The organism is Gulosibacter chungangensis (assembly GCF_008831155.1).
Taxonomy (GTDB): domain Bacteria; phylum Actinomycetota; class Actinomycetes; order Actinomycetales; family Microbacteriaceae; genus Gulosibacter; species Gulosibacter chungangensis.
In genome coordinates this window covers 1-57,671 of record NZ_WBKB01000010.1, presented here as the reverse complement: position 1 = coordinate 57,671, position 57,671 = coordinate 1, and the positions used below count along the sequence as shown (strand labels likewise).

Sequence of the window (57,671 nt, the reverse complement as noted above, 5' to 3'; positions counted from 1 at the left end):
GCGAGCAGCTCCCGGATCGGGTGATGAAGCTCTTTGCCGACCTCGGCATCCCGGTGCGTATCGAAACGGACGCCCACTTCCGTCGGATCGTGCCGAAACTGCGCGGTCGACTGCGCTTCATCGGCACCGAAACCGAGTATCGCGAGATAGCTCGGGAAGGGGTCGGCTGCGAACTCGCCATCTGGCGCAATCCCGTCACTGAGGCGGGGCGGCTCGAACTGCTGCCGTTCCTGCGCGAACAGGCGGTCTCGATTACCGCCCATCGGTTCGGCACACCGTCGAGGCTCACCGCGGGTTTACTCACCGACGCACCCTCGCGAAATAACCCCTAGCGCGGCTACTGTCGAAGTATGACGCGTGCGGTACTTGCTGGTGGATCAGGGTTTATTGGTGGAATTCTCGCGGATCGCTTGCGTGAAGACGGCTATGACCTGATCCGCATCGGCAGGAACGGGCCGGATGTGCGCTGGGGTGATGCGGCGGCGATTCGGGATGCGGTGGACGGCGCCGAACTCGTGGTGAACCTCGCCGGGAAATCGGTGAACTGTCGGTACACCGATACGAACCGGCAGGAGCTCCTGCGTTCCCGAACCGAGACCACGCGGGAGCTTGCCGAGGCGATCGCGGAAGCCGCGCATCCACCCAAACTGTGGCTTAACGCGAGCACCGCGACGATCTATCGCTATGCGATGGACGGTCCGCAAACCGAGTCCTCGGGGCAGCTCGGGGAGGGGTTCTCGGTGGATATCGCGAAGGCGTGGGAGCGTGAATTTTTCGGCCCCGAGCTTCCGGACACCCGGCGGGTGGCGCTGCGCATGGCCATCGTGCTGGGGGATGGCCCGGCCACCGGGATGCTCGTGAACCTCGCTCGCTTCGGTCTCGGTGGCCCGCAGCTCGATCACGGCTGGTTTGGGCACCGACGCTATCGCGGTATCGGTGAGCATGCTTCCGGCAGCGGTGCGGCACCTGCGCACAACTCGGCGGGGCGGCAGATGTTCAGCTGGATTCACGTGGCGGATGTGGTTCACGCGATCGAGTTCATCCGCGACCACGAAGAAATCGAGGGCCCGGTGAACCTCAGCACCCCGAACCCATCCGATAACCGCACCCTGATGCGCGAATTGCGCGCGGCAGTCGGGATGCCATTTGGGCTACCCGCACCGCGGGCCATTCTGGAACCCGCGATGTGGCTGCTGCGCACCGAACCCGAACTCGTGCTCAAGAGCCGCTGGGTTGCCCCGGAGCGACTCGTCGACGCGGGCTTCGAATTCGCCTATCCCGAGCTTCGCCCAGCGATTCAGCAGGTGGTGAACGGCTAACCCACTCCCGTCAGCCGCGGTGCGCGAGACGCACGCGCAGGTTGCCGAGTACGTGCACGATGATCGAGATCGCGAGGAACGCGATTAGCACCGTGGCAGTGGTTTGCAGCACTTCCGGCCAGCCGCCCTCCTGGGTCGGGTCCAGGAACCCGTATGGGTACCAGTGCACAATCGCCCCGCGAATCCACGTGTAGCTGAGATACAGGATGGGGTAGATCAACCAAGCGAGCGGCCTTCCCCAGGTGCCGCGCACCGTCATGGTGACCAGCAGCCATTCGATAAGCCCCGCGACGGGAGCAAGCCGGTGCAGTGCGAGGTTCGTCCATTCCAGATCCCAGCGCATCATCTCGCCGGGTTCGGCAACGAGCAGCGCGTAGATGAGCCCGGTGATGACCATATAGAACGCGAGCCCACCGCGGAGATGATCCCACCATCGCGGCAGCCGATCGCGGGAGATGAAGGTGCCGATCAGCAGGCAGAGTCCAAACACCAGGCAGGCCTCGTTGGTGAATTGGGAGAGGGATTCCGGCAGCGTGTTGTCGGTCTCTCCGAGCGCGGAACGATAGAAATTGCGGAAGACGGCCACCACCGTGAGTGCGCCGAGCAGGAGCCGCAGGATGCGTACCCAAGCTCGGTCTGGATGCAGGGCTCGATTGCTCGCTCGGTTCCGGTTAATCGCTGGCGTACGGGCTGGCATGCTCCGAGTGTGCCACGCTGGTGGTTATTCCTTCGCGATCTCGGCCAGGTAGTCGCGTAAGACGATGCCGTGATTGTGCTGCGCATCCTTCGCCGCGATCAGCAGCGACACGTCCCGTGAGCCGGCGGCCTTCAGGAGTTCCTGCGGGGCATCGCTCGAGTCGAGCTCTTCCCGATAGCGATTCGCGAACTCCTCGAAACGTTCAGGCTTGTGCCCAAACCAGGTGCGCAGATCGGGGGAGGGCGCGACATCCTTATTCCAGTCGTCGTATTCGAGCGACTCCTTTTTCACACCGCGCGGCCAGAGCCGGTCAACCAGCACTCGATATCGACTCTTAGGTTCCGCTTCCTCGTAAACCCGGGCCACTCGTATGTCGACCATGATGCCTTCCCCTCACTGCGCATCCAGCTGTGTTGATGCGAGCTGTGCTGATTCCACGCTAGAACCTGAGCCTTGAAGCCCGCGGTGCGCAGGCGGCGCATGAGATCGGGGAAGCATAAATAGAGGCGGCCCCGGTATTCCGGGACCGCCTCAGTCTATGGAGCCGTGCTCAGGGGGCTACTGCATTAGGGGCAGGTAACCGTGAACGAGAAGTCCACGTTGTCGGTGCTCGTCGGGTCATTGAGGTCGAGGCCGAGCGCGGAACCGGAGATGGTGTACGTCTTGCCGTCCACCGTGACGTCTGCCGAGCCGTCAAGGCCCTCGGTGTAGGCGACGCTGACGCCCTCGCTGCGCGAGAGTGCAACCGAGTTGACGGTGGGGTTTTCGTCGGTGGTCAGCAGCGCACCGAATGCGTCACCCGACTCAGCGTCGAGGTTGTCCGCGGTGACGGCGATCGCGAAGGTGCCGTTATTTTCGCCACACTGCACCTGCGGGTTCTCGAGGACTACGTTTTCTCCGTCCACGACGATCTCAACCTCGCTTGACCCGGCCGATGCGCCGTCCGAGCCTTCCTCAGCGGGGCTTTCCTCTTCGGCGCTGTCGCCAGCCTCGTTCGAGAGGCCACCTTCTTCGGCCGCGGTGTCGCTGCTCGTGGTGTCTTCGTTCTCGGTGGTGGGCTCTTCGGCGTCACCGCTCGAGCATGCGGTCAGTGCCGCAATGAGTGCGAGCGAGGTGCCGAGCGCTGCGAGGTGCTTGCGTTTCATCTTGAGTCCTTTCGGTGCGGGCGCCGTCGTGACACCGCTACCAGGGATGCTATGGGCAAGACTTTGCCGGTGGTTGCTTTCTCCACCAATTCGCAGCCCATATCCCTCGCGCGACGTACACGATTGCGGACCTCAGGAATGATGCCGGTCGATTCCGCAGCAGGGCTACCGGGTGCGAACGAACCCTTCGTAGCCTGCCGCGGCCACTTCGTCGCACTTAGCCCGGTATGGACCGACACCGCCAAGGTAGGGAAGCACGCTGCGAGGTTTACCCTCGACATTGCTGCCCACGTACCAGGAATCACCCTTTGAGTGCAGGAAGAGTTCACCAAGGTCGCGGGCATGGGTGACCCATTCTTGCTGCGCCCGTGCGGAAGCTTCCACGCGAGTGAATCCCGCAGCCTCGGAGTCATCGATGAGTGCTGCGACCCAGTCCACGTGCTGCTCGATCGAGACAAACATATTGCTGAGCACCGAAGGGCTCTGCGGGCCAACGATCGTGTAGAAGTTTGGGAACCCGTGTACGGCAAGGCCGAGGTAGGTCTGTGGGCCGGATTCCCACTCTTCGCGGAGCTGGCGACCACCCACACCCTGGATATTGATCGCTTTGAGCGCGCCGGTGAGGGCGTCGTAGCCGGTGGCGAGCACGATCACATCAACGTCAACCACGCTGCCGTCCTCGAGTCGAATACCACTGTCGACGATACGGTCGATGGGGTTGCGTTTCAGATCAACGAGCGCGACATTGTCCTGATTGAAGATCTCGTAGAACCCCGTATCGAGGCAGAGCCGTCGGGTACCGGCGGGATAGCTGGTAGGTACGAGCGCCGCGGCGGTGTCGGGGTCTTTCACAATCTGACTGATTCGATCACCGAGGTAGTCGCGCAGCTTGGTATTCGCATCCATATCGAAGAGGGTGTCGGTGTAGTGACTGAGATAGGCGAACGGAATCCCGCTCTCATAGATCGCGTCATAATCCGCGCGAAGTTCCTCATCCGAAACCTCGAGTGCGGACTTGCCGCTCGTGGCAAGACCGAGTCCGTCGATTGAGTCGCGGGCGCGCTCGCGGTGTTCGGCGAAATCTTGCTTAGCCTTGCTGCGGTCCGCATCGCTGAGCGGGCGGTTGAAGGCTGGGAGTGACAGGCTCGGAGTACGTTGGCAGACGAACAGCTTCGCGGCACTTTTCGCGAGTTCGGTGGACACCTGGATGCCGGAGGAACCGGTGCCGATCACGGCGACCCGCTTCCCGGTGAAATCAACTGGTTCGTGTGGCCAGTCGGTCGTGGACAGCAGCTGCCCCTGGAAATCCTCGGTGCCGGCAATATCAAGCGGCTTTGGTGTTGAGAGCGGTCCCGTCGCCATGATCACGTGGCGAGCGCTCCAGCGGCGGCCATCTTCGGCGGTGAGCGTCCAGAGATCGCGCGCTTCGTCGAAGGTCATACTGGCCACGCGCGTGTTGAATTCAATATCGCGGCGAAGCTCATGGCGGTCGGCCACGTGTTTCGCGTATTCAAGTAGCTCTGCCTGGGTGGGGAAGCGCTCGGACCAATTCCATTCGTCCACGAGCTTGTCATCGAAGGAATAGCAGTACTGCGTGCTTTCAATATCGCAGCGCAGCCCCGGGTAGCGGTTCCAGTACCAGGTTCCTCCCACCTCGGGCGCGGCTTCAAGGACCATGGCGCTGCGACCTTGCTCCCGCATCCGCACGAGCGACATCATGCCCGACCAGCCCGCGCCGACAATCACCACGTCAAGCGGTTGAGTGCCGTGCTGAGCACCTTGCTGCGTGTGCTGCTTCGTGTACTCTCCAATCTCGGCAATGGTCTCGCGACCTTCGCTGAGCATGAAGGAGAACAGCGGCCAGTCGTGGGGCAGGTGCGGCAGCACACGCAGGGTCACGTCGACATTGGCGTTCGCAGCAGCTTCGGCGATGCGAACACTGTCCGAGAGCACGATTTCCTCGCTACCGACCGTGAGGTAGAGCGGGCATAGGCCCTCGAAGTCACCGAACACCGGCGAAACCGAGGGGTGATCGGCACCAGTCTCACCGAGGTATCGTTCGGCTGCGGATGCGAGGCCAGCAGTTGTGAGAGAAATATCGGCTTCTCGGTTGGTCACGTGGGAGGAGCCGCTGTGGCTGAGATCCGCCCAAGCTGAAAGTGTGAACGCACAAGCGGGCTGGGGCTTACCTTCATCACGCAGACGCTGCAGCAGCGCGATTGCGAGACCACCACCGGCAGAGTCACCCGCGACGATCACACTCGCAGCGTCAACCCCACTCTCAAGGAGCGCAAGATAGGCGTTGTAAGCATCGTCGTATGCAGCTGGATACGGGTGTTCTTCCGCAAGCCGGTAGTCGACGCTGCACATTGCGGCTCCGCTGGCCTCGGCGAGATTACCGCTCAGGCTGCGGTAGCCGCTGGCCGAACCGACGATATATGCACCGCCGTGAATATAAAACAGCACGGGTGCGTTCTTGCTTGGCCCATCCATCCAAAGCACCGGCACCCCGCCGAGCTTGCGCTCAGTGAATTCGAAATCCTCGTTGACGGGGAAGGACTGAGTGAGTCCTTCGAACATAGGGCGGACTTCAGCCGTTGGGGCCGAAAAGTCCGGGCCACCTGCCTTGAGGATTTCCTGCAGTTGGTTGAGTTCTTGCGAAGTCATTTTCACTCCCTTTGCTGCGCATCGTTGCGCGGCTCACTTGATTGGTCACTAGCTTGCGGGAGTGTGGACCGCCGCGGATGCGCGCTAGTGCAGAGGGATGCGAACTTCGTGCCGAAGGTGTTCCTCACGGAAGTCCGAGGGTGTGAGGCCGAAGCGTTCTCGGAAGCGACGGCTGAAGAGGCTCATGTCGCCAAAGCCGAACTGGCTCGCGATATCGCGAATGGGCTCGGATGCGTTGATTGGTTCGAGAAGGGCATGCCGGCATTCGGTGAGGCGGCGCTCGCGGATCCACTTGGTTACCGTGGTGCCCGAGTCTTCGAACGCGTTGTGGAGGCTACGAACCGAAATGAAGAGGCTGTCGGAGATCAGCCTGGGTGAGAGTTCTGGGTTGCTCAGCTGGCGGTCAATGAAATCCAGCGTGCGTCGTCGAATTTCGCTGAGGGTGCAGTCTTGGCTGACCTCGAGGCGTTCACTCAGCAGCGAATTAGCGATGTCGAGAGCAACCCTGCTGAGTTGCTCACCGGCAGGGGTCGCGAGCAGCGGCAGGTTATCGGCAAGCTGTTGTAACAGGACTCCGAAACTGCGGCTGGTGGCGTCATCCGCATCCAACTGGTGGGCGCTGAGCTCACCGGCCACCCCCGGAGGAAGTTGCAGCGCGGACTTGGGGAACATTGCGACGATAAACCGCATGTCGTTTTCGAAATGAATTTGGTAGGGCCGCGCGGCGTCGTAGAGGGTGATGGTGCCGGGGCGCAGCTGCAGGTCGTGTTGATGCTGTCGCAGTGTGCCATTGCCGCTGATTTGAAAGGAAATCTTGAATAGGTCCAGGCCGTCGTCGGTGCGCTTCGCAGGGCGCTCAATCAGATGTGAGCTCGTCGCGATGTCGCTGATTTGCAACTGGGTCGTCGCAGCTCCACGGTAGCTGGCGGTGAAATCAGGCTGCTCGGCGCTGATGCGCAGCGTGGGGAATTCGCCATTGACTCGGTTGATCCAGCCGGTTGGCGTACCTATCTCCGGGGCAGTGGAATATTCGGTAAGCGGGTGGGAAAGAATCAACCTGTCCTCCTCATCGAGTGGCTGGATGCCGATGTTAGTGGAAAACCAGCGCACCCAATTGCTTGGCGGTGCAATTGGGTGCGATTTTGGTGCGGAAGAAGAAAACTATCTAGTGGCCGCCACCCTGGTATGGGCCGCGCTCACGGAGCACCTGCATGTGGGAGTCGAGACCGAACTCGGCCGGGACTGCGTCCGTATCACCGTCCACGGCGAGCGCGGCGGCGTGCTTACCGAGGGCAGGGATGAACTTGAAGCCGTGGCCGGAGAGCCCTGCGACCGTGATGACGCGCTCCGACTCGCTCAGGTCCACGACCGGCAGGCGGTTCGGGGTGTAGGCGCAGTGGTGCACGCTTTGGCGAACCGGTTCCGGGTTCATGTCGGGGATCAGCTCCTGGATTTGCTGGCCGATTCGGGCGAGCTCGTCGCGGGTGTAGGAGAGGGGGACTTCGTCGACATCGCGGACGACATCCCAGGTCGGGTTGGAGCAGACCTTGACCGAGTAGCCGTCGAAGCTCGGCGCACCGAACACGTGCACGGGGCCCGAATCGCGCAGGAACGCGGGGAAGTTTTCCGGCAGGAAAGGCGCCACATCGGTGCGTGGCATGAACCAGGTCAGGCCGAGGATTTGCAGGCGCAGCAGGTCGTGCAATTCCGGATGGATGCGCGCCGACCAGGACCCGGTTGCGACGACAATTTTGTCAACCGTGAAGGTCTCGCGCGGGGTGCGGAGCTTGATGCTGTCCGAGTACTCTTCGATACCGAGCACCGGGGTATTGAAGCGGAGATCTGCACCGTTGCGTTCGGCGATTTCCAGGGCAGACATGACGCTGACCTCGGGACGCAGGCCGCCACCTTGCAGGTCGAGGATGCCTCTGTCGGTGTCATGGATGTGGTGCTGGGGGAAGCGTTCGCGCAGCTGATCGGCGTCGAATAGTTCGTGCGGCAGATCGTAGTCCCGCACGGTGCCGAGGGTGGTTTGGTATTCGGGGTGGTTCTCCTCAGCAATCGAGAGGGTGCCAACCTCGTAGTACACATCCCGCCCGGATTCCTGCTCGAGCTCGCGCCACATCTTGCGCGACTCAAGCAGCATCGGCACGTACAACCCACCCTCGTGGTAGGCAGTGCGGAACACTCGAGACTCACCTGCGTAGGAACCATGCGAGTGCACACGTCCGTACTGTTCGAGCCCGATTACCCGCACGTTCTCGCGCTTGGACAGCTGCCAAGCGGCCATCGAGCCAACCGAGCCGAGTCCGATTACCGCAATAGTGAGTTGTTTCTTGGCCATGTCGAGATTCCTACTTCCTATACGTGTTCAAGAGTTGTAGCAGCGCGGACCTAGCGAAGCTCCGGGGTTTCCCAAAGGTTCAGCTTGGTGCCCACACCTCGTTCGATCGCATTGCGGTAGACGACGGTGCCCCAGGCCACGTCCTCCACGGGCATGCCGCCGACGGAGAAGAGGAAGATTTCGTCCTCGTGCTGGCGGCCGGGGCTCTTGCCAGCCATGATGGCGGGGAGATCTTCGAGGGTCGCGGCCGCAATCTTCCCTTCCTGGATGCGGTCCATCAGGTACATGCCGTGCAAGCCGATGTGCTCGTGGCCGGGGAAGGGAACTTCCTCGTGCCATGCCTCGTACAGGTCGCGATTATCGGCCACGTGACGGGCCTCGCGTAGGAGGTCCTCATCGATCATGATGTCGGCGGGCAGGCTGATGAAGGCACCGGGCTTGACCCAGTCGCGTTCGATCTTGAGGTAGTTCTCTGAACCTGCCGGCGTCGTCGGGGCGATGGTCACGATGTCGGAGCCGCGCACCGCATCCTCAACCGTGTCGACGACCTCGGTCGTCAACTGAGGGAACTGTTCCTTCGCCCACACTGCGAAGTCCTCGGCGCGCGAGCGGGTGCGGCCCTGTATCTTCAGGTGGTTCAGCTCGGGATTCACAGCCATGAACGCCTCGAGTGAGGTCTTGTTCATCACGCCCGGCGCCACAACGCCAATCGTGCGTGCATCCTTGCGGGCGAGATAGCGCTGGCCTACACCGGGAATGGCACCGGTGCGGTATGCGCTGAGGAGGTTCGCCGACATGAATGCGAGGGGTGCGCCGGTGTCCTTGTCGCTGAGCGTGAACATCAGGATGGAGCGGGGAAGACCCGCGTCACGATTTTCTGGGTTGGAGCCGTACCACTTGCAACCGGTGGTTTGGAAGGAGCCACCGAGGTAAGCGGGCATTGCCATGAAGCGGCGGTGCGGGGCGTCATGCGGCATGCCTTCGAACTTCGGCTCTTCGGGGAAGGTCATCATCGAGCCGTGCGAGTTCCCGAGGGGGCCGCCCATCCGGTAGTCACCCTCGCCAACCAGCCTCAGGGTCTCTTCCATCGCGTCGACACAAGCGGCCATTTCTTTGACGCCGGCGGCAATCATGTCCTGTTCGTTCAGGTAAATGAAGTCGATGCGAGTGTTCGGTGCCGTGCTGTTTTGTGCGGTGCTGTCTTGCGCGGTGCTGTTCTGCTCTAGCGCGATGCTCTGTTCAGTCAAGGTGCGTCCTTTCGGGTGCCGCTGCGTTGCGGGCGGGTCGCTGTGATTCTTCAGCGAATCCGTAATTTCTACGAGTGTAGAAATAGCTCCTGATGAATGTACAGGGGATTACGGTTCCGTGCACCACGGGGCTAATTTGCGGTACGCAAAGTCAAGTGCGAAGGCAATGTTCGGGTGCATGTGCGTGAAAGCACGCAGCACGCAGCGCCGTGATGGTTTGAGCTAGTGGCCGCCGGCCTGACGGCGCACCGAGCTCGGGCTCTCGCCGTAAGCGCCCTTGAACGCGCGACTGAAGTGGGCCGCATCCTTAAACCCCCAGCGAGCGCCAATTGCGGCCACCGGGACGTCGAAATTCTCCGGATTCGTGAGGTCGAGGTAGCAGCGCTCGAGGCGACGAGTGCGCACATAAGAGGCAACCGTCTGTCCCTGATCTTGGAAGAGATTATGAAGGTGCCGCACCGAGATGAATGCGGCCGCGGCAATCGTATTGGGGGAGAGATCCGGGTCGGACAGGTGCTCGTCGATATTGTCGCGGATGCGTTGCAGCAGTGCCCGTCGCGGGTCGGCCGCGTAGCGCCGCAGGTCAAATTCGGTGGCGAAGAGCGTTTCGAGGAGATCTACCGCGTTCTGCGCGAGCTTCGCACCCGCCGGCCCCTGCAGTTCCGTGAGGTTGGTGCCGATGGTCGCGAGGAAAGGCGAAACTACCCGCCCCAGTCCCTCGGAACCGTCGAGGCGAACCGCCGTCATCTGCGCGGCAAACTCGTGCGGAATATGCAGGCGATCGTGCGGCAACTGGATGACCAGGGTGCGGAAACGCTTGTCAAACGTGAGTACATAGGGCTGCGAGGTGTCGTACACCGCGATGTCACCGGGAGTGAGTTGCACCTCGCGGCCACCCTGGCGCAGCAGCCCCGTACCCTCCAGCTGCAGGCTGATCTTGTAGAAGTCCCGCGGTGACTGCTCGATCAGCTCTGTAGTGCGCTCAACCACGTGGGCCTTGGCGCGCACATCGGTAAAGGAAACCCCGTGCACATTGGCCTGCTGCAGCTGCGCCTTGAACTCGGTTTCGGGGAGGTGGGTCGAGACTTTCAGGGGGACGAACGAGTTCGACACCGCGACTTGGAATTCTGAAATCGTAAGCACGGGAATGTCTCGGGCCGGATATTCCGCAAGCGGCGCCGAGTCGACTGTCGAAGGATCTTGATGAGACGTCATGGTTCTATCTGTGTCATCTTAGGTCCCTTTTCATAAATAGGTTTGGGCTTCTACGCTTGTAGATGGATGCTCACTCGTTGACTTTTTGTGCATGGTCGCCGGGAATCGCGCCAAACCCGTAGAAAACGTCTCATGCTTGAGGGCATATCGACGCAGCCACAGTTGCGTCCCCTTCGACAAGTCACGATGAGGTAGACCATGTCTTCAACCACGAAACCCGCAACACAGCGGATCGAACATCAACCCGAACGCCGATTAGGTGTGCTCTCGATCGCGTTCATGATTGTTGCCGCATCCGCACCGCTCACGGCCGTCGCCGGTGGTGCTCCGACCAGCTTCGCGGTCACGGAACTGACCACGGTGCCGGCCGGCTATATCGTCCTATCCGCGATCCTGGCGCTCTTCGCCTTCGGCTATGCGGCCATGGCTCGATTCATTGATCGGCCCGGCGCCTTCTATCCCTATATTGCTCAGGGCCTGAACCGCACCATCAGCGTTGGTAGCGCCTACGCCGCAGTGGTGGCCTACAACATGATGCAAATCGGCATTGTCGCGATGTTCGGGTTCACGGTCTCGAGCTGGCTCGTCGGCCGCTTCGGCTTTGAGTCACCCTGGTGGGTGTGGGTGATCGTCGGAATCGTCGTGGTCGGCATCCTCGGCATCAACCGCATTGACTTCTCGGCAAAGATTATCGGGGTGCTCGTTGCCCTCGAGTTTGCGGTGGTCATCGTCTTCGACGTCATCGCACTCATCGTTGCCCCCGAGGGGTACTCGGTGGCGCCGCTGAACCCGGTCAACCTCTTTGTGCCCGGGATCGGTGCCGTGCTCGCGTTCGGTGTGGCAGCTTTTATGGGCTTTGAATCTGCGGCGATTTACGCTCGTGAAGCCAAGGACCCCAAGCGGACGGTAGGACGCGCAACCTTCCTCGCGGTGATCGTGGTGGGCCTGTTCTATGCGTTTAGCGCTTGGGCAATGACCGTCGGTGTGGGGCAGTCGCAGGTGGTTGCCGAAAGCCAAGAATTCGGGCCCGATCTGCTGTTCGTCTTCCTCTCGCAGCACTCAGGTCAGTGGTTTACGGATATTGCAAACCTGCTGTTCATTACGAGCCTCTTCGCCGCACTGCAGGCCTTCCACAACACCATCGCGCGCTACTTTGCCGAACTTGGGAATGAAGGCATGATCCCGCACTGGTTTGGCCGTCGCTCGAACTCGGGTGCACCCTACGCGGGTTCGGTCACCCAGACGGCGCTGGCGCTGCTGGTCACGATCGGCTTCGCGGTTGCCGATACGGGCGACCCCCTCTTCCCGGTATTGACCATGTTCACCTGGCTCACCAACACCGGAGCATTCGGACTCATCATGCTCATGGCCCTGGTTGCGCTCGCCGTCATCGTCTTCTTCGCCAAAGACAAGCGCGGTATCGGGATCTTCACGCGACTGATCGCCCCGCTTGTCTCCGGGATTGCCTTGACGATCGTGTTCATCCTCGTGATCATCAACTTCCCGGTGCTGATGGATGCCCCGGCAGATAGCTTCCTGACCTACCTGCTCCCGATTTTGGTAATCCTCGGTGGCGTCATCGGGATCATCGTGGGTGAGGTCGTGCGCCGGACGGACCCGGAGAAGTACCGCGGCATCGGCCACGCCGTCGAAACCGGTGAGGATGCGCACATTTAGCGCACCGCGCATCCTGCGCTCCTGACGTGATTCTGTGCACCGACTGTCAAACCTTAGTGAGCGAACTCGCAAAGAATGGCAGCACGGACACAGCACGTTCAAAGGAGAAACCGCATGTCGCGTCACTACATCGTCGTCGGAGCAGGCTCTGCAGGCTCGGTGGTCACCCGCCGACTTCTCGACGCCGGGCACGAGGTCACCCTGCTCGAAGCGGGTCGCACCGACGAAAACCCTGCGATTCACGACATGAGTCGGATGGGGGAGCTTTGGCACAGTGAGGATGACTGGGACTACTACACCACCGCGCAGGAACACGCATCCGGCCGCAAACTGCACTGGCCCCGCGGCAAGGTGCAGGGTGGCTCGCACTCGCTGAACGCGGTGATCTGGGTGCGCGGTGCTCACGCTGACTACGACCGCTGGGAAAAGGAAGGTGCCCAGGGGTGGTCATGGCAGGATGTTGCTCCCTATTTCAAGAAGATTGAGCACACGAACCACGGTGACGATGCCCTACGCGGGCGGGATGGGCTGCTCGATATCGTCTCCGACTACGAGAAAAATCCGCTCTTTGAGTCGCTGCACGAGGCGGCGGTGCAGGCGGGTGTGCCAGCGAACCCTGACTACAACGGTGCCGACAGCGAGGGCGTGGGCTACGAGCAGCTCAACCTTCGCGACGGCAAGCGCCTATCCACCTTCCGTGCCTATGTCTACCCGGAACTGGAGAATCCGAATCTGCACGCCTACACCGGTGTCTGGGTGACCAGGCTCCTCTTTGAAGGGAACCGTGTGGTCGGAGTCCAGGCGGTTGTTGACGGTGAGACGCGAGAGTTCCGCGGTGACGAGGTCGTCCTCTCGGCTGGCGCACTCGACACCCCGCGCATCCTGCTGCTTTCGGGCGTTGGCCCCAAAGAGCACCTCGAAGAGATAGGGATCGATGTCGTGCTAGATGCGCCGGGCGTCGGCGAGAACCTCCACGACCACATTCTCGCGCCGGTCATTGTGCACGCCGATAAGCAGCAGGTCCCGGCCCCGAAACCCGGCGAACCGATCAGCCAATTGCACCACTTCACGACCTTCCGCGAAGGTAGCGATGTGCCCGACACCCAGCCGATCTACTTCATGGTGCCCATGCTCAGTGAGGGGATGGAAGCTCCGGAAAGTAGCTTCACCATCCACGCTGGGCTGGTGCAGCCGACCTCGCGCGGTACCCTGCGACTGGCCAGCGCCGACCCTGCCGAGCCGGCGCTGTTCGACCCGCAGCTGCTGTCGACGCCCGAGGACGTTGCGAGCATGGTCGCCTCGGTCAAACAATGTCGTGAGATTGCGAAGCAGCCTGCAATCGTGGATGCATGGGGCAGCGTCGAGGTCTACCCCGGTAATGAAGTGCAAACCGACGAGGAAATCGCCCAGTACGTGAGGGACAACTGCGTGACGTATCACCATCAGGTCGGCACTGCGCGGATGGGTACGGACGAACTCGCCGTGGTTGACCCGAGCACGCTGAAGGTGCGCGGGCTCGAGGGAGTGCGGGTGATCGACGCTTCGGTGATGCCCTCGGTTCCTTCCGGTAACACGAACGCGCCCTCAGTGATGATCGGCGAGCGGGGAGCGGACTTCTTGCTCGCGGACTAATTAACGCGCTGAGGCACCGTGTGACCCCTATCGGTGCCTGACTGCGAGCGCACTCGTTTGGGTGAGCAATCTGAGAAGATATATGAAACTGTATATCTAGTCGGGAATTGCTTGTAGAGTTAACGAGCGCGCTCGCAGTCGAGCGCATTCTCGTTGTTGAGAGAGACATAGGGGTAATGACTACTGAAGCCAAACCACAATTGACCGCCGCCCAGCGTCGGCGAGTGGCAGGAGCAACCATCATCGGCACCACCGTCGAGTGGTACGACTTCTTTATTTACGCGAACGCAGCCGGTCTTGTGTTCAGCCAGCTCTTCTTTGAGCCGGTTGGTGGCACGCTGGGCCAGATCATCACGTTCCTTACGGTTGGTATCTCCTTCCTCTTCCGACCGCTCGGTGCGGCGCTGGTTGGGCACTACGGTGACAAACTTGGCCGCAAGCTCATGCTGGTGATCACGCTCGTGCTCATGGGTGCCGCGACGACGCTCATTGGTTTGCTGCCCACCTACGACTCGATTGGCGTTTGGGCACCGATCCTGCTGATTCTGCTGCGCGTCCTGCAGGGTATTTCTGCCGGTGGTGAATGGGGCGGCGCGGTACTGATGGCGGTGGAATATGCCCCAGTGAACAATCGTGGCCGCTACGGAATGTACCCGCAGCTCGGTGTGCCGCTGGGTATGCTGCTCGCCACGGCGGTACTCGCACTCATGTCTGGCGTGATCTCGCCGGGTGATGCGTTCAACGAGTGGGGCTGGCGAGTGCCGTTCCTGCTGTCGATCGTCCTCGTGGTGGTCGGCTTTGTTGTGCGTCAGTCGGTGGATGAATCTCCGGTCTTCCAGGAAATCCAGGCTGCGGGCAAGCAGACGAAAATGCCGATGCTGGAGCTGTTCAAGAAGCACTGGAAGCTCGTCGTCCTGCTGGCGCTCGTATTCGCGGGCAATAACGCTTCGGGGTACATGATCACCGGTGGCTTCCTGCTGAACTACTCGACGGACCCCGCAGGCTCCCTCGCGATGGACCGAACCGCGGTGCTGAATTCGGTGACTATCGCGTCGGTGATTTGGTTGCTGGCAACCCTGTTTGCGGGTTATTTGTCCGACTGGATCGGACGCAAGAACACCTACGTGTTCGGCTGGTTGTGGATGATTTTGACGGTCTTCCCGCTGTTCTGGCTGGTCGATACCGGCAGCGTGCTGTGGCTGACGGCCGGTATGTGCATCTTCTCCGTCGGCTTGGGGCTCACTTACGGCCCGCAAGCGGCGTGGTATGCGGAGACCTTCCCCGCTTCGGTGCGTACCTCCGGCGTATCGATTTCCTATGCGCTGGGTGCCATCGTTGGTGGCGCATTCGCCCCGACGATTGCGGCCGCACTCGTGGGTGCATTCCACACGACTCTGGCTGTCTCCTTCTACCTGCTCGTGGTGATCGTACTTGGCTTATCGGCCACGCTCGTGCTGCGTGACCGTCGCGGGATTCCGCTCGACATCGAGTTCGAGGAATCTGGCCGCTACGAGCTCTTCGACCCCGACCGTCGTCCCACCGAGACGCGAGCGATCATGCTCGAATACCACGGTACCGAGGACGCTCCCGGTACCCGTCACATCAAGTAGCGCACGCAATCGCAACACTGCCCTGGAACTGGTTTCCAGGGCAGTGTTGCGTTAAGCAGGGTTGTGCTCAGCGGGCTGCGATCAACCCTGTTGCGTGAGGTGCTACGGCAGCGGATGCAACTTCCGCAATGCCGTGAGGAATGGCTCCACTCGACTGCGCGGACGGCTGGAATTCCAGAAGGCGACAACATTGGCTGCGGATGCTGGCGGGGTGATCTTCTTTTCCACAATGGTGGCGCCATCGCGCGTCTTATCGCTGAAGGAACGCACTACGAGCAGGCTCCAGCCGAGCCCGGCACCGACGAAGGAGCGTGCGAGCTCGAAGTCGTCGGTCTTGAAACGGGTTTCCACACTCACGCCAGCTTCGTCCAGAATCGCCTGGGTATTCTCCCAACTCGGCGAGCGGTCGTAGCGAACAAACGGTTCGTTCGCGAGATCGCGCAGCTGGACCGCATCCTCCCCCGCGAGCCGGTGATCCGGATGCAACGCGACATAGGGCTGCAGGCTGTGCAGGACTTCGTGATGCAAGTCTTCGTCGAGGAGATGCCCATAGCCGATCGCCAGGTCGAGGTGCCCGTTGCGGACACCATCGTGGAGCCCTTCGGCCAGCGCCGTGCCCACTTCGACCCGTAGTCCCGGATAGGTTTCCTCGAGAATGCGCACGAGCCGCGGCATCTCAGAAGGCGCGAGGGTTGGATAGCATCCCAACCGCACTGTGCCGGTGAGGGTGCCGGGGGAGAGTTCGGCGACGAGGTCATCGGCCGAGGCAAGCAAACTGCGAGCCAGTCGCACCGCACGTTCACCCTCGATCGTGAGTGCCACTCCGTGTGCCCGACGGCGCAGGAGTAGGGTCGCGTCAACAGCCTTCTCGAGCTGGGTGAGCGCGGTGGCCACGGCAGACTCAGAGATGTGCAGGGCCGTCGCGGCTGCCGCAATACTGCTGTGTTCGGCTACTGCTGAGAGGTACTCGAGCTGTCGAAGAGTGAATTGTGCCACCCAGTAAGTTCACCACACTCCGCCTACCTCGACACTCGGCTCATCCTGGTTACGCGCGGGAAACAACAAGCAGGCCGAGGAACCGTGGAATGCCGTGTTGATTCCGCGGACTTCGACCCGCTTGGGGTTCTAGAGGGCTAATTGCTTAGAGCCCGGAGCCTTCGAGGGTGCCGGTGCTGACGTTCCCCGAACCTTCACCTTCGTAGAGCATGCAGGACACGAGCCGGTCGCCGTTGTCCCAGCTGCCCTGAGTCGGCGAGAGGTACATCACGCCGAGGGTGGAGCTGCTGTAGTCGTTGCCAACAAAGTCAGTAAAGGCATCGCCGAGGCAGCCGTCGGAGACGATCTCGAGCAGTTCATCCGAGCCCTGACCGGGGAAGTCGCTCGTGGTGATCTCGAAGTCGTGGTAAACCTCAAAAGTGTGCGGCTGCGAGCAGGGGACGGTGGGGACCGTCTGTAGCTCGGTGTTTTCCATATCGGTGTCGGTGATGCAGTCACCTACGGAGAGTGCGAAGACATCCGAGTCATCGGGCTCCTGGAAGGTGGTCTCTTCCTCTTCCTCGGTCTCGGTGGTGGTCGTCTCTTCGGTGGTCGTCTCGACCTTGTCGCCTCGTTCGCCGCGAGTCTCCTCCGGCTCGTCACCGCCGCCGATTCCTAACAGAGAACAGCCTGCGAGCATCAGGCTCGCGGCAGCGAAGGCTGCAATGGATGCGGGGATGCGCAGTTTCGAAGTCATGGAAGTCCTTTGGTTGGGAAGGGGATAGGGATTCGGGAAGGAAACTTCGCCGGGTAATACCCAAGAGACTATTGCTATTGAGCCGCCAATGCGTCATCCGGACAAGGGAGAAAATGGCGGACTTCTGTAGTTCGACAGAACTATTGCTGCGCGACCACAGCGCGATGTGGCAACATACACTTGTTGCCTCGGGGGATGCCGTGTTCCCCCCTAGGCGACGTTCAGTTACTGCGGGTACTCGTACCCGCGTTCCTAGTCGCTATGCACAATTATTCATCCGAATCTCGTGCCACTGTATGAAACAGTTGTCCGGGAGATGGGTGTAGCGTTCTATATCGTGCGAAGTTGCGCGAAGTCGCGACGGCGCGTGAAGCGCGCGTACACGAATCATTCATGAGGAGCACAGTTATGACCTTCCCAAATGAGGCCGACCTCATTGCCAAGATCCCCACGCAGCTGTTCATTGGCGGCGAATGGGTAGACGGTGAGAACGAACCGTTCGCAGTCCTTGACCCCTCGACTGGCAAGGTGTTGACGCACGTTGCAAACGCGACTCCCGCGCAGGGTACTGCGGCACTCGACGCCGCAGTGGCAGTCAAAGAATCGTGGGCACGTACGCCGGCTCGCGAGCGTTCGGAGATCCTCCGCAAAGCATTCGAGCGTGTCATCGAACTGCGTGATGAGTTCGCACTGCTGATGACCATCGAAATGGGTAAGCCGCTGCCGGAAGCTCAGGGTGAAGTGAACTACGGTGCCGAGTTCCTCCGCTGGTTTGCCGAAGAGGGTCCCCGCGTGATTGGTCGCTATGGCGCCACTCCCGAGGGCAATGCACGGATGCTCGTGTCGAAGCACCCGGTTGGCCCTTGCTTCCTGATTACTCCTTGGAACTTCCCGCTCGCGATGGCAACCCGCAAGATCGGTCCGGCACTTGCCGCCGGTAACACCGTGGTTGTCAAGCCCGCATCCCTCACCCCGCTGACCACCCTGTATCTCGTGAAGGTCTTCGAAGAGGTGGGCCTGCCCAAGGGTGTCATTAACGTCATCACCACTCGCGACACCGCCGGTGTCTCGAACGTGATCATGGAAGACGACCGTCTGCGCAAGGTCTCCTTCACCGGTTCGACCCCGGTTGGTGTGAACCTCATGAAGCAGGCTGCCGAAAAGGTTCTGCGTACCTCGATGGAACTCGGCGGCAACGCTCCGTTCGTTGTCTTCGAAGATGCCGACCTCGACAAGGCTGTGGACGGCGTCATCGCTGCGAAGTTCCGCAACATCGGTCAGGCCTGCACCGCGGCGAACCGCATCTACGTGCAGAAGTCGATTGCTGACGAGTTCAGCAAGCGGGTTGCTGAGCGCGTCGGTTCCTTCAAGATGGGCCGCGGTACCGAAGACGGCGTCATCATCGGCCCACTCGTGGAAGAAAAGGCCGTCAACAAGGTCGCCGAGATGGTTGAGGACGCCAAGTCGAAGGGCGCCGAGGTTGTCATCGGTGGTAACCGTGGCACCGGTGAGGGCTTCTTCTTTGAGGCCACCGTGCTCAACAACGTCAGCCTTGACTCGCAGGTTGTGACCGACGAGATCTTTGGTCCGGTGCTGCCGATCGTGCAGTTCGAGGATGAAGCCGAAGCTGTCAAGCTCGCGAACTCTTCGGAGTACGGCCTGATGTCCTACGTCTTCACCGAGGACTTCAACCGCGGCCAGCGCATGATCGACGCGATCGAGTCGGGCATGATGGGGCTCAACATCGGCGTGCTCTCGAACGCAGCGGCACCGTTCGGTGGCGTGAAGATGTCGGGTGTGGGTAAGGAAGGCTCCTTCGAAGGTATCGAAGAGTACCTCTACACCAAGTACACCGCTGTGCCGGATCCCTACGCCGGTCAGTAAGGATTTGAAGGCCGAAAGTCTCAACCGGTAGGCCATCAGATAGGCGCCTCGGGCGCGTGGGCATATGCTGAACTTCATGTCAGTACCCGCGCCCGAGGCGCCTCGTCGTGCACCGGCAATTTTGCTCATCGTCCTGATGATCGCGATGGCAGCTGGTCCCGTCTTCAACTTTGCGTTGAGCGCGTTGAGCGCCACCGTCCTCGAAGAGTTTGAGATCTCCGAGAGTCAATACGGCTTCTTACTGACGCTGATTTTTGTGAGCGCGGGAATCACCTCAGCGTTTATCGGCCGCCTGGCCGATCGGATTGATGCGCGCATCCAAATCACCATCATCATCGGTGGCACGCTGATCGCAATGCTCGTGAGCGCGAGCTACCACGCCTATTGGGTCTTGGTTATTGCGGCACTCCTTGCCGGTCCCGCGCAGTCACTATCAAACCCGCTCACGAACCGCATTATTGGCGCGCGGGTGCCGACCAAGCAGCGCTCCACGTGGATGGGCTGGAAACAGTCGGGTGTGCAGATGGGCATGCTGATTTCCGGGCTGCTCTTTCCAGTCATTGCGGCGGTAGCTGGTTGGCGGGGCGCGGCACTCGTTGGTGCCGCCGTGCTTGTGCCAGCGCTGGTGCTGTCCTGGGTGGTGATCTCCCGACTACGGCTGCCGAAGCCCGGGCATACCCAGCCGATCACCACGAGTATCGAGTTACCCAAGCAGTCAAAGAAGATGCCCTTGGCGGTGTGGCTCTTTGCCGTGGTGTCGTTCCTGAACGCGGTGGGTACGCAGGGCGTGAATGGCTTCGCCTCCCTCTTCGCGGTAAATGCGATGGGCTATTCGATCACCATTGCCGGGTTGATGCTCGGGGTGATTGGTGTCTTTGGCATCCTGAGCCGTATCGGTTGGGGGCGCGTGAGCGGGAAGCTCGGTAAGCCAGCGCCGCTGATTATCGTGATGAGCCTCGGCGGTGTGGTCGGGCTCGGATTCTTGGTTGCCGCGGAGCGCACACAGATCGACGCCTTGATGTGGCTAGGCGTGGTGTTCCATGCCGTGTTGCCCTTGGCCGCGAATGTGGTGATTAATTCGGGCATTGTGGATGCGGCGCCCAAGGGGAGAATCGGCGTCGCCTCGGGGCTTGTGGCCGCGGGGATGTACCTCGGGTTCTCACTCGGCCCGGCCATCGTCGGCACGATCGTGGATCTCACCGGCACGTTCACGATGGGATGGGTCGCGGTGGCGATCACCTACATCGGCTGCTTTGCTGTGGCGCTCGTGCTGTTGCGGGTACAGCGACAGCCTTCGAACTAGGAGATTGTTTGGCGGTTCGCAGCAAGCCGTGACCAGAAGCGCAAACGTCCGCGGTGGGGCCGAGCTAGCCGCGATACGGAAACGCGTGTGGCAACTGGTCGAGCGATGCGGTGAGCCGCTCCACGCGAGCCTGCCGGCCGACGATGCCCTGCAATTCTCGATCACGTCGCAGCACAGCGACGCCGAGTAGGAAGGTCTCGGCATCCACATCCGGGATTGGATGCACGAACGGCCGCACCTGTCGCGCCACTACTCCGGCAAGGTGCTTCCGAGCCCGCGGATCAAGGCGAGCGGCCTGCATGAAGAAGTCGTGCATCCGTCGAGCCACCCGATCGGGGAGCTTGGAGACATCAGCGACCATCGCCCAACCCTGCAATACCGGTGGCAATGGCAGGTTTTGGGGGAGGGGACGCTTTACCCGTTCGAGCTGCGCGTAGGTACCCGCGAGCATGTCGCCGAGACGCTTCGCTCGAGCATTGAAGAGTCCCGTCAGTAGCGCGACCGCGCCGAAGGAGACATAGATCTCCAGCAGCCCCAGCAGCCCGCGAATCAGCGCATGACGAAAACCGATCGCGCCACCGTCATCACGCACGACCCGCAAGCCAAAAATAAGCTTCCCCAGCGAGCGACCGTGGCTGAGTGTCTCAACAACGACCGGCACAAAAATGAACCACAGCACGAGCCACGTGATTTGAATGGCAAAGAACCACGCGTCTTCGAGCCGAATTCCGGTGCTGACGATATACGTCTCGAGCACCCAGCCCAATGCCAGGACGGACACGATGTATGCGCCCATGACCACAATGACGTCGATGATCGCGGATCCGGCGCGGCTCACGAACCCCGCGGCAGGGACACCCAGCGCAACACCCTCACCAATGACAATGTCGTCGTCCTCGTGCGTGGTGCTGGCCGCTGGCGTGGAGGTCATCATGTAATCATTGCATCACATGGATATCGACGCGTACTCGACAGCGCACCGCGGCAAATGGGAGCGTTTGCGCGATCTCGCGCGCAAACGCAGTCTTGATGGTGCAGAATCCGACGAACTCATTGCGGGATATCAGTCGGCGGCAACCGACCTCTCGGCACTGCGAACTACCTACGGAGAGACCGCGGAGACGACCGCGCTGTCGGTCACGCTTTCGCAGGCACGGATGCGCTTCACTCGCGTTCGCCGCAATCCGCTGCTCGTGTTGCGTGAGTTTTTCGTGGAGCAATTGCCCGCCTCGCTGTACCGAGTGCGCTGGTGGACGCTCGCAGCCGCGGTGCTCACCGTGGGCATTGCGGCGCTGTCGTACCTGTGGCACGCGGCGAATCCCGAATTGCTGTCCTTCTATGGCACCGAGGCCGGGCTCAAGCAGTTCGCGGAGGAAGACTTCATCAACTACTACTCGGAGTATTCCGAGTCGGCATTCGCTGCCCGGGTATTCACGAATAATGCCTATATCGCCTTGCAATGTATTGCCTTCGGCATCACGGGGGTGTGGCCGATCATGGTGATTATTCAGAACGCCGTGAGCCTCGGCACCTCGGCAGCGCTGCTGGCTTCCTTCGGGCACCTCGACGTGTTCTTCCTGTGGATCGCCCCGCACGGTCTACTCGAGCTCACGATGGTGTTTGTGGCCGCGGGGGCAGGGTTTGCGGTGTTCTGGTCGTTCGTGGTGCCCGGCAACCGCACCCGTATGGAAGCAGTTGGGCGTGCCGGACGGACGCTCATTATCGTGGCGGTCGGAACCACAATCTTCCTGTTTATTTCCGGGCTCATCGAGGGTTTCGTGACCCGACAGGACTGGCCATGGGCCGTGAAGATCGGGATTGGCGCGCTCGCCCTGGGCAGCTATTTGGCGTACGCCCTCATCCTCGGTAGGCGCGCGCACCGCGCCGGTCACGACGGCGACCTGCGCGAGTCAGAAGCCGGGTACCAGCGTGTCCACGCGGACTAACGCAGTGGTTCTCGCGTGCGCAGGACGCCTAGAGCCGACCGGCCTTTTTCAGCTCCAGGTACCGGTCCGCCACGCGCGGCGGCAGCTCGTAGGGGGTCGCGGTGATCGCATCTGCGCCGAGTCGAGTCATGGTGCGACGCACCTGCGCGGCGTCGAACATGGCTCGTTCCGCCGCGGCTGCACGCATCACTTCGTCCCGGTCGGAGAGCTGCTCGGCAAGTTCGGCAGTTTCGGGGTCAGTGATGGACGCCACCATCACCAGGTGTTGGTGAGTGATCGATGGCAGCATCTCGAGCAACCCGCGCGAGGTACCGAAGTTGTCGGCGGTGGACAGGAGCACGACGAGAGCTCGGTGCGTAGTGACCTCGCGCACGAGCCGGGGCACCTCCTGCCAATTCATTTCAATCAGCTCGGGTTCGACGTTCGCCATGGCATTGGTAATTTGCGAAAGCAGCACCGATCCGGTGAACCCCTGCACGCGGGCTCGCACGCGCTGGTCGAAGGCGATCAAATCCACTCGATCGCCCGCGCGGGTGGCGAGGGCGGCGAGGAGTAACGCCGATTCGATTGCGGTGTCGAGCCGGGTTTCATCTTCGATGCGGGCGGCAGCGGTACGGCCCGAGTCGATCACAATAATGACCCGGCGATCTCGTTCGGGGCGCCAGGTGCGCACGACAAGTTCCTGCTTGCGGGCGGTCGCGCGCCAGTCGATCGAGCGCACATCGTCACCGCGCACGTAGTCGCGCAGCGAGTCAAACTCGGTACCCTGGCCGCGCACCTGCAGGGTGGTTTGACCATCCAATTCGCGCAGTCGGGCAATTCGTGAGGGCAGGTGCTTCCGCGCATTAAACGGCGGCAGGATGCGCACGCGTCCGGGTGCGCGCAGCACGGCTTGGCGGGCGGTCAGGTGCATCGGACCCCAGGAACGGACTACCGCAAATTCGCTGCGACGATCGCCGCGGCGCCAGGGCTGTAACACCGTGTGAATCGACCGGCGTTCCCTGACGGGAATACTGAGCTTTTCGCGCATCCGCGGTGCACCGGCGGAGGGCTCCCACCCGTCGCGGACGACTGCGCGCAGGTGCCGCGGTCCGAGGTTCGTCACATACAGCGTGGATGTTACCGCTTCACCGAGGCGACTGCGTGCCGGCAAGTCGCGTTCGAGCGCAACCTTCCGTGCGGGTGCCGCGAGCAGCCAGTCGACCGCGCCCAGCAGCAGCCAGATTCCGACCACCAGGCCGAGCATGCCGAAGGCACTGCTGGGGGAAGTGCCGAAAAGCATGATCGGCAGCATCCCCACCAGCAGCAATCCGACGTAGATTCCGCTGATCGCCATTATTAGATTGGCACCTGCACCTGTTGCATGATCGAGCGCAGAATCGAGTCGCTCGAGACGCCCTCGATTTCGGCTTCCGGTTCGAGGGCGAGGCGGTGGCGCCAGGTGGGGATCACCATGCGCTGCACGTGGTCGGGCGTGACCGCGTCATAGCCATAGAGATACGCGCTGGCCTTGGCGGTATTCAGCAGTGCAGTTGCACCACGCGGCGAGACCCCCATGCGTACCGAGGGTGACTGTCGAGTCGCACGGGCGAGATCGACGAGGTACGCGAGAATATCGCCGCTCACCCGCGTGGCATGGGACTCCGTCTGCGCCTGGCGCAGCTCCTCCGCACTGAGCACCTTGTGGACCCCCGCCGCCTGCAGATCGCGCGGGTTGAACCCGCCCGCGTGGCGACGCAACACCTCGATCTCGGCGTCACGCGGCGGCAAATCGAGCACCAGCTTGAGCAGGAATCGGTCCAACTGCGCCTCGGGCAGGGTGTACGTACCCTCATATTCGATGGGGTTCATGGTCGCAGCGACCATGAACGGGGCTGGCAGCGGGCGGGTGACACCGTCGGCGGAAACTTGCCGCTCTTCCATCGCTTCGAGCAGGGAAGACTGGGTTTTTGGCGGGGTGCGGTTGATTTCATCGGCAAGCAGAAGGTTCGTGAATACCGGGCCGTCGCGGAACTCAAAATCACCGATCTTGTTGTTGAAGACGAGTGATCCGGTCACGTCTCCCGGCATCATGTCCGGCGTGAACTGCACCCGCTTGGTGTCAAGCTCGAGCACCTGGCTGAGGGTGCGCACGAGCAGGGTTTTTGCGGTGCCGGGGACACCTTCGAGCAGTACGTGGCCGCCCGAGAGCAGCGCGATCACGAGCCCCTCAACGGCGAGGTCTTGACCGACGACGGATTTCGCGACCTCGGCGCGAACCTGCCCGAGTTTGGCGCGGATCTCATTCGTCATGCTGGCTTCCCTGCTTTCGTTTCGTGTGGTCGGAGGTCTTGTGGACGTGAGGTTTGGTGGGTTTTGAACGGCCGGTGGTGGCGCGCACGCGTCGTTCGAGCTCGGCTACCGCATTGGCGAGGTCGACGAGTTCCCGGTCTGATTGCGGTTCACCCGTGAGCAGCACCCGGTGCGCGTGTTCGCGCGGTACGCCAGCGAGGCCGGCGGTGGCGGCGATGACCTCTTCGGTGGATGCACCGGGGCCCACGCCGCTCAGATCGGCAAGTCTCGAGATGGTACCGACGCGGATCGAGTCGAGCGCGCGTAGCCGCGAATTGCTCGCATCATAGAGTCGGGCGCGGCCCTCGAGGGTCTCGTTCGCGGGGACCGTCACCGGGAGGCGTTCGGTCACCAGCGGCCCAAATCGGCGGCCGCGCCAGATGATCGTGGCAAAGCCCGCGAGGTAGATGAGCAGCAGCACCGGCAGCAGCCACTGTGGAATATAAGAGCCGAAGGTCGGGCCACCGTCTGCCGCGTTGTCGGCCGGATTAGCGGTGTACCAGATCAGGTGCTCATTCGATCCGAGGAGCTGGATCGCCATCGCGGCGTTCGCGTCCTTGACGATCGATTCATTCGTGAGGTTCTGCTGCGCTCCGAGCACCGCGATTTCTGTGCTGCCGGTCGAGGTCTCGACCGAACCGATTACGAGCGCATAGCCGTCTCGGACTTGATAGCAGCCCTGCGCATCCGGAGCCGGTTCGAATTCGCGACCGCCGAGATTGGTGATGCTCGGGGCATTCTCGCCGAAGCTCCCCGGGCAACCTGTTGCCTCGAAGGTGTCCGGCATTGACTCGTTGATCACTTCACCGTCGGCGTCAGTACGGGGCGAGTAATTGCCCTCGAATTCTGCAATCTCACCGCTAAGCGCCTGCGAAGGGAAGGAGCTTGTCAGCACCACGATCCGGTCAGCCCCGACCTCGAGCAGGTCTGCCCAGTCCTGATCCTGCAGCGTGTAATACGGGTCTTCGACCACGAGTGTTTTTGTGCCGGATGCGGCGAGAGCGGAATCGAGGTCTGCGACATTTTCGGCGTGGAAGAAATCCACTCCGTGCTTATCGATGACGGTGACGAGTCCTTTTGCGCCGTTCGGCGCGGGGGAGGTCGGGTCAAGGAAGCGGTTCGAATTCAGCGCGAGCCCGCCAAACGTTGCAATCGTAACGAGCCCGACAAGGATCAGAATGAGTGTGCCCCAGAACCAACGCTGGTTGCGTTGCCACCACTGGCGCGCATCCGGAGTGAGCGACTCTGCGGCGTTCATTGCTTCGCGGACTTCCGGCTGTGCCTCGGAAGAGTCAATCGGCCCGGACGCGGCCCCCGGTTTCGGCTGGATATTGGTCGTGGTCATCGCACCACCGTTTCGACGGGGATGAGTGTCGCGGGCCGTGCCGTTTCGATCCGGAGATCAAGATCTCGCACGGAGGCGTAGGTGTCGGCATTGGCACCGCGCTCGAGATAGCGCACCGCATCGAAGGCGTTGGCTGCCTGTCGGAGCGCTCGCAATTCATCCGGGAATGGCGTGGCAGCAGCCTGCGCGACCCCCTGCGCGGTCGTTCCAGGACGCATCGAGATGAGCGTGCGGTCGCTGAGTGAACGGCTGATCGCACGGAATCGTTCGGTGGTGGCCAGTGCCCAGTCTTCCGCACGCGCGGCGGCGTCCGCGGCCGCACGAAGTTCTGTCACCGAGCGGTTGTCGTCCTCAAGGAATACCGACTGGTTTGCGGCTCGGCGACGGGCGATTGCCTTGGGGCGGCCGAATATGGCCACCACAATAACCACCGCAACGATACCGAGAATGACGAATATCCACACCGGGTTAATGCCGAAGGCACCCGAACCGTCCACGGTAAATAGGGAAGCGATCCAGTCCCAGAGCTTGTTGAAAAAGACGTCAATCGGGTTGGGCTTCGCGTTCTGGTATTCCGGCTTCGCGAGTTCCTCGATTAGCCAGTTTCGCGCGGTGTCCTCATCGGGTTCGAGCGGAGGTTCGTTCGCGCGCAAAACAGGGATGCCCTGGCCGAGTCTCCCAAATATCACAAGCTGCAGCGACATCACTCGCGCGTGCCACCGGTCGACGGGTTGTCAGTATTGCCGCCCTGTCCATAGCCACCCTGGCCATAAGGGCTCTGCTCAGGAGCATCCTGACCGTAGCCACTCTGCTCGTAGCCACCCTGGCTGAGGTCAGACTGCCCGTAACCGCCTTGCCCGGAGCCGTAACCGGGCTGAGCCGGGTAGCTCGGACCGCCATAACCAGGCGCCCCATAGCCGGGCGCCCCGTATCCTGGCGTCCCTTGGACTGGCGCCTGATATCCCATTGGGTAGGCGGGAGCGCCATAGGGTTCGGGCTTTGGCAGGGGACCGAGGTCGGGCGCGAGCCACGGGTTCTGCTCCGGTTCGCGACCTTCCGCATACGCTTCGGCAGCACCTTGCAGGTGGATGTTTAGACCTTCCTTACGCATCCGCAGGTCGGTGTACATAATGGCCGCGTTACCGGTCACGAGTACCTGCCCGACCGCAGCGATCAGGACTGACAGCAGCAAGGAAATCCCCAGCAGCACGATCATGATCGCAATGAAGCCACCCTCTTGTCCTTCCGCGATGTCACCCGTTGGGGTGATGAACGCCGGGATAATGCTCATCACGAGGCTGATCGCGCCGCCCACCACTTGCGACATCGTTTGGATGATGACCTGCAGCAGCAGCAGAATGCCGAAGGTACGCCAGAAATAGCCGTTCGAAAGCTTCCAGGAGCGACGAATCGACTGGATTGGACCGAGCTTCTCCAGCACGATCGCGGGCATCGCAAAGGTGAGTTTGGTGCCGATCCACACAGCGGCCACGAAGAATCCAAGCCCGAGCAGAATGGTCAGCAGGATCACCAGCAGCATCCCGACACCACTGTCACTTGTGCCAAGCCAGACGGCGAGCGCAATCAGCAATCCGAGTATGACCGAGGCCACCAGGATCACCGCGAAGTAGAGCCCGAAGAATCCGAGGATGGGCCAAAAGCGGGACCAGCCAAAATTGAGCGTCTCGCCCAATTTGGCTTTCTGACTCAGGATGCCCTTGGCCACAACCTGCACGATCACGACTTGTAGCAGTGCCGAGCCAATGAGGGACACGATGATTCCCGGCAGAATCGACAGCAAGAGCCAGCCGGGCAGGGCCGAGTTCAATAGCGCGGCATCCTCCGAACCGGCCATGATGATGCGGTTCGACGCCCACACCCCCACGAGGATCGGCAGCCCGGCGGCAAGGAGTGCGGTAATACCCTGCACAACGAGCGCGGAGCCGATGGAAATGCCAGCATTCACACGCAACAGCTTGAAGGTAGAGCCGAAGATTTCCCCAAACGATAGGGGGCGCAGTGGGATCAGTCCGGCTTTCGGGGCAGGGGTCCAACCATTTGACGGTTGGGTGGGGCCCTGCGAGCCAGTGGACTCGTAGTCCCAAGATGCGGCGCCACCTGGGAAAGGTTGCTGCTGCGGGTACGGCTGGGGTCCGGGCTGGCCTGGGTACTGATCTGTCACCAGTTCATCGTTGCATACACCTCTGTACACGGCGCCAAGCTCACACGTTCGGAGGGAGCAACAGGGTACTCTGGCATGAGGTAGGGCGGGTTTCGATACGGCAATATCGTTACCGCGCACCATTCGAAGTGTGCTTAGACGAAAGGGAGCCGGCTTGTCCGAGAAGATTCTGGTAGTTGACGACGACACCGCTCTCGCTGAAATGATCGGCATCGTTCTGGGTGCCGAAGGGTATGAGCCGGAATTCTGCGCCGACGGTGCCAAAGCTGTGGACCGGTTTCGCGAAGTCGACCCGGACCTCGTGCTACTCGATGTGATGTTGCCCGGCATGGACGGCATCGAAATCTGTGGCCGTATCCGAGCCGAGTCAGGCGTTCCCATCATTATGTTGACCGCGAAGTCTGACACGACCGATGTCGTACGAGGGCTTGAAGCAGGTGCCGATGACTACATCGTGAAGCCCTTCAACCCGAAAGAGCTGATCGCACGCATCAAGACCCGTCTGCGCTCAACGCCGACGGAGAACACCGAAATGATTCGCGTCGGTGACCTCACCATTAACGTCGCGGCGCACGAAGTGTTGCGAGGCGATGAATCCATCAACCTCACGCCGCTGGAATTCGATCTGCTGCTGACGCTCGCATCCACCCCGAACAAAGTCTTTAGCCGCGAAGAGCTGCTTGAGCAGGTCTGGGGCTACCAGTACAAGGCCGACACTCGCCTGGTGAACGTGCACGTGCAGCGGTTACGCGCGAAGGTCGAGATCGACCCGGACCAGCCGAAGATCGTGGCCACGGTGCGGGGCGTCGGCTACCGCGCCGGGCACACCCCCGCGTAGCGTATGCCGCAATCCTGGCTGCAGCGATTTCGAGACTCCCGGCGGGAGCCGGATAACGAGGTGGAGTCGATCACCCTCTCCCCGAGTTTCACAAGCGATGAAGATGATTTTGGGCGAGGCGAAGCCCTGCCCGGAAAATGGTGGCGCCCGAGTGGTCTCATCGCCAACATCCGCTATATGTGGAGCACCTCGCTGCCATTTCGTACGACCCTAATCGCCGTGGTGCTGACCACCGCGACGGTAGTGATCGTCGCGATTGTGATGGGGAATACCATCGCGCGCGACCTGGATGCGAGTCGCACGAATCAGGCGCTGCAAGAGGCTGATCATGCGGTCAGCAGCGCCCAGGCAACATTTGACCAGGGTCTGGAAACCGACGAGCTCGCTATCACTGCGCTTCGAAAAGAAGCCCTGGATGCGGCCATTGCGCGGGCCCCAAACGCGAGCGGCTACGCCTTCTACCGTGCCGAGAGTTCCAGCGCGGGTAGCGCCGCACTGCAGGACATTGCTTCGGCGGATGTGCCACCCGGGCTCGTCAGCGACGCAATGCGGACAGCCCTCCAAGAGGACCCCGGCACCGTGGTCTATCAGTCGGTGGCACTCGAACGTGAGGATGGCCGGGTGGAACCCGGGCTCGTGGTCGGCTCGACGGTGAGTGTGCCTTCCGCGGGCACGTACGAGCTCTACCTCGTGTATTCGATGCAGCCATCGCAAGACACACTCGACTTCGTGCAGCGCACGCTGACAATCTCCATGGCCATCCTCGTGTTGATGGTTGGTGCAATCGTCGGCGGCATCATGCGCGCCGTGATTCGACCGATTCGTGTGGCCGCTCGCACCTCGCGGCGCCTCGCCTCCGGGCATCTGGAGGAGCGCATCCCCGAACGCGGCAATGACGATATCGGGACCCTGGCACGTTCCTTCAATGACATGGCCGATAACCTGCAGCGGCAAATTGAGCAGCTGGAGGATCTCTCGAAGGTGCAGCAGCGATTCGTATCGGATGTGTCGCACGAACTGCGTACGCCACTAACCACTATTCGACTCGCGGCCGGCATCGTGTACACGCGTAAAGACGACCTCGACCCGACCGTGGCTCGCTCGGCGGAACTGCTGCAAGACCAGATCGCGCGCTTCGAACTGCTGCTTGCGGACCTGCTGGAAATTTCCCGCTATGACGCCGGTGCGGTGCAGCTATTGCGCAAGCCAAATGACCTTACGCACCTCGCTGAAGACGTCATTGAAACCATGACCCAGGTGGCGGCGGAGCAGGGCGAAGCACTCATCCTGCGCGCCACCTCGGCGAGCATCGAGGCCGAGTTCGATGAGCGACGCGTGAACCGAGTAGTCCGAAACCTGGTCGCCAATGCGATCGAGCACGGTGAAGGTAAACCCATTGTCGTGTCGGTCGATGCGAATGCGACCGCCGTGGCGATTTCGGTGCGTGACTACGGCGTGGGAATGACGGACGAACAGCAATCTCAGGTGTTTTCACGGTTCTGGCGCGCGGATCCCTCACGAAAGCGCACCATGGGTGGCTCGGGTCTGGGGCTGGCAATCTCGCAAGAAGACGCACAACTGCACAACGGTCGACTCGAGTTGTGGTCGGTGCCGGAGCTCGGTTCCAACTTCCGACTCACGCTGCCTCGCCACGTGGATGAACAGATCGTTTCTTCGCCGCTGCCTCTGGTTCCGGAAGATGCCGGGGCGCACACTTACACCGCGGATGCGAGCGAGGGTTTGGTCAACCCCTTCGACGATCAGGGGATGGAGACCCAGCCGATTGATCTGCCAATGCTCGGTGATTTGGGGGAGGGCCGCTGGGAATATCGCGCTGAAACCGACCCTGATACCGGTGGCTTCCCGATCGATTCTTCCGGTGCTAAACCCGCGAAGGGAGAAGAAAAGTGAAGCGGCTGCGTGCATCCCTCGTCGCCGGGCTCGGCGCATTCTTGGTGATTGTGCTGGTGGCCTGCGCGCAGATTCCGCTCTCCGGGCCGGTGCAGGAGGGGAACCAGCAGGAAGACGATACGGTTCAGGACATTCGGTACTATCCGGCCGGACCCGAGACGGGAGCGAGTCGGGAAGAGATCGTGCAGGGGTTCATCGACGCCGGCACCGGTTCGCAAGATGACTACGCGATCGCCCGAGAATTCCTCACTGACAGCGCAGCGCAATCCTGGACACCAGAACAGCGCGTGCTCGTCAGCGACGGGCAGGCTTCGATGAAGGCTGGCACGAGCGACGAGATTACGGTGTCGGTGCCGACATACGGTGAGGTGGACCGGCACGGGGTGTATCGAGAGTCGGTGGAATCGAGCGCCGCGACCCTTGAATTTTCACTCGTCCAAGTGGACGGCGAATGGCGAATTTCTGAGCTGCCAGATGGGATCGTGCTGATCCAGCAAGCTTTTGCGGACCTCTTTGAATCCCACACGCTGGTCTTCTTTGACGGTCAGCAGCGGTTCACTTCGCCGGACTTGCGCTGGTTCCCAGATGACACCCGCAATCTGACTCGTGCGGTGGAAGAGCTCCTCGCAGGCCCCGCGGAGTGGATGCTTCCCGGCGATGCGGTCACTTCGGCGTTCCCCGAGGGCGCGGCGCTGATGTCTTCGGTGCGGCTCAACGGCACGACCGCCGTGGTCAATTTTTCTGAGGCCGTCTCGAATACCTCAGCGAGCGCGCTGTCGCTCATGCGGTTGCAGTTGGAACAGACGCTTACCGCGTTCCCGGAAGTGTCCTCGATTGAGATGCAGGTCAACGGCGCCAGGCTTGACGTATCCCTGCCCTCGGCGGATACCGTAATTACGTCGCCGCAGGTGAATTCCTCACCACTGGTACAACAGGGCAACACCCTTGGGTACCTCAGCGGCGGCGCAATCACGCCGCCGGACGGCTCCGAAAATGTGCTTGCCGAAGTTGAGCGTCTTGAGCCGATTCGCGGCGCCCTCTCGGCCTCGCGCCAAACGGTGGCGCTGCTCACCGATAACGGCACCTATGCGATGAGCTTTGGGGATGCGCAGGCCACGTTCATTGACGGACGTGGCGGCCAGGTGGAACCCGCGCTCGATAATTGGGACTGGGTGTGGACGCAATCCACCACAGATACCGGCTTGTATCTCACGAAAATTGGTGACTATCACACCTTCGAGATTCGCTTGCCGCAGGGTATTTCACCAGAGTTCGTCTCCCATCAAGTCTCCCGAGACGGCACCCGCATCGCGTTTCTCTACGAAACGAGCGACGGTGTGGAATTGGCCATCGCACCGATTGTTCGCGACGAATCGGGTACCCCCATCCTGCTTGGTGATCCGCTGATCATGGACCTTCCCGGGGAAGAACCAAACGATGTGGCCTGGGTTGATTCGACCTCGGTAGCAATGTTGATTTCAAGCGGTGAGGGCACCACCGATGTGCGTCTCTACCAGGTCGGTGGCAACTTCACGACACTCGGCAGTATTCCCTCGGCGATGCAGACGGCGGGCTCGAACACCCTCGCCGGGATGCGTGTGATTGACCGTCAAGGCACGCTCTACGCGCCGCGGGGGACGCGTTGGCAGGCCTCAGACGTGGTGGTCACCTTCCTGTACGCGCAGGTGTAGTCGTCGTTATCCACAGGCCCGCTGCCCACGGCTTGGGCCTGTGGACGCTTGAGGCCCGGCTGCGATCATTTCGCGCACACTGGTGGGGTGCTCCCGAAACTCCAGCCACTTCGCGACGCGCTGGCGACCCTTTTCCCGGTCAGCTGCGGCGGTTGCGGAGCCTCGGATACGCGGCTGTGCCGCGAGTGTCTGGATGCCCTGGGTTGCGCGGTTGACCCGGGCCTCGATGAGTTTCCGGACTTAGAGCTGCGAGTGATCTCGGCGATGCCCTATGTACCGGAGCTGCAGACCGTGCTCGATTCGTTTAAGGAACGTGGGCGGGCGGACCTCGCCAAAGAACTGTCCTCACTATTACGCATCTCGCTGCGGCGAATCGGGACACTCGTGCGCACCGAGGACGGCTCGGGTGTAGCTTCGACTGCGCGAAGCGATGAGCCCCTGTTACTTATCCCGGTGCCCTCAACAAAACTGGCTCGCGCGCGGCGCGGCTATGACCACATCCAATTGCTGCTCGAACGAGCGGTGCCGAAATCCCGACCGGTCGCGGCACTTCGACATGCGCGGAAGGTCGCCGATCAATCCCGCCTCGATCGACAGGCGCGAGTGCAGAATCTGCACGGCGCATTCGCGGCCAGTCCGATGGTGCGCGGTCGACGCTGCGTGGTGGTGGATGACCTGCTCACCACCGGTGCGACCCTCGCGGAAGCGACGCGGGCACTGCGAGCGGCCGGTGCGATCGTCATAGGAGCTGCGGTAGTTGCGCGCGTGGAGCGTAAATACCACACGGATTAATTCTATAAATGTCATCCCGGAGAACTCTCAAGGACGCCCAGGAAAGGTTTGCCTATGATGTTGGGACACAACACATTCCAGCTCGGGATGTAGGCGGAAACTCTTACTCCCGAGTTTCTACAAAGGAGGGTGAGATGGACGTCACCATCAGCGGCCGCAACACTGAAATCCCGGACCGTTTCCGTGAGTATGCGGATGAAAAGGTCACTGCGAAGGTGCAGCAGCTCTCCGGTCGCGCCCAGTCTGTCGAAGTCAAGGTCAAGAAGCGTACTGACCGTGCCGGTAATGACCTTGATCGAGGCAAGGTAGAAATCACGATTTTCGGTCCCTTCCCGACGATCCGTGCTGAGGCAGAGGCTGGTGACAAGTACGCCGCATTCGACATCGCGCTGGACAAGCTCGTTGAACGTCTGCGTCGCGCAAAAGACAAGAAGAAGGCTCACCGCGGGCAGAGCCTCGCCGAGGCTGCGGCAGGGGATTTTGCCGACCTCGACATCGTTCCCGCAGACACCGGCATCATCGATGTCGTCTCTGGCAAGGCAGCACCGGTTGCCGGCGCCGAGTCCAACGAAGACGACTACGAGGTCTACAACCCGATCGTGATCCGCGAGAAGGTTTTTGCTCCTAAGACCATGACTGCCAACGAGGCGGTCGACCACATGGAGCTCCTCGGCCACGACTTCTTCCTGTTTATCGAGGCAGACACCGACCGTCCTTCGGTGGTCTACCGTCGCCGCGGTTGGGATTACGGTGTGATCTCGCTCGGCGATGAAAAAGCAGCGCAAGAAGCGACCGTCGCCTAGTCGACATCAGTTGCGTTCTCTCTAGACTGAAAACGATGCCCCACCGGCCACCCGGTGGGGCATCGTTTTCAGTTGTACATACAGCATCCGCCATGCGTCGGTTGTGAGGCTGAGGCCGAAAATAGCGAAAACCTGGTGTTGGCATTCATAGTGGCAAAGTACGATGTCACGATGGCCCGGGGTGTGTCGCGCGGTTTTTCGCTGCTCACGGCACTTTCACCCCGATTGTGCACGGCCCAGAAGAGATTTATCAGGAGATCGGTTTGGCTTCAATCCTCGAGAAGATGCTGCGTTTCGGCGAGGGGCGGCAATTGCGCCGTCTCGAGCGTATGGCGAAGCAGGTGGGGCACCTCGAAGATGGCTTTAAGGAGCTGAGCGACGAAGAACTGCGGGATTTGACCGCGGACTTCCGTGAGCGTTACGAAGCAGAGTCGGAAGCGGGTAAAGCCGATAAGGACATCCTTGACGGGATGCTGACGGAAGCTTTCGCTGCCGTCCGTGAGGCTGCTCGACGCACGCTTGGCCAGCGCCACTATGACGTGCAGCTCATGGGTGGTGGCGCCCTGCACGACGGCAATATCGCCGAAATGAAGACCGGTGAAGGTAAGACGCTCGTCGCTACGCTCGCGGCGTACTTGAACGCAATCCCAGGCAAGGGCGTGCACGTGATCACCGTGAACGACTTCCTCGCCTCGTATCAGTCCGACCTCATGGGTCGTGTCTTCCGCGCGCTCGGGATGACCACCGGCTGCATCGTCTCGGGCCTAACCCCGGCTCAGCGACGCGAGCAGTACGCAGCTGACATCACCTACGGCACGAACAACGAGTTCGGCTTCGACTACCTCCGTGACAATATGGCTGCTTCGGTGGACGCCTGTGTGCAGCGCGGCCACTACTTTGCGATCGTCGATGAGGTTGACTCGATTCTGATCGACGAGGCCCGTACCCCGCTGATTATCTCGGGCCCGGCGTCCGGCGATGTCAATCGTTGGTATGTGGAATTCGCGAAGCTCGCGAAGGGACTCAAAGAAGATCGCGACTACGAGGTCGACGAGAAAAAGCGCACCATCGGTATTCTTGAGCCCGGTATCGACCGGGTTGAGGATGCACTGGGTATCGACAACCTCTATGAGCAGGCCAATACTCCGCTTATTTCCTTCCTCAATAACGCCATCAAGGCCAAGGCCCTCTTCGCTCGCGACAAGCAGTATGTTGTGCAGAACGGGGAAGTGAATATCGTCGACGAGCACACCGGGCGCATCCTGGCTGGTCGTCGCTATAGCGAGGGTCTGCACCAGGCGATTGAAGCCAAAGAAGGTGTGCAGATTAAGGCCGAGAACCAAACGCTCGCGACTGTGACTCTGCAGAACTACTTCCTCATGTACGACAAGCTCTCGGGCATGACCGGTACCGCCGAGACTGAGGCGGCCGAATTCCAGTCGACGTACCAGCTGGGCGTGGTTCCGATCCCGACGAACCGTTCGCTCGCGCGTATCGATCAGCCGGACCTTGTCTATAAGAACGAGAAGGTGAAGTTCGACCAGGTCGTTGAGGACATTGTCGAACGCTATGACACCGGGCAGCCGGTGTTGGTCGGCACCACCTCGGTGGAAAAGAGCGAATACCTCTCGAAGCTGCTGGCTCGACGCGGAGTAAAGCACGAGGTGCTCAACGCGAAGAACCACGCACGGGAAGCCGCGATCGTTGCGCAGGCTGGTCGTAAGGGAGCCATCACCGTGGCCACCAATATGGCCGGTCGCGGTACCGACATCATGCTCGGTGGTAACGCCGAATTCATCGCCGTGGCAGAAATGACTGCGCTCGGTCTCGATCCCGAAGAGAACGCGGAAGAGTACGAGAAGAAGTGGCCGGAAATCCTCAAGCGCGTGAAAGCGGAAGTCGAGGAAGAAGCAGAAGAAGTTGCCGATCTCGGTGGCCTCTACGTGCTCGGTACCGAGCGCCACGAGTCGCGCCGAATCGATAACCAGCTGCGCGGTCGTTCCGGACGTCAGGGTGACCCGGGTGAAAGCCGGTTCTATCTGTCAATGACGGATGACCTGATGCGCCTGTTCAACACGGGAGCCGCTCGCGCGATCATGGACAATGACAACACCCCGGACGATATGGCGCTCGAATCGCGCATCGTCTCGGGCGCGATCCGCAAGGCGCAGCAGCAGGTGGAGTCCCGTAACGCCGAGATTCGTAAGAACGTGAAGAAATACGATGACGTGCTCAATGAGCAGCGTCACTCGATCTACACCGACCGGCGCGCGATCCTCGAGGGTGATGACCTGGCCGACAAGGTGCAGGGCTTCATTGAGGGCGCGATTGCCGACATCGTTAATGAGCACACTGCTGCGGCAAACCCGGAGGAGTGGGATACCGCAACCCTCGAAAGCGATCTCAAGCAGCTCTACCCGGTCACCGTCAGCGTTGAGGAGATTATCGAGGAGCACGGCGAGTCGAATGTGACCTCTGAAGAAGTCATCGCAGAGGTGCTCTCGGACGCAAAGATCGCTTATGACAAGCGCGAGGAACTTCTCGGTGAGAAGGCCATGCGCGAGCTCGAGCGCCGAGTCGTGCTGCAGGTGATCGACCGCAAGTGGCGTGACCACCTATATGAGATGGACAGCCTCAAGGACGGTATTGGCCTGCGTGCGATGGCCCAGCGTAACCCGCTGGTTGAGTACCAGCGCGAAGGCTACGAGATGTATCAGCAGATGCTCGGCGGAATTCGTGAGGAGTCGGTCGGCTTCCTCATGAACCTCGACGTGCAGGTGACGGAAGTCGAAGCCGAGGATGGCTCCACTCAGCGTCAGGTACGCATCCAGGCGAAGGGCCTCGACCAGCAGCAGCCGCAGAAGCTCAACTACTCGGCTGCTGACGACCAGGGCAATGTGCAAGTCACCGACGGCGCCGGGCACGTCAACGCTAATGCGACCCGTGCGGCCATCCGCAAGGAGATGTCGCAGGGCACCGCGTCTGCATTGAACGAAGCACGCGGCACCGCCGGTGCGGCACCGCAGGGCGCTGTCGGCACGCGCGTAACAAGCGGCGGCACAAGCAAGTCTGCGCCGAAGAAGGGCAAAGCCAAATCGGGGAACCCCGCAAAGCAGGCTGCACCGCAGGGCCGTTCTGCCGCGGATCTGGCTCGTGAGCAGTCGCGTGCGGCGCAACAGAAGAAGACGCAGATCGGGGCGTTCGGACAGAAGACGAGTGCTTCCGGGGCAACTAATCCGAAGCGAGAAACGACAAAGCCCAAGAACTCAAAGCCGGCCCCCTCCAAGCCTTCGGGCAACTCGAAGTAGCCCTCGCGGCCTACGAAGGTGGGAGGTTGAAGCCCGTGGAGATGTTTTGGGGTGCGCAAGCCGCGGAAGCCACTGAAGCCGCGACGGATCGCGCTGAGCGAGATGCCGTTGTAGGCCCGACGGAGCGCGAGTTCACCTGGGCCGGCTCGTTCAACGCCCGCGATCTGGGAGGCATTCAGGTCGCGGGTGGCGTGGTGCGGCCGAACGTATTGTTTCGCTCGGGTAAGCCCGAAGCTTGGGAGGCCGCGGGCTTCGCACAGGCTGCGGCAGCCGGGGTGCACCGGATCATCGACTTGCGCGATCCGGCGGAACCCGGAGGCGTACCGGAATTGTCGGAGGGCTCTGGGATCGATTATTACTTTTCGCCGATTGAGGATCCGCAAAGTCCCGCGTTCAAGTCCCGATTTCAGCCCTATATGAACCACACTTCCGGTTACCTTGATTTCCTCGGGATGTTCGGAGATCGGGTGGCGAGGACGGTTGGCACGGTCCTAGACGCGGGACCCGGGACGCTCATCTGTTGTTCTGCTGGCCGTGACCGGACGGGGCTGCTCACCTCGGTGATTTTGCTCGCGCTGGGGGCGGATACCGCCCACCTTCAGCAGCAGGATGAACTGGCAGTGCGGGTCATCAATGAACGGCATCGGGGACTGACGCACCCTTATGAGTCCTGGCAACCGCCCGAGATAGTGGATGAGATGGTCGCTTCTCGGCGGCAGGCACTCGAAAAATTCGTTGCGGCATTCAATGCGCAGTCGTTCCTCACCGAGCAAGGTGTGTCGGAGCGCGCTGTTGCGGAGGCTAGGGAATGGCTCGTGCTTTCGTAGCAGCGCGTTTCTTAGTAGCGCCGCGGGCTTAGAGTACGTGGAGCTTTTCGGCCCGCCAACGACCGCGGAACGCCTCGAGCCGGATGACAACCGCTCGAACCCGAAGACCGAGGTCGACCAGCACAGTCGCCTCCACGACGCCCGCGCGGGGTGACTGCCACAGGCAGGTCTTTGTTTCGATCATCGGGCGACGCGCGCTCCTGCCGCGAATGCGCCGGGCACGTGCGGCGTGCTGAACACGAGCGAGCAATCCAGAGAACACGTCGGGTGCGATCCAGCGCGCCATCTGTTCAACTTCGCGCACACCGGCCATGGCTTCAAATACGCTGCGGCCGAGATTTCGCAGCAACGGCTCAGGGTTGGGCAGTTCGTGGAGGAGCTCATCGCTCGTCAAGACACCGGCACCGAAGGTCTCCGTGCATGGCTCATTGTGAGTTTTTTCCACGACCCGCAGCGGTGCCGGCATCGCCGACGCCGGCATTGACGATCCGGGCGTCGCAGGTACTGCGAGTGTGGATCGGGAATCGTGGATGGAGCGTGCGGGACTGGACATCTCAGGTGGGTGCCTTTCAAGCCGAACCTACGTTGGTCGGTGTCGTACCAATTCGCGACCATTAAACACATATTGGTCAGGGTCCAGGTTAATTGATTTCAAACTGTGGAGAACTTCGCTTCGACACATAGCGTCATTGTGGATAACTTTCTCGAGGCGGAGCCGAGTAGCGCACAATAGCGGGGTGCGTTGGGACGAACTCTTTGATGACCTCGCGAGCCAATTTGATGCTGGCCTCGAAGAGGAACGTCGCCGAGCGGCTATTGACGAAGAACGCCTGCGGGTAAATCGACTCACGCTGCGCGATCGACTCGGGGCGCTCGATCAATTCCTGAAGCCGGATGAGCGCATTACGCTGGAGCTGCATACGGGCGAACGAGTCGAGATACGACCGATTGAATTTGGCGCCGATTGGTTCGGGGCTGACCTTGTCGGAGTCGTCCGCAGGTACGGGGCCTGTATCGTGCCGATCGCTGGGATTGGCTCGGTGCTGCTGACAGGTGACCAAATCGCGCGCTCGCTAGAACCGCTTCCTGAGCGCCCCGGTGCGGTAACTGGAAAACTCGGGTTGAGCATCCCGCTTCGGGATCTCGCCCGGCGTCGATCACACTGCGAGATTACTACCCTGAACGGGACTTACTACGGCACGATCGATCGCGTTGGACGAGATCACATTGATATTGCGATGCACGACATTGAGACGCCGCGAAGGCAATCTCAGATCGGCACGTTCAGGCTCGTACCGCTGGCTGACCTCACGCTGATCCGCGTCCAGACCGACTAGTCCGGCGCAGTATTCCGCGCTGCCGTGTCGACAGCCCCCGGCTAGGAGTAGTCCTCCCGCGGGAAGGTGAGTTCCGCGATGTCATCGAACTCCGACTCGGCGAACCGCGCCTCGCGGCGTTGACGCTCGTACTGGTCTTGCACATAGTCCTCGAGCGCGCGCTGTTCGACTCGCCATTGGCCTACTTGCCCGATGCGGATCGCGGCGAGTTCGCCCGATTCGACGAGTTCGCGCGCGATGGCGAGCTCGACGTTGAGAATCTCAGCAACGTCGGCCAGCGTGAGGAAACGCTCAAAGCGGTGCGCGGGGGATTGAGGCATAGATTCATTATTCAACGCGCCACCGACAAATAATGCACCTGTGGATAACTCTCTAACCGAATCTGGAGATCGGGCAATATGGCTGACGTTGAATCCACCGAGCCATCGGAGCTGTCATGTCCATTCTTCGACAACGTATTCGCCTCGACCCGAGACTGCTGATTGGCAGCGTCCTGGTGATCGCCTCGGTGCTGGGCGTTGTCTGGGTCGTTTCGGCGGCGAAACAAACGGTGCCGGTGTACGTGGCAGCCGTTGCAATTGCGCAGGGAGACACCATCTCCGAGCAGTCACTCTCGCTTGTGGAAGTACCCGTTGCCGGTAGCAATGAACTCTACCTCTCGCCGGAAAGCCTGAGCGACGCTGCGATCATCACCACCAGGCCAATCGGTGCGGGCGAGTTTATCCCGCTGAGTGCCCTCGGTGCGGGAGACGATGCTTCGGCTCCCGTGGTGGTTGCAATCAGCGGGGCACTGCCCGAAAACGTCAGTACCGGTGTGGCCGTGGAGCTGTGGGCAGCGGCGCCGGGTGAGCGGCCGGGGACGTATGAGCCGCCCGTGGTGCTCGTCCAACAAGCGCAGGTTGTGCGGGTGCTCGAATCGCAACAACTCGTCAATAACGGCCAGGTTGAGGTTGAGTTGCGGCTGCCGGATGCTGATCTCGCCGAAGTGCTGACGGCACTGACCAACGGCTCACGCATGCACCTCGTGCCCGTGTTTCAACCGGTAGGGGAGTAGTGGCCGTGCGGATCTTGCTCGCTGTTGATTTTGATATCGAAGCTCGCCTCTTGGAGGGGATTCTGGTCTCCGGCCACGAGGTCGTGGACCGCGTAACCGGTGGGGATTCGCTCATTGAGTCGGTCACCCGTAATCGGCCGGATATTGTGCTCGCTCAGGGTGGTCCCGAAACTCTCACCGCGCGTAGCCTGGCCGCCTGTGACGCAGCGGGTTCGCGCATCTTCGTGCTGATGGCTGACGAAGTTGAGCGCAAGAATGCGCTGGCGCTCGGGGTGGTTGATCGCTTGGATGCGCAACTGGAGTGGCCGGAACTCGAGTCCCTGCTGAACGCATCCAACCCCGCTCGTCATGAGCGAGAAAGAGATTCGGGGCATGACGACAGCTCGGCAGGCACCGGCAGGCTTTCGACGGGGCAACCGCATTTAGGCGCGCACTCGACGGATATCACTGCGTCGCGGGTCACGTCCCACCCCGAACCGAATAACGGCACCGAACCGATACTCTCCCGGCGCGAGCGCAAACTCCAAGAACGCAACGAGAGCAAGCGCAAAGAGGGCAAGCGCAGAAAAAGCACAGGCAAGGAAAAGACCGGCATTGGCGCCTGGCGAAAAAAGAGTTCCGACCGCGATATCGAACAAGCCGACGCGAATGTCCCACAAACCGGTGGCGCGCAACCTATGGGCACAGCATCCGCAACCGCCGACCGGGCCACCGGCAGTGCAACGCACGGTGAGCCGCCCGCAACGTCGCGGAAGGGCGAGGTAATTGCCGTATGGGGACCCTACGGGGCACCCGGCCGCACCAGCCTCGCCATCGCGCTGGCCGCATCCTTCGCCAACCGCCAAGCGCGCGTGGTGCTCATCGACGCCGATCCCTATGGCGGTGCGGTCGCGCAACTGCTTGGGATCACCGATGAATCACCGGGGCTTGCCGCCGCCTGTCGGCTTGCCGGAGCCGGAGCATTGAACAGCTTGGAATTTGAGCGAATCGCTTCGCAGGTGAAGACACTCTCGAACTCATTCCTCGTGCTCGGCGGCATCGTGAATCCGGAACGCTGGCCGGAATTGAGTCGCTCACGAATGCGTGGAGTCCTTGAGCAGGCAACACTGCAAGCGGATATTGTCATCGTCGACGTCGGGTTCAATCTCGAGCGAGATGAAGAGCTTGTGAGCGACGTGGCCGCCCCGCGTCGCAATGCCGCCACGCACACGGTGTTGGAGTACAGCGACACGGTAATTGCGCTCGCGGAAGCCACTCCGCTCGGGATTCAACGATATCTGCGCGCAAGGCTGCACCTGCTCGAAAGCGTCGGTGCGAAGTGCCACATTGAAGCGGTCGCCAATAAAGTGCGCGGGAGCGTCAGTGGGGTGGATGCTGGGGCACAGATTCGGCAGGTGCTGCGGCGGTTCGGTGGCATTGAGCAGGTGACACTCTTGCCGAACGATCCGAAGGCTTGTGACCGGGCGATTGGTGGGGCGCTTTCGATCGTGGATGCCTCGCCGCGTTCCCAGCTCAGCCGCCAGATCGGTGCGCTCGCGGATCGCATTTCGGCACGCCCGGAACACACTGACAGCCAGAGTCTCGTAGGCTTATCGCGTGTCGAGCATCACCAACCTTATTCAGCGCTTTAGCACGCTGGGCCCTGCAGACCGCGAATGGCTGGGGTGGCTCATCAGTGATTGGCAACTACTTGCTGACTTAGCCACGGCGGACCTGGTCCTCTGGGTCCGCACCGAAGCGGAGACGTTTGTAGCCGTTGGCCAGGTGCGGCCATCCGGTGCGCCGACGCTGTTCTATCGCGATCTCATCGGCCAGGAAATCCGTGAACAGTGGGCGGACGAAGTCGAGCGTGCCTATCAGACCGGCGAAACCATTCGTTCCTCGGCCCCCGACTGGTTCGATGAGATTCCTGCGCAATTGACGATTACCCCGGTGCACTCGATGCGACTCGATGAGGGCAAAGCGACACGGTCGGAAAAGTCGATTGCGATTATTACCCGCCACACCAATCTCTCGGGTCCTCGCCACCTCACGCGGCAGGAACTCACCTTCCGAGAGATCTCGGAAGATCTCTTCACGATGATCGAGGCCGCCGAATTCCCCGATCCGGATGCCCCCGACTTCAACCGTCAGGGCGCGCCTCGCGCATCCGACGGGGTGATTCGACTCGACCCGGATGGGGTCGTGACCTTTGCGAGCGCGAACGCACTTTCAGCGATGAACAAGCTCGGCTTTGGTGGCGAACTTGAAGGCGAAGTGTTTGCCGATGTTGCTTCCACGCTCGTGGATGACAAGCGGCACGTCACGGTGGATGAGGCACTTCCACTGGTCGTGACCGGGCGTGCACCGTGGATGACCGATATTGACGCGCGTGGCGTCAACGTGACGATGCGGGCCATTCCACTGCATCGACAGGGCACGCGACTTGGTGCCCTGCTGTTGTGCCGTGACACCACCGAGGTGCGGCACCAGCAGCAGGAACTTATTACCAAGGACGCGACGATTCGCGAGATTCACCACCGGGTGAAGAACAACCTGCAAACTGTTGCGGCACTCTTGCGCATCCAAGCCCGCCGTGCCCGTTCGGATGAGGCACGCGAGGCACTATTGCAGGCGATGCGCCGGGTGTCCTCGATCGCGGTGGTGCACGATACCCTGTCCGGTGGATTCTCGCAGTCGGTAGAGTTTGATGAAGTTTTCTTGCGCGTGATGCGGTTGGCCACCGAGGTCGCTGGTGGTACCGGTACCGCACGCATCCGCCCGGAACTGCGTGGATCCTTTGGCGCGGTGCCGAGTGAATATGCCACCCCAATGGCGCTCGCACTGACGGAGCTCGTGACCAACGCCGTGGAGCACGGTTTTGCCGATGATGTCGCGGACGGTCACGTGGTGGTCGAAGTCAACCGGGATGAAGACTTTCTCAATGTCCAGGTGAAAGACAACGGTAGGGGGATGGTCGGCGGCCACGACGGTACCGGCCTCGGCACACAGATTGTGCGAACCCTCGTTGAAGGTGAACTCGCGGGCACCATTGACTGGACTTCCACCCAGGGTGAGGGGACGTGCGTGGAAATCCGCATCCCGAAGCGCTGGGGTGTGACCTCGAACACCGAAGCTATCGACACGATTTAGCGGCGTTCCGGTATTCGTCGCCGCCTAGAAATCGACGCATAAAAAACGTGAGGACGAGCAAGAGCTCGTCCTCACGAAAAAGAAGTTTGCGTTTCTTAGGAAGCGCGGCGTGCGCGGGCGGCACGACGACGGAGTGCGCGGCGCTCGTCTTCCGAGAGGCCACCCCAAACACCGGAATCCTGATTCGTGTCCAGTGCGTACTGCAGGCACTGCTCCGTTACTCGGCATCGCGCGCAGACCGCTTTCGCGTTGTCAATCTGCTCGAGTGCCGGTCCGGTGTTCCCCACGGGGAAGAACAGCTCGGGGTCGTACTCGAGGCATGCTGCACTGTCACGCCAATCCATGGAATGGGGCTCCTTGTCTACGCGAAATCCGCGCACGAATGAAAACGCTCCAGAAAGGGGAGCTGCGAGACATTTACCGTCGCTGAAATTCGAAAAGTGCGGAACTCAGCGGTTGATGTCATGATCTGGAGTATTATCTTGCCACGCCCTTGCATGCTGATCAAGGAAAATTATTCGGAGGCGCCGTGAGCGAACAGGTCAAATCGGCGCCGGAGTGGCCCGTTCGGGTGCTGCGCACTCTCATCGGGGTCGAAGCCGTTGGTATGCTGGCGGTTGCGGTGCTGCTCATTTATGACCTGCTCACACAACCCGCCCTCTCGGTTGCCACCTCGATCGCCCTGATCGTGCTTGCCTTCATCGGCGCAGCGTTTCTCGCGGCCATTTTTGTTGGGATCCGCCAAGGGCAGACCTGGACCCGAAGCGCAGCCATTACGTGGCAGGTCTTGCAGACAGCTGCGGCTGTGGTGATTTTGCAGGGCGATATGGCGCAGCTACTCGGTTGGGTGATTGCGATCCTCGCGTTAGCGGTATTGATCCTGATCTTCCACCCGGCAGTTACCGAACAGCTGCGCCGTCGCTAGCGTTCGCTACGCCGCAAGCTTCTTGAGGATGCGGTCAACGTGGCCGGTGGCCTTGACGTTGTACAGTGCCTCGATGATTTTGCCTTCCTCATCGATCAGGAAGGTTGAACGAATCGAGCCAATGTAGGTGCGGCCGTAGTTCTTCTTTTCGCCGTAGGCGCCGTAGGCCGTCTGCACGCTGTGGTCTGGATCGCTCAAGAGCGTGAATGGCAGCTGCTCTTCTTCCTTGAATCGGGAGAGCTTTTCAACCGGGTCCGAGGAGACGGCGAGGACGACGTACCCCGCGGCAGTAATGCGCGCTTCGCTATCGCGGAAGTCACAGGCTTCCTTCGTGCACCCGGGGGTGAAGGCCTTGGGGTAGGTGTAGAGCACCACCTTTTGGCCGGCAAAATCGGCAAGCGAAACTTCCTTGCCACTTTGATCGGTCAGGGTAAACGCGGGGGCGGTATCGCCGGTTTCGAGACGGATGGTGGCAGCGGTTTCAGACAATGTGTGGTTCCTCGTAGGTTCTCGCGGATAGGTTCTAGGCCCATTGTGCCCGATCGGGTCGGGGCCAAGTTTGGCGAAAACTTGGGAAACACGCCGCGCAGAAAAGCGGATTTGCATTCGCGAAAATTACCGTGCTAAGCTCACTCAGTCGTCATCGCGACGGCAGGCGCCTCTAGCTCAATGGTAGAGCAATTGACTCTTAATCAATGGGTTCCGGGTTCGAGCCCCGGGGGGCGCACAAGAGCACAAAAGCCCCGACTGGAAAGCAATCCAGTCGGGGCTTTTGTGCTTCCCGGACAGGTCAAGAGGAGTCAACGAAAACGCGAATTCCTCATTTACTCCCCACTTTGAAAAGACGCCGCCAAGCTGGGGTTAAAGACGCCTTACCCGGCCGGAGCTAAATCGATATTGCAAATCTGGCCCGGGGTGGTAAATTCCACATCATGGTGATCAGCGCAGATTCAGGCAACAACGGTGCTGCCCGTCGTCCCGCGGTGACACTGCAGGACGTCGCAGACCGAGCCGGCGTCTCCCGCTCGGCAGCTTCCTTCGCGCTAACGAATCGCGGGCGCGTGTCGGAGGCCACTCGCCAACGTGTCAAAGACGCAGCCGCCGAGCTCGGCTATCGCCCGAATCGTGCCGCCCGCAATTTGCGCACCCAGCGCACGGGGGTCATTGGCCTGTGCCTCCCGCCAGGGTCAACGATCCGCGAGTACTACATGGACTTGGCCTTCGGCGCGGTGGATGCGGCGCGCGAGGAGGGCCTGCTCGTGGCGATTATCTCGGGGGAATACCCCGCGAGCACGCTGCTTGATTTTGATGGCCTCTTGGTGCTCGACCCGCAGCTCGACGACCGGATGTTGAAGGCTGCTGAAAAAACCGGTATTCCCGTGGTCACCGGTGAGCGGCCACTGCAGTATTCGACCGCCGTGAGAGGCACCGTACACGGCAATCACGAGCAGACCTTCCCGATGTTGCTCGACCATCTTGAAACACAGGGCGCGAAGATTCCCGCGCTCATTGCGCCGGTCGGGTCCACCGACTGGGCAAGTTCTGCGCGTGCGGCCTATTTCGCTTGGTGCGAAGCGCGCGGGCTCGAACCGCGAATTTATGAGACGAGCTTCCCCGGTACCGCTGAAGAGGTGAGCGCCCTGGCCACGGAGCTGGTCGATGACCGGTCTATTGATGCGATCATTTCGATGACTGATGGCACCGTGATTGAAGTGCTCACGGCCGCCATGGCTGCCGGCCGTGAACCCGGACGGGACCTCCTCATTGCCGGGGCGGCCGATTCCTCGATCTTGCAGTACACGGAGCCGCAGATTACTTCGCTGGATTTGCGACCACGCGACTTTGGTGCCGCCTGCGTGCGGTTATTACGACGGGTGATTCATGAGGAGCCCACCGACCCGATCGTCGAGGTGAGCCCGGTCAACCTGGTGGTTCGCGCATCCACCGCCAAGCCGCTTGACCGTGGGGATTCATAGCGGCGCTACCGAGTAGAGTTTGATCAGCGCGTTTTTCCTGATTGCGCGGCTTTGCACACTGGGCGTGCGGTGGCCGATCGGAATCGGCGAGAATAGCATTGAGCGATGGTTGAGGAAGGCGGAGCCTGTGAGCAGTACGAGCGGACTCGCAACGAAGGATGCGCGTGGTACAGGGGTATCTCGCGAGCGAACTGGCATTCGCTGGGAAAACAAGGTCGGTTCAGCGAGCAGTCTGCCGACGCGCATTGTGTCGGTCACCACGGTCGATGAGGTGGTGGATGCAGTCCGTCACGCGGCAATCAACGGTGAGCAGGTGCACGCGACCGGGGCTGGATTCGCGATGACCGGTATTGCCGCGGCGCCCGGGGTGCTGATCGATACTTCCGAGTTGCGCGGCATGGTGCGCGTGGATGACACCCTTGGCACAGCGACCTTCCTTGCGGGCACCACCGTCGACGAGGCGAACGCTGAACTGCGAAAGTACGGTGCCGCGATGATTGGCGCGCCGGGTGACGGAAAAGCCACGCTCGGTGGCGCCGTTGCCACTGGCGCACACGGCTACGCACCCCGCGAGGCAAGTTTTTCGGCGCTCATTGACGGCGTGACTCTCGTGACCGGCGAGGGCCGACTGCTGAAGATTTCCGAGCGCACGAATATGCACTATCTACCGGCGGCCCGACTCAACCTGGGGGCACTCGGGGTGATCGCCGAGGTCACGGTAAAGTTTCGTCGCTACGCCAAACTGCGGATCAACCGCAAGCGTCGCAATATTGAGCGACTGGTGAGCGATATTCTCGAGGCGCGCGCGAAGACGGATTTTTATCGAGTGGATTGGCGCCCTCATGGCGATCAGGCACTACTAACCGTCGGCTGGCTCGAAGACGAGGCCGAAGCACTCGAGGCGGCCGCGTATCCGGCTATTGCAGCCCAGGCCGAACCGAGGCTGCAGACCAAGCCTCGCAAGCGCGCACGCTTCCGGGAGAAGCTCGCGAAATTCCTGCCTTTCCTGGCACCCGCGATTGACCGGGTCTCGAACCTTTTCGACCGTACCGGCGCGGAAAGCGTGCGGCAGTCCACCGATGTGTCGGGGGATGCCGATTACGGTTTGCAGGTGGAATACCAGTTCCCGATTGCCAAGGCGCGGCAGGTTGTGGCTGAACTTGGCCGGTTGGTTTCAAGCGGTAAGGCCTTTGCCGCTGCGAACGTTCGGATTTCTTTGGTTGCCGCGGACGGGGTGTGGCTGTCGCCTGCCTACGGTGAGGATGTTGTGGCGGTCTGCTTGCAACTGCCGGGTCGTTTCGAGGAAGGAGCCGAGCAGGCACTGCGCCAAGCCGAGAACCTCTTCATCGACTTGGGCGGTTTGCCGAATTGGGGCGGTTGGCACACCCTCAACGGCGCGGAGGCTGCGTACGTAATGCCTCGGTACGGTGATTTCGCACATATTCGCACCGACCTTGATCCGCACGGGCGGACAGATAATTCAGCCCTGAGCCGACTGCTGAAGCACTAGGTGTTCGGCACAAGGATTTCCAAGCCTGAGTTTGTGGACCTGGGGTACCCTACTGCGAGACAGTTGCAGGCTTAACTAATCCTGGGACCGTGCGTTCCTGACCAATCTGAATGGATTTCTAATACACCATGGCGAGTAAAGACCGCGAACACATTCGAAAGCTCCGCGAGGAAGCAAACGCCCTCCGGCTGAAGGAAGAGGCTCGCAAGCGCCGCAACCGGATGTTCACTCAGATCGGCATCGTGGTCGGCGCGATCGTGGTGATCGGTGCGATTGTGCTGCTGGTCGTGATGGGACCGAAGTGGTTCGGTAATCAGCAGGTTCCGGAATCTTCGGGGACGGTGGCGATCACGAACAGCGAAGGGCAAGAGGTCGAGGTGCCGATTGCCGCGTCGAACGACGGCATTGTCGTCGGGCTCGAGGACGCACCGGTCACTGTCGACTACTACTTCGACTTCTCCTGCCCGCACTGCCAGGACTACCACGAGGTGCTTGGCGGCGACATCGAACAGGTCATTGCTGACGGCAGCGCGAAGGTGAACTTCCATATGATCCGCTTCGTGAGCGAATACGGTCTCGTTGCCGGCGCGGCCACCGCGGCAGTCGTGGAATACCAGCCGGAACTCTTCTTCACCGTTATGGACGGTCTCTTCGCGATCCCCGCCGAAACCCAGGCCACGATGTCCTACGGTGACTACGCGACACAGGTCGCCGCGCTCGGAGTCACTTCGCAAGAAGCATTGCAAGCCATCGAGAACGGCGATTTCTCGTGGTGGATGAGCGATCGCACCAATCAGGCACGCACTGACGGTGTCCAGGGCACGCCTTCGCTCTTTATCGACGGCGAGTACCAGGAGACCTTGCCCACCTCGGGTGACGAACTGCGCGCGGTAATTGCGGCAGCATCCGGTGAAGCAGCTCCGGCGCCTGCCGAGACTGAGCCAGCGGAAACTGAGCCCGCCGAGTCGGCCGCGACCGAAGAAACTCCGGCGGAGTAACCCGCTGATGAGCGAACGCGCGCACGACCTCGATGAGGCGACCGGTGCATCCACAACCGCGGTAACCGAGTCGAAGCTGCCAGCGCTATTCCGCAACCGTGGCCTTGGCTGGGTGCTGATCGTCCTGGGCGGGATTGGGCTCATCGCGAGCTTCTCGCTGACGCTGGAATACCTGCACGCGCTGACCGAGCCCGACGCCGAACTGCTGTGTGACATCAGCATTTTCGTAACCTGCCAGCCTGCGATGATGTCGAGCGCCGGAGCGGTGCTCGGGTTCCCGAATATCATCCTGGGCCTGGTCTGCTTCACGATCGCAGTGGTGACCGGGGTCGTGCTGACCACCGGTGCGAAACTGCCGAGCTGGTACCTGGTGATCTTCAATATCGGGCTGCTCGGTGGCGCGGTTCTGATTACCTACCTGCAGTGGTTCAGCGGCTTCCAACTGCGCGCCCTATGCCTGTGGTGCATGATCATCTGGGCGGCCACGATTCCGTTGATGACGCTCACCACGGTGGCGAATCTCGCGCAGGGTCGGTTCGGGAAGGGCCTGGCCAAGCCAGGCCAAGCCCTGACCGGCTGGGCCTGGGTCATTGTTGTGATTTGGTACCTAGCGGTGATCGGCCTCGTGCTCGCCGGGATGTGGGATGCAATCCGCCTGTCGATGATCTAGACGGAGATCGGATAGAGCCTCACGCGCAACCAATAAAGAACCCGACCAGATGATTCTGGTCGGGTTCTTTATTGGGGTCTGGATGCTCGGATTCGCTTGGCCGGGACCGAGCGAATGCGTGAGCTAGCTGGCTTGGCGGAAGGCCTCGTCTGCGTCGCCGTCTTCCTCGAGGTCAACGAATGCCGCTTGGATCGCTTTGGGAGGCTCGGGACGTTCGAGCTCAGCAACATCCGCGATGGTGTTTTGCACGCGGCGTACGAGATCGGCGGTCATGATTTCGGCGAACATCGCATCGTCGCCTGCGCGACGGTCAGTGCGCCACTCGAGGCGGTAACGGCCGCAGGGGCCAAAGAGGTCATCGAAGAGCTTGATCAGCTCTTCCTGTGCTGCCGGCGTGAGCGCGGCTTCCGGTTCGAGCAGGCGCGGAGCGATGGGCTCCCACTGCGCCAGACCGAGTCCCGCGAAGTTCGGGTGAGCGCTCAACGGCATCGCCGGACGCGGCGAGGGCGCGGAGAGCAGCCCGTCGAACTCGGCTTCCAGCGGTGAAGGCTCCAGCTCGGTGGATGCTTCGGTCGCCTCGGCCGTCTCGGTCGCGATCGCAGCGGCGGCTTCGCTCGCATCTTCGATGCGTTCATCGATAGCTTCGGCTTCTGCTGCAGCATTCTCGAGCTCAGTAACCGGTGCTTCAGCAACCGCCGTCTCTGCAACTGTGACAGTCGCAGTGTTGACCGAGGTTGCGGGTGCAGCAAAGGCACTCGTGCGTTCAGTTGAATTCACCGGCGTGAAGGTGTGGTCATCCTCGAAGACCACTTCCTCTTCTACCGTGCCGGGTGCCTCGAAAGACTCCGCGAGCTGTGGCTCGGGAAGCTCAGAGGTCGGCGGCTCCGGCATCGGTTCTGGCGTATAGACATCGACCATGCGCGGTGCTGGCTCGATTGCCTGTGAAGAAGCAATCGAGTCGGTGCGCGGTAGCGGCGCCTGCTGCGCGTGGGTTTCTGCAGCCGAATTATCGGGTGCAAGAAGAGAGGACGTGTCAGTCGATTCTTCGACCGCCGCCCGCTGGGTAAGTTTGCGGATCCAGCCAAACATCCGTAGACCCCTTTCGTGGCTTCACCGAAGCTTAGGGACTTGACCTGGAGTTTCCTGGTCGCCACACGGTAAAACGGCGGACTTTAAGAGAAAGTCTGCCGTTTTACTTCTAGGCTTCGAGTTCTTCTTCTCTTGCTGCTTCCGCGTTTTCACGAATGGCGATGACAGCGAGGGCGACGGTTGCGCCCCAAACCACCCACTGCAGGACTGTGGTCCAGGTCGAGCGCGCCTCTTGAGATTTCTTCAGAGTGGGGATGATCCCGGCGATTGCTGACAGCAGCGCACCGTTGAGGAGGTACTTGCGCATCTGGACTCCTTCGTATTGCAGCGTTGATCTGGCATAGATGCCAGCGCAATCAGCGTACCCGTTGCCGAGTGAGGGTTCGGTTCACGACAAGCCCGGTTGTCTGGATCCAAAGCTTCGCGGGGCGCGAACGAAGATCCAATTAATGGTGCCGAGTTCCCGCAGAGCTCGATAAAACCGATAGCTTTAGTGGTGTTGCATCGCGAAGCGGGCGAATTTTTCGGTTCATTGCCTCGAGACCTCGCTGTCGCGCATCCTTCGTTTCAGATAAGGGACAATTTTGGCGCTGCTTCTGTACCGCATCGGAAGATTCTCATTTCGCAACCGATGGCCGGTGCTGATCACTTGGTTGGCAGTATTCGTCGCCACGCTCGGGCTCGGCCTTGGGCTCGGTGGCGAGATGAAGGAAGACTTCGAGATTCCAGGTACCGAATCGCAGGAGGCGCTTGATCGGCTCGGCGAGGTGTTCCCGGAAGTCGCCGGCGCGAGTGCGCAGATCGTTTTGGAGGCGGAATCCGGCACGATCGAGGACCGTCGCCAAGCGATTGCGGATGTTTCGGAACAGCTGAATGAGGTCGGTCACGTGGCACAGGCCCTCGATCCGTTCTCGGAATACGCCACCGGCTCACTGAGCGATGACGGCCGCGCGGCGATTATCTCCGTGCAGTTCGACACCAACGTCATGAGCGACCTCGTGGACGACAAAGAAGAGGTCGCCCAGATCGCGCAGAGCCTCGAAGCCGACGGCTTGCGGGTGGAATTCGGTGGTCAGCTGTATCAGGACATCGAATACGGCGTGACAATTACCGAGGCTATCGGTGTGCTGTTTGCTGCGATCGTGCTGATCGTGACGTTCGGATCGGTCGTGGCCGCGGGGCTTCCGCTGGCGTCGGCGATTATTGCGGTGGGTGTGACGATGGGGGCACTGCTCTTTGTCACCAGGTTCATCACTGTCTCGAGCGCGAGTCCACTCCTTGCGGTGATGATCGGTATCGCGGTGGGGATTGACTATGCCCTATTCATCCTCTCCCGACACCGAAATCAGTTGGCCTGGGGTGAGGATGTGGAAGAGTCCGCCGCGACTGCGGTGGGTACCTCGGGTTCCGCGGTGACCTTCGCCGCGGCGACCGTGATGGTGGCGCTATTGGGACTGCTGATTGTCGGTATCCCCTTCCTCTCGGTGATGGGCGTTGCCGCCGCGGCCGGTGTGTTCATGGCCTTGCTTGCCTCACTCACACTGTTACCTGCGCTCCTCGCCTTCGCCGGCGAGCGGCTCCGTCCGAAACCGGGATCACGTGCTCTCAAGCGCGAGACCGGCCGCAATGAACGACCCACGATGGGTCGCCGCTGGGTACGCGCGGTTTTGAAGGCACCGATCGTGTTTGTGATTCTGGTGATCGCCGGGCTCGGCGCCCTAGCACTGCCCGCGCTCCACATGGAGACCTCGCTCCCCTCGGGACGAAGCGAAGCTGTCGGCGCCACCGCCCGCGACTCCTATGACATCATCACCAATCACTTCGGTGAGGGTGCCAACGGCCCGATGGTCGTGATGCTCGACATCACCCAGGTTGAGAACGAGACAATGATGGATGACCTGGCCGCTATTAGCGATCTGGTCGCCGATACCCCCGGTGTGCAGTCGGCCGGTTCGGCCATCCCGAACATCACGGTTGACTCCGCGATCATTCAGGTTGTGCCCACCACCGGGCCCGATGACCCCGCGACGCTTGACACCGTGACCGCACTGCGCGAGCTCGCGCCGCAGATCAAGGCGGACTACGGCGCAGTCAGCTCGGTAACCGGTGCCACCGCGGTACAAATCGATATCACTGACCGACTCAACAACGCATTGCTGCCCTTCGCGGGCGTGGTCGTGGGGTTGAGCTTCATTCTGCTGATGATGGTGTTCCGCTCGGTGTTGGTGCCACTCAAAGCGGCGCTCAGCTTCTTGCTCTCGGCCTTCGCGGCCTTCGGCATCGTCGTGCTGATCTTCCAGGACGGTATCCTCGGCGAATTTATGGGCATTGTGCCCGGCCCGATTATCGCGTTCCTGCCCATCATTCTGCTCGCGATCGTCTTCGGGCTCGCGATGGACTACGAGGTCTTTCTCGTGTCAGGTATGCGCGAAGCGCACGTTCGCGGGGCAAAGGCTCGGGATGCGATCGAAGATGGATTCGCGAATGCGGCTCGCGTGGTGACCGCCGCGGCGCTGATCATGTTCTTCGTCTTCATCGCGTTCGTTCCGGAAGGTGCCGGTGTGATTAAGGTGATTGCACTGGGTCTCGCCGCGGGCATCGCCTTCGACGCCTTCCTGGTTCGCATGACGCTCGTACCCGCGCTGATGGCACTCTTTGGGGAGCATGCCTGGACGCTGCCAAAGTGGCTTGACCGCATCCTGCCCGACCTCGATATCGAGGGCGAGGCGCTGCGCGAGTACCGTGAACGTGCAGCCTGGGCGAAGGAACATCACGCGGCGATCGCACTCGAAGACCTGCGCGTCGGCGACGGATCGGCGAGCCCAGTGACCTGCGATGTTATTGCTGGCGGCATGTTGTTCGTGCGGGGCGATCTCGCATCCCGCAGGCTGCTCGAAGCAACCCTTGCGGGACGGATTGACCCGGCAAGCGGTCGCGCGCAGATTCTCGGCCGAACGGTGCCGGGCGATGGCGGTGCACTGATCTCGCAGGTTGCGCTGTGCAATCTCGATTCACTCAGCGACCGAGAGCGCGAGCTGACCCTCGGCCAGCTCCTCGGCCGCCACGGTGCATACGGTCGCACCACCGCTCGGGAAGAAATCCCACCCGCGGAAATTCGCATTGTGCTCGAGGAACTCAACGCGGCTCTGCGCGCGATCGGTCACCCGGGTGGTCTGCGCGAGTCGAGCCGGTTGGATGCGCTGGATGCGGTGGCGAGGTCCGTCGCGCTCGCGGGGGTTTCGATCGTGGAGATCCCGCAACTACTGGTGATCGACTTCGGTGCCGTCGCCCACGGGCAGGCAGGGGCCCCATTGGTGACCTCAGTGGTGCGGGCCGTCTCACGACTGATTAACCGCGACATCACGCTGGTCGTCGGTCTCGACTCCTCGGTCGTGTTGGACACTGCCGAATCGGACCTCAGCGATTTGCGCAGACGCATCACCGTCGTCGAACTGCGAACCGAATCACTACCGCAGCATGCCGGTGACACCTCACCCCTTGGCCACTCCCTGTTTGGAAAGGATGCGCGCGCATGAGCGCCACCACTCGACCCGATAGCCGCGCCGCGAGCTTCAAGAATGCGCGCATCCGAAACCTGCTGGTCGCGATTTTCGTGCCGCTGGCCCTGGTCGGCCTTTATTTCGCGGCACTCGGTGGCGCAAATGAACGCAGCGGCACCCTGCCCGCACTGATCGTCAATAACGATGAGATGGCAACGCAAGCGAATGCCGACGGCACCGAAACCCAAGTGGTCGCTGGGCGCTTGCTCGTGAGCTGGTTTACGAATACCGAGAATGTCGACCTCTTCGATTGGCAGCTCGCGAGTCAGGACACCGCGCAGGAAGCCATCGCTTCGGGGGAGGCGTATGTCGTACTGACGATTCCGGAGGATTTCTCGGCCTCGATTGTTTCGCTTTCGGGTGGTGACCCGCGGGCTGCGCGGATCGATATCACGACCAGCCAGTCGAAGGACTGGTTGACCGGTGCGGTCAGCCAGGATGTGTTTGACGGTCTTACGGCACAATTCGGGCAGACCGTGACGAACATGATCGCGGTCGGTCTCGTTGACGGGCTCAATGAATCGGCGGGCGGCCTGCAGGAAGCTGCCGATGGGGCAACGCAACTTGCTGACGGCATCGGACAGCTCGACGACGGTTTCTCGCAATTCCTCGACGGAAGTGTGCAGCTGGCCGATGGCACGGGTGAGGCCTATGACGGTGCGGTGCAGTTCTCGGATGGCGTGGGTACGTTCGCGGACGGGATCGATGAATATTCCGGCGGTGTCTCGGCCTACGTGGACGGCGTGGACCAGTACGTCGGCGGTGTCTCGCAGTATGCCTCGGGTGTAGAGGACTATGTCGGTGGCGTGAATGAGTTCGCCGGGGGAGTGCAGGAGCTTTCTTCCGGGCTTGATCAGCTCGACGGTGGTTCGGATGATCTGCAATATGCCGCCGGTGAGTTGCAGGGTATGGCGGATCAACTTAGCGACTACGGTCCGCAGATCGCAGGCCTCGCCGACCAGCTTGAGCAACTCGCGCCGCTGCTCGGTGGCCTATCGGATCTCGATCCCTCGACGCTGAGCACCTATTGCGATGAACTCGAGGCAGTTGATCCGGCAACGGCCACGAACTGCCGGGATGCGGTGGATCAGCTGCTCAGCGCCATCGACACTTCCGGTCTCGACCTCGGTTCTCTCGAGTCGGGGCTTTCGGATGCTGCCGATCAGCTCGGCTCCCTTGCGGGGGCCGGGGATGGGGTCGGTCAACTCGCTGACGGAATTATTCAGTACACCGAGGGTGTCGGCCAGATTGCGGATGGCGCTGGTCAGCTTTCGGATGGAGCCGGGCAGCTGATTGACGGCGGTGGCCAGATCGTGGATGGTTCGGGCCAGATTATTGACGGTGGCGAACAGCTCACTGATGCCGGTTCGCAGTTGGTTGACGGCGGCTCGCAGTTGGAAGATGGTGCGTCGCAGCTTGGTGACGGCGCATCGGCGCTCGCGGATGGGCTGAGCCAGATTCACGACGGTCAACAGGAGCTGAATGAGGGCGGTGAAGAACTCGGTGACGGGATCGGCGAGCTTGAAGACGGCGCCCGCACGATGGCCCAGGGTTTGCAGGACGGTGCCGATCAGGCAGAGAACGCGATTGGTGATCCCGAAGCCTTCGCCGATATTCTCGCCGAGCCGGTTATCGCCGAGACTGTCGCGAAGCACGATCCAACCTTTGGCGGTGTGCTCGGCGCGATCGGCCTCGCGGTCGGTATTTGGCTTGCGGCGCTTATCACCGCGTTGCGTCGCCGGACAGTGACCGAAGACATTCTTGAGTCAAGTGCCTCGAACGCGACGATCTTCCTCGCGGCAGCACGAAAGTTGACTATCCCGGTGGGCGTTGTTGCGCTGGTGCTGTCCGTCATCCCGCACCTGTTCTTGGGTGCACCCTGGAGCGGCTTACTCGGTTCTCTCGTGGTCGCGATTCTGGCGACCGGATGCGTTGCCGCACTCCACCTGCTCTTTGCGACGCTCTTCCGACGCCGAACGGCCGCCGTGATTTCGATCGCGTTGCTGCTCTTGCAGTTGATCCTCGTCCCCGGGATTATTCCGCTCGAGTTCAGTGCAGGGTGGGCACAGAGCCTGAGCGGTTTCATGCCGATGGGCCAGGTGGTTTCTGGTCTGCAAGCAATCTATGCGGGCGGTGCCGCCGGTGACGTGTTCGCCGCGATCTCCGGCCTCGTGCTGATCGGAGCCGCGGCGCTGGCCATCACGGCAGTCGCCCTGCAGCGAAAACGAAGGGTGGTCGCTGCGGCTTAGCGGGCGATCGGCCGGTTTGCTGTCGCAAGCAGTCGTAGGCCGGACAAGCGCGGGGCTGTGAATGCCGGTCCGTATGGGTGGTTAGGGATGGATGGTTCTGTTCTGGCTGCTTGTGCGGGCCGGCTTTTGTTTTGTGTCGAGTGTTGAGATAGGCCTTTTGGGCCTGTGACACGCCCGGGTTGTTGGGTCGTGTGCCCCGTTCTGGTGCCGAAGGCGGGGGTTTGGGGTGCCCGGGTTTGCGGTGGGGGTTTCGAGTGTCCTATGCTTATGGAGTTGCCGGAAACGACAACAACACAACAAGGCGGGAACGCCTGCCAGTGTCTGAACCAGACTCAAGAATATTGAGTGGTTCGCCGCTTCGAAAGATCGGTTAGATCTCACGGGAGTTGGAGTTGACACGCAGGAAAGCCTGTTGTAAGATTGTGAAGTTGCCTCCACGAGGAAGCCACACAAACTAGCGCGACAGTAGTCGTCTGGTGTGGTGAATGGTGGGGTGCATCCGATCCTTGAGAACTCAACAGTGTGCACTTTTATTGTCTAATGCCATTTTGGACCCTTTTGTGGTTCCTTATTTTGGATAAAGAGAGCCAGTACATGCCCGTTTGGGTGTGTGTGGTTTGTTTTGTCAGTTGATTGAACTCTGATCTTTCGGGGTCAGTGTATTTCGAATTTTGCTGGTGTGGATGCGTTTTGTGTTCATGTCAGTGTTGTTCATTTACGGAGAG

At 61.3% G+C, this 57,671-nt stretch carries 48 protein-coding genes and 1 tRNA gene (1 of these 49 running past the window's edge); 27 read left to right on the top strand and 22 right to left on the bottom strand.

Translation table 11 applies throughout. The features are described 5' to 3' along the window. Positions 1-332, top strand: the 3' portion of a protein-coding gene (locus tag F8O05_RS13215; RefSeq protein ID WP_158053224.1) for a proline dehydrogenase family protein. Its footprint begins 3,187 nt before the window's first position; only the last 332 of its 3,519 coding nucleotides appear in the window; the start codon falls outside the window, past its left edge; the stop codon is at positions 330-332. A gap of 18 nt (positions 333-350) precedes the next feature. Continuing rightward, positions 351-1,319, top strand: coding sequence for an epimerase (locus F8O05_RS13210; protein ID WP_158053223.1), 969 nt, complete (start codon positions 351-353; stop codon positions 1,317-1,319). A 10-nt stretch (positions 1,320-1,329) separates the two neighbouring features. Here F8O05_RS13210 and F8O05_RS13205 read toward each other — a convergent pair whose 3' ends face one another. The 8 genes from F8O05_RS13205 to F8O05_RS13170 all read right to left on the bottom strand — a co-directional run bounded on the left by F8O05_RS13205 (position 1,330) and on the right by F8O05_RS13170 (position 10,634). Beyond that, entirely contained in the window at positions 1,330-2,016 is a 687-nt protein-coding gene (locus F8O05_RS13205; RefSeq protein ID WP_158053222.1) for a Pr6Pr family membrane protein, read from the bottom strand. A gap of 24 nt (positions 2,017-2,040) precedes the next feature. Next, entirely contained in the window at positions 2,041-2,397 is a 357-nt protein-coding gene (locus tag F8O05_RS13200; RefSeq protein WP_158053221.1) for a DUF488 domain-containing protein, read from the bottom strand. A gap of 185 nt (positions 2,398-2,582) precedes the next feature. Then, the gene (locus F8O05_RS13195) at positions 2,583-3,161 is read right to left on the bottom strand and encodes a lipoprotein LpqH (RefSeq protein ID WP_158053220.1); all 579 of its coding nucleotides are present in this window, start codon (positions 3,159-3,161) and stop codon (positions 2,583-2,585) included. A 165-nt stretch (positions 3,162-3,326) separates the two neighbouring features. Next, entirely contained in the window at positions 3,327-5,828 is a 2,502-nt protein-coding gene (locus F8O05_RS13190; RefSeq protein WP_158053219.1) for an alpha/beta hydrolase fold domain-containing protein, read from the bottom strand. Between the two features lie 84 nt (positions 5,829-5,912). Then, positions 5,913-6,884, bottom strand: a complete 972-nt coding sequence (locus tag F8O05_RS13185) for an AraC-like ligand-binding domain-containing protein (RefSeq protein WP_158053218.1) — start codon at positions 6,882-6,884, stop codon at positions 5,913-5,915. 109 nt (positions 6,885-6,993) lie between these two features. After that, positions 6,994-8,172 (bottom strand): N-methyl-L-tryptophan oxidase, encoded by a 1,179-nt coding sequence (gene solA / locus F8O05_RS13180; protein WP_158053217.1) that lies wholly within the window; start codon positions 8,170-8,172, stop codon positions 6,994-6,996. Between the two features lie 50 nt (positions 8,173-8,222). Beyond that, positions 8,223-9,419, bottom strand: coding sequence for a tyramine oxidase subunit B (locus F8O05_RS13175; protein WP_225735915.1), 1,197 nt, complete (start codon positions 9,417-9,419; stop codon positions 8,223-8,225). A 222-nt stretch (positions 9,420-9,641) separates the two neighbouring features. Next, positions 9,642-10,634: an AraC-like ligand-binding domain-containing protein gene (locus F8O05_RS13170; RefSeq protein WP_158053216.1), complete on the bottom strand. Its 993-nt coding sequence runs from the start codon at positions 10,632-10,634 to the stop codon at positions 9,642-9,644. A gap of 198 nt (positions 10,635-10,832) precedes the next feature. Here F8O05_RS13170 and F8O05_RS13165 point away from each other — a divergent pair, with 198 nt between their 5' ends. The 3 genes from F8O05_RS13165 (at position 10,833) to F8O05_RS13155 (ending at position 15,553) form a co-directional block, all read left to right on the top strand. Then, positions 10,833-12,311 (top strand): APC family permease, encoded by a 1,479-nt coding sequence (locus tag F8O05_RS13165; protein WP_158053215.1) that lies wholly within the window; start codon positions 10,833-10,835, stop codon positions 12,309-12,311. A gap of 114 nt (positions 12,312-12,425) precedes the next feature. Further along, positions 12,426-13,943 (top strand): GMC family oxidoreductase, encoded by a 1,518-nt coding sequence (locus F8O05_RS13160; RefSeq protein WP_158053214.1) that lies wholly within the window; start codon positions 12,426-12,428, stop codon positions 13,941-13,943. 176 nt (positions 13,944-14,119) lie between these two features. Continuing rightward, positions 14,120-15,553, top strand: coding sequence for an MFS transporter (locus F8O05_RS13155; protein ID WP_158053213.1), 1,434 nt, complete (start codon positions 14,120-14,122; stop codon positions 15,551-15,553). A gap of 102 nt (positions 15,554-15,655) precedes the next feature. Here the strand turns inward: F8O05_RS13155 and F8O05_RS13150 are convergent, their stop codons facing one another. Together F8O05_RS13150 and F8O05_RS13145 are read right to left on the bottom strand one after the other, a co-directional pair. Further along, a complete protein-coding gene (locus F8O05_RS13150; protein WP_158053212.1) occupies positions 15,656-16,549 on the bottom strand; it encodes a LysR family transcriptional regulator in 894 nt (297 codons plus the stop codon). Between the two features lie 145 nt (positions 16,550-16,694). Beyond that, on the bottom strand, positions 16,695-17,285 hold the full coding sequence (locus tag F8O05_RS13145) for a septum formation family protein (protein WP_158053211.1): 591 nt from the start codon (positions 17,283-17,285) through the stop codon (positions 16,695-16,697). Positions 17,286-17,693: 408 nt separating this feature from the next. Between F8O05_RS13145 and F8O05_RS13140 the strand changes: the two genes are divergently transcribed. Beyond that, entirely contained in the window at positions 17,694-19,169 is a 1,476-nt protein-coding gene (locus F8O05_RS13140) for an NAD-dependent succinate-semialdehyde dehydrogenase (RefSeq protein WP_158053210.1), read from the top strand. A gap of 76 nt (positions 19,170-19,245) precedes the next feature. Next, positions 19,246-20,472: an MFS transporter gene (locus F8O05_RS13135; RefSeq protein WP_158053209.1), complete on the top strand. Its 1,227-nt coding sequence runs from the start codon at positions 19,246-19,248 to the stop codon at positions 20,470-20,472. A 64-nt stretch (positions 20,473-20,536) separates the two neighbouring features. Here F8O05_RS13135 and F8O05_RS13130 read toward each other — a convergent pair whose 3' ends face one another. Continuing rightward, positions 20,537-21,406, bottom strand: a complete 870-nt coding sequence (locus tag F8O05_RS13130; protein WP_225735914.1) for an RDD family protein — start codon at positions 21,404-21,406, stop codon at positions 20,537-20,539. A gap of 16 nt (positions 21,407-21,422) precedes the next feature. On the opposite strand from F8O05_RS13130, the gene F8O05_RS13125 reads away from it, so the two are divergent. Next, positions 21,423-22,418: a stage II sporulation protein M gene (locus F8O05_RS13125; protein ID WP_158053208.1), complete on the top strand. Its 996-nt coding sequence runs from the start codon at positions 21,423-21,425 to the stop codon at positions 22,416-22,418. Positions 22,419-22,446: 28 nt separating this feature from the next. Here the strand turns inward: F8O05_RS13125 and F8O05_RS13120 are convergent, their stop codons facing one another. From F8O05_RS13120 to F8O05_RS13100, 5 genes are read right to left on the bottom strand one after another with little or no spacing between them, the layout of a single operon-like run. Then, positions 22,447-23,754, bottom strand: coding sequence for a DUF58 domain-containing protein (locus F8O05_RS13120; protein WP_158053207.1), 1,308 nt, complete (start codon positions 23,752-23,754; stop codon positions 22,447-22,449). A gap of 2 nt (positions 23,755-23,756) precedes the next feature. Next, complete coding sequence (locus F8O05_RS13115; protein ID WP_158053206.1) at positions 23,757-24,710, bottom strand: AAA family ATPase; 954 nt, start codon at positions 24,708-24,710, stop codon at positions 23,757-23,759. Continuing rightward, positions 24,700-26,094 carry a DUF4350 domain-containing protein gene (locus tag F8O05_RS13110; protein ID WP_158053205.1) on the bottom strand — a complete coding sequence of 465 codons (1,395 nt, stop codon included), beginning with the start codon at positions 26,092-26,094 and terminating at the stop codon, positions 24,700-24,702. Before F8O05_RS13110 ends, F8O05_RS13115 begins: the two co-directional genes overlap by 11 nt. Beyond that, positions 26,091-26,798 carry a DUF4129 domain-containing protein gene (locus F8O05_RS13105; RefSeq protein WP_158053204.1) on the bottom strand — a complete coding sequence of 236 codons (708 nt, stop codon included), beginning with the start codon at positions 26,796-26,798 and terminating at the stop codon, positions 26,091-26,093. The genes F8O05_RS13110 and F8O05_RS13105 overlap by 4 nt, the downstream gene beginning before the upstream one ends. Beyond that, complete coding sequence (locus F8O05_RS13100) at positions 26,798-28,276, bottom strand: glycerophosphoryl diester phosphodiesterase membrane domain-containing protein (RefSeq protein WP_192497191.1); 1,479 nt, start codon at positions 28,274-28,276, stop codon at positions 26,798-26,800. The genes F8O05_RS13105 and F8O05_RS13100 overlap by 1 nt, the downstream gene beginning before the upstream one ends. A gap of 154 nt (positions 28,277-28,430) precedes the next feature. Here F8O05_RS13100 and mtrA point away from each other — a divergent pair, with 154 nt between their 5' ends. The 7 genes from mtrA (at position 28,431) to F8O05_RS13065 (ending at position 38,446) form a co-directional block, all read left to right on the top strand. Then, positions 28,431-29,114 carry an MtrAB system response regulator MtrA gene (gene mtrA, locus F8O05_RS13095; RefSeq protein ID WP_158053202.1) on the top strand — a complete coding sequence of 228 codons (684 nt, stop codon included), beginning with the start codon at positions 28,431-28,433 and terminating at the stop codon, positions 29,112-29,114. Between the two features lie 3 nt (positions 29,115-29,117). Then, positions 29,118-31,025: an MtrAB system histidine kinase MtrB gene (gene mtrB, locus F8O05_RS13090; RefSeq protein ID WP_225735913.1), complete on the top strand. Its 1,908-nt coding sequence runs from the start codon at positions 29,118-29,120 to the stop codon at positions 31,023-31,025. Next, a complete protein-coding gene (locus F8O05_RS13085) occupies positions 31,022-32,716 on the top strand; it encodes an LpqB family beta-propeller domain-containing protein (protein ID WP_158053201.1) in 1,695 nt (564 codons plus the stop codon). Before mtrB ends, F8O05_RS13085 begins: the two co-directional genes overlap by 4 nt. 87 nt (positions 32,717-32,803) lie before the next feature. Further along, a complete protein-coding gene (locus F8O05_RS13080) occupies positions 32,804-33,508 on the top strand; it encodes a ComF family protein (RefSeq protein ID WP_158053200.1) in 705 nt (234 codons plus the stop codon). Between the two features lie 134 nt (positions 33,509-33,642). Beyond that, positions 33,643-34,311 carry a ribosome hibernation-promoting factor, HPF/YfiA family gene (gene hpf, locus F8O05_RS13075; RefSeq protein ID WP_158053199.1) on the top strand — a complete coding sequence of 223 codons (669 nt, stop codon included), beginning with the start codon at positions 33,643-33,645 and terminating at the stop codon, positions 34,309-34,311. A gap of 263 nt (positions 34,312-34,574) precedes the next feature. Next, entirely contained in the window at positions 34,575-37,619 is a 3,045-nt protein-coding gene (secA, locus tag F8O05_RS13070; protein WP_158053198.1) for a preprotein translocase subunit SecA, read from the top strand. Between the two features lie 41 nt (positions 37,620-37,660). Then, positions 37,661-38,446: a tyrosine-protein phosphatase gene (locus F8O05_RS13065; RefSeq protein WP_225735919.1), complete on the top strand. Its 786-nt coding sequence runs from the start codon at positions 37,661-37,663 to the stop codon at positions 38,444-38,446. 28 nt (positions 38,447-38,474) lie between these two features. Here the strand turns inward: F8O05_RS13065 and F8O05_RS13060 are convergent, their stop codons facing one another. Continuing rightward, the gene (locus tag F8O05_RS13060; RefSeq protein ID WP_158053196.1) at positions 38,475-38,999 is read right to left on the bottom strand and encodes an Rv3235 family protein; all 525 of its coding nucleotides are present in this window, start codon (positions 38,997-38,999) and stop codon (positions 38,475-38,477) included. A 184-nt stretch (positions 39,000-39,183) separates the two neighbouring features. Between F8O05_RS13060 and F8O05_RS13055 the strand changes: the two genes are divergently transcribed. Further along, on the top strand, positions 39,184-39,783 hold the full coding sequence (locus F8O05_RS13055) for a hypothetical protein (RefSeq protein ID WP_158053195.1): 600 nt from the start codon (positions 39,184-39,186) through the stop codon (positions 39,781-39,783). A 41-nt stretch (positions 39,784-39,824) separates the two neighbouring features. Here the strand turns inward: F8O05_RS13055 and F8O05_RS13050 are convergent, their stop codons facing one another. Further along, positions 39,825-40,103: a helix-turn-helix domain-containing protein gene (locus F8O05_RS13050; RefSeq protein WP_158053194.1), complete on the bottom strand. Its 279-nt coding sequence runs from the start codon at positions 40,101-40,103 to the stop codon at positions 39,825-39,827. 116 nt (positions 40,104-40,219) lie between these two features. On the opposite strand from F8O05_RS13050, the gene F8O05_RS13045 reads away from it, so the two are divergent. The 3 genes from F8O05_RS13045 to F8O05_RS13035 are packed head-to-tail and all read left to right on the top strand — an operon-like array spanning position 40,220 to position 43,969. Continuing rightward, entirely contained in the window at positions 40,220-40,837 is a 618-nt protein-coding gene (locus F8O05_RS13045) for an SAF domain-containing protein (protein ID WP_158053193.1), read from the top strand. A gap of 5 nt (positions 40,838-40,842) precedes the next feature. After that, on the top strand, positions 40,843-42,468 hold the full coding sequence (locus tag F8O05_RS13040) for a hypothetical protein (RefSeq protein ID WP_158053192.1): 1,626 nt from the start codon (positions 40,843-40,845) through the stop codon (positions 42,466-42,468). After that, positions 42,434-43,969: a sensor histidine kinase gene (locus F8O05_RS13035; RefSeq protein ID WP_158053191.1), complete on the top strand. Its 1,536-nt coding sequence runs from the start codon at positions 42,434-42,436 to the stop codon at positions 43,967-43,969. Before F8O05_RS13040 ends, F8O05_RS13035 begins: the two co-directional genes overlap by 35 nt. Before the next feature lie 95 nt (positions 43,970-44,064). On the opposite strand, the gene F8O05_RS13030 is transcribed toward F8O05_RS13035, so the two are convergent. Next, positions 44,065-44,313, bottom strand: coding sequence for a WhiB family transcriptional regulator (locus F8O05_RS13030; protein ID WP_158053190.1), 249 nt, complete (start codon positions 44,311-44,313; stop codon positions 44,065-44,067). A gap of 185 nt (positions 44,314-44,498) precedes the next feature. On the opposite strand from F8O05_RS13030, the gene F8O05_RS13025 reads away from it, so the two are divergent. Next, complete coding sequence (locus F8O05_RS13025) at positions 44,499-44,894, top strand: hypothetical protein (protein ID WP_158053189.1); 396 nt, start codon at positions 44,499-44,501, stop codon at positions 44,892-44,894. A 6-nt stretch (positions 44,895-44,900) separates the two neighbouring features. Here F8O05_RS13025 and bcp read toward each other — a convergent pair whose 3' ends face one another. Then, positions 44,901-45,383 (bottom strand): thioredoxin-dependent thiol peroxidase, encoded by a 483-nt coding sequence (gene bcp / locus F8O05_RS13020; protein ID WP_225735912.1) that lies wholly within the window; start codon positions 45,381-45,383, stop codon positions 44,901-44,903. 166 nt (positions 45,384-45,549) lie between these two features. Here bcp and F8O05_RS13015 point away from each other — a divergent pair. The 5 genes from F8O05_RS13015 to F8O05_RS12995 all read left to right on the top strand — a co-directional run bounded on the left by F8O05_RS13015 (position 45,550) and on the right by F8O05_RS12995 (position 50,048). Continuing rightward, positions 45,550-45,621 (top strand) — tRNA-Lys (locus F8O05_RS13015). A 205-nt stretch (positions 45,622-45,826) separates the two neighbouring features. Beyond that, positions 45,827-46,870 (top strand): LacI family DNA-binding transcriptional regulator, encoded by a 1,044-nt coding sequence (locus F8O05_RS13010; RefSeq protein ID WP_158053187.1) that lies wholly within the window; start codon positions 45,827-45,829, stop codon positions 46,868-46,870. Positions 46,871-46,997: 127 nt separating this feature from the next. Beyond that, positions 46,998-48,380 carry an FAD-binding protein gene (locus tag F8O05_RS13005; RefSeq protein WP_192497190.1) on the top strand — a complete coding sequence of 461 codons (1,383 nt, stop codon included), beginning with the start codon at positions 46,998-47,000 and terminating at the stop codon, positions 48,378-48,380. Between the two features lie 128 nt (positions 48,381-48,508). Then, a complete protein-coding gene (locus tag F8O05_RS13000; RefSeq protein ID WP_158053185.1) occupies positions 48,509-49,378 on the top strand; it encodes a thioredoxin domain-containing protein in 870 nt (289 codons plus the stop codon). 7 nt (positions 49,379-49,385) lie between these two features. Continuing rightward, positions 49,386-50,048 carry a vitamin K epoxide reductase family protein gene (locus F8O05_RS12995; protein ID WP_158053184.1) on the top strand — a complete coding sequence of 221 codons (663 nt, stop codon included), beginning with the start codon at positions 49,386-49,388 and terminating at the stop codon, positions 50,046-50,048. A gap of 123 nt (positions 50,049-50,171) precedes the next feature. Here the strand turns inward: F8O05_RS12995 and F8O05_RS12990 are convergent, their stop codons facing one another. Both F8O05_RS12990 and F8O05_RS12985 read right to left on the bottom strand, forming a co-directional pair. Then, positions 50,172-51,137: a hypothetical protein gene (locus F8O05_RS12990; protein WP_158053183.1), complete on the bottom strand. Its 966-nt coding sequence runs from the start codon at positions 51,135-51,137 to the stop codon at positions 50,172-50,174. A gap of 109 nt (positions 51,138-51,246) precedes the next feature. Beyond that, positions 51,247-51,444, bottom strand: coding sequence for a hypothetical protein (locus F8O05_RS12985; RefSeq protein WP_158053182.1), 198 nt, complete (start codon positions 51,442-51,444; stop codon positions 51,247-51,249). 331 nt (positions 51,445-51,775) lie between these two features. Between F8O05_RS12985 and F8O05_RS12980 the strand changes: the two genes are divergently transcribed. Beyond that, the gene (locus tag F8O05_RS12980) at positions 51,776-54,673 is read left to right on the top strand and encodes an MMPL family transporter (RefSeq protein ID WP_158053181.1); all 2,898 of its coding nucleotides are present in this window, start codon (positions 51,776-51,778) and stop codon (positions 54,671-54,673) included. Further along, on the top strand, positions 54,670-56,946 hold the full coding sequence (locus F8O05_RS12975; protein ID WP_158053180.1) for a YhgE/Pip domain-containing protein: 2,277 nt from the start codon (positions 54,670-54,672) through the stop codon (positions 56,944-56,946). The genes F8O05_RS12980 and F8O05_RS12975 overlap by 4 nt, the downstream gene beginning before the upstream one ends. The last annotated feature ends 725 nt before the right edge of the window (positions 56,947-57,671 follow it).

Bases quoted from the DNA above. Each gene is read 5' to 3' on its own strand.
- F8O05_RS13110 (WP_158053205.1), bottom strand. From the start codon at position 26,094: ATGACCACGACCAATATCCAGCCGAAACCGGGGGCCGCGTCCGGGCCG.
- F8O05_RS13190 (WP_158053219.1), bottom strand. From the start codon at position 5,828: ATGACTTCGCAAGAACTCAACCAACTGCAGGAAATCCTCAAGGCAGGT.
- F8O05_RS13000 (WP_158053185.1), top strand. From the start codon at position 48,509: ATGGCGAGTAAAGACCGCGAACACATTCGAAAGCTCCGCGAGGAAGCA.
- F8O05_RS12975 (WP_158053180.1), top strand. From the start codon at position 54,670: ATGAGCGCCACCACTCGACCCGATAGCCGCGCCGCGAGCTTCAAGAAT.
- mtrB (WP_225735913.1), top strand. From the start codon at position 29,118: ATGCCGCAATCCTGGCTGCAGCGATTTCGAGACTCCCGGCGGGAGCCG.
- F8O05_RS13135 (WP_158053209.1), top strand. From the start codon at position 19,246: ATGTCAGTACCCGCGCCCGAGGCGCCTCGTCGTGCACCGGCAATTTTG.
- F8O05_RS13165 (WP_158053215.1), top strand. From the start codon at position 10,833: ATGTCTTCAACCACGAAACCCGCAACACAGCGGATCGAACATCAACCC.
- F8O05_RS13145 (WP_158053211.1), bottom strand. From the start codon at position 17,285: ATGACTTCGAAACTGCGCATCCCCGCATCCATTGCAGCCTTCGCTGCC.
- F8O05_RS13010 (WP_158053187.1), top strand. From the start codon at position 45,827: ATGGTGATCAGCGCAGATTCAGGCAACAACGGTGCTGCCCGTCGTCCC.
- F8O05_RS12985 (WP_158053182.1), bottom strand. From the start codon at position 51,444: ATGCGCAAGTACCTCCTCAACGGTGCGCTGCTGTCAGCAATCGCCGGG.
- F8O05_RS13140 (WP_158053210.1), top strand. From the start codon at position 17,694: ATGACCTTCCCAAATGAGGCCGACCTCATTGCCAAGATCCCCACGCAG.
- hpf (WP_158053199.1), top strand. From the start codon at position 33,643: ATGGACGTCACCATCAGCGGCCGCAACACTGAAATCCCGGACCGTTTC.
- F8O05_RS13210 (WP_158053223.1), top strand. From the start codon at position 351: ATGACGCGTGCGGTACTTGCTGGTGGATCAGGGTTTATTGGTGGAATT.
- F8O05_RS13125 (WP_158053208.1), top strand. From the start codon at position 21,423: ATGGATATCGACGCGTACTCGACAGCGCACCGCGGCAAATGGGAGCGT.
- F8O05_RS13030 (WP_158053190.1), bottom strand. From the start codon at position 44,313: ATGGATTGGCGTGACAGTGCAGCATGCCTCGAGTACGACCCCGAGCTG.
- F8O05_RS13160 (WP_158053214.1), top strand. From the start codon at position 12,426: ATGTCGCGTCACTACATCGTCGTCGGAGCAGGCTCTGCAGGCTCGGTG.
- F8O05_RS13050 (WP_158053194.1), bottom strand. From the start codon at position 40,103: ATGCCTCAATCCCCCGCGCACCGCTTTGAGCGTTTCCTCACGCTGGCC.
- F8O05_RS13045 (WP_158053193.1), top strand. From the start codon at position 40,220: ATGTCCATTCTTCGACAACGTATTCGCCTCGACCCGAGACTGCTGATT.
- F8O05_RS13170 (WP_158053216.1), bottom strand. From the start codon at position 10,634: ATGACGTCTCATCAAGATCCTTCGACAGTCGACTCGGCGCCGCTTGCG.
- F8O05_RS13120 (WP_158053207.1), bottom strand. From the start codon at position 23,754: ATGGCGATCAGCGGAATCTACGTCGGATTGCTGCTGGTGGGGATGCTG.
- F8O05_RS13155 (WP_158053213.1), top strand. From the start codon at position 14,120: ATGACTACTGAAGCCAAACCACAATTGACCGCCGCCCAGCGTCGGCGA.
- F8O05_RS13105 (WP_158053204.1), bottom strand. From the start codon at position 26,798: ATGTCGCTGCAGCTTGTGATATTTGGGAGACTCGGCCAGGGCATCCCT.
- F8O05_RS13205 (WP_158053222.1), bottom strand. From the start codon at position 2,016: ATGCCAGCCCGTACGCCAGCGATTAACCGGAACCGAGCGAGCAATCGA.
- solA (WP_158053217.1), bottom strand. From the start codon at position 8,172: ATGGCCAAGAAACAACTCACTATTGCGGTAATCGGACTCGGCTCGGTT.
- F8O05_RS13065 (WP_225735919.1), top strand. From the start codon at position 37,661: ATGTTTTGGGGTGCGCAAGCCGCGGAAGCCACTGAAGCCGCGACGGAT.
- F8O05_RS13200 (WP_158053221.1), bottom strand. From the start codon at position 2,397: ATGGTCGACATACGAGTGGCCCGGGTTTACGAGGAAGCGGAACCTAAG.
- F8O05_RS12990 (WP_158053183.1), bottom strand. From the start codon at position 51,137: ATGTTTGGCTGGATCCGCAAACTTACCCAGCGGGCGGCGGTCGAAGAA.
- F8O05_RS12995 (WP_158053184.1), top strand. From the start codon at position 49,386: ATGAGCGAACGCGCGCACGACCTCGATGAGGCGACCGGTGCATCCACA.
- F8O05_RS13060 (WP_158053196.1), bottom strand. From the start codon at position 38,999: ATGTCCAGTCCCGCACGCTCCATCCACGATTCCCGATCCACACTCGCA.
- F8O05_RS13130 (WP_225735914.1), bottom strand. From the start codon at position 21,406: ATGATGACCTCCACGCCAGCGGCCAGCACCACGCACGAGGACGACGAC.
- F8O05_RS13195 (WP_158053220.1), bottom strand. From the start codon at position 3,161: ATGAAACGCAAGCACCTCGCAGCGCTCGGCACCTCGCTCGCACTCATT.
- F8O05_RS13115 (WP_158053206.1), bottom strand. From the start codon at position 24,710: ATGACGAATGAGATCCGCGCCAAACTCGGGCAGGTTCGCGCCGAGGTC.